We start from the raw sequence: 57,671 nt of genomic DNA, 5'->3' as shown, positions 1-57,671 counted from the left end.
ATAATAGATACCACACTAACTTTTGAAGATGGCGAGTCAGCAAGTAATTCCTTATTTGATATGCCAGTTCCCCCCGATGGTATTTTTGTTTCAAATGATACCGCAGCGGTCGGAGCCATTCAGGTCGCGAAAAAGCGAGGCTTAAAAATCCCGAAAGATATTGCTATTATTGGATTTAACGATGATCCCATTGCTTCCATTATTGATCCAGGTTTAAGTACTATTTCACATCCCGCTGTGAGAATGGGGCAGACATCGGCTAAGAAAATATTAAATCATTTAAAATCTTCTAAAAAGAGTTCTGAATCTAAAAAAGATAATATTACTGAAGTTACTTTTTTAAACACAGAAGTTGTTGTAAGAGCCTCTTCAAACCGAAATAAATAAACACGTTTTTTTTTATTATTATTTAAAGGCTGAATGAAAAAAATCACTTCAAAATTTTTTTCTTAAAACACAATGCTATATTTTTACGCAACCGATTGCAAGTTTGATAAAAACTAAAGGTGTAAATGGAAAAAATATAACATTTAATTTTAAGCTTAATGAACCATCAAAAGAAACATTTTGTATTGCTACATATTTTTTTGCTTTTGGCTTCATTATCCATTTATGCTCAAAAGGATTATAAGTTATGGCTTCAATATGATAAAATAACCAATTCAGCATTTGTTGCTGAATACAGCAACAGCATTAACGGAATTATTTCTCTAGAAAATACTGAAACTTCAAAAATTGCTTCAAGAGAATTGGAAACAGGCTTGACCGGCATGTTAGGGAATAAAATAAATGTTATTTCAAAAATAGAAGGAGACAATAAAATTATTATAGGTTCAAAATCTTCTTTAAATGCTGAAATTCAAAATACTTTAAATGCTGATTTTGAAAAAATAAACGAGGAAGGATTTATTATAAAATCGGTTTCTCTAAAAAATAAAAAATACATCATTATTACAGGCAAGAAAGATATTGGCGTTTTATATGGCGTCTATACTTTCTTGAGATTGATTCAAACCAATAAATCAATCCAAAATTTAAATATTGTAGATGCTCCCAAAACAAACATCAGAATCTTAAATCATTGGGATAATTTAGACAGAACTGTCGAGCGCGGTTATGCAGGATTCTCTTTATGGAATTGGCAAAAACTGCCCGATTTTATTGATCAGCGCTATATTGATTACGCCAGGGCCAATGCTTCAATCGGAATTAACGGAACGGTTTTGACTAACGTAAATGCAAACGCTCTCATTTTAACGCCGCAATATTTAGAAAAAGTAGAAGCTTTAGCAGCTGTTTTTAGACCTTATGGAATAAAAGTCTATTTAACTGCCCGATTTTCTGCACCTATAGAAATTGGAGGATTAAAAACTGCTGATCCGAAAGATATCGCCGTCGCCAATTGGTGGAAAGAAAAAGCTAAAGAAATTTATAAACGAATTCCAGATTTTGGAGGATTTTTAGTAAAAGCAAATTCTGAAGGCCAGCCAGGTCCGCAAAATTACGGAAGAGATCATGTTGAGGGCGCCAATATGCTCGCCGATGCAGTTGCGCCTTTTGGCGGCGTAATTATGTGGCGCGCTTTTGTTTATTCTGAGCATGATGCCAATGATCGAGCAAAACAGGCTTTCGCCGAATTTCAGCCGTATGATGGAAAATTTAAAGATAATGTTATTGTACAGGTCAAAAATGGCGCAATAGATTTTCAGCCGAGAGAACCTTTTCATCCTTTATTTGGAGCAATGCCAAAAACGCCTTTAATGATGGAGTTTCAAATCACGCAGGAGTATTTAGGCTTTAGCACGCATTTGGTTTTTCTGCCAAAATTATTTCAGGAAGTTTTAGAGTCAGATACCTATCAAAAAGGTAAAGGTTCAACGGTTGCTAAAGTAATTGACGGCTCATTAAATCCGCACAAACTTACGGGAATTGCTGGGGTTTCCAATATTGGAAATGATATAAACTGGACAGGACATCCTTTTGCACAGGCTAATTGGTACGGTTTCGGAAGATTGGCGTGGAATCCGTATTTAGATTCTGAAGTTATTGCAGATGAATGGCTGCGATGTACTTTTTCTAACGATGAAAATTTTCTCAAACCTGTAAAAAAAGTGATGATCGAATCTCGAGAAGTGGTTGTGAATTATATGACTCCGTTAGGTTTGCACCACATTATGGATACAGGCCATCATTACGGGCCGGGTCCGTGGGTTTCGAATTTATCAAGGCCAGAATGGAATCCGACCTATTATCATAAAGCCGATAAGAATGGAATTGGTTTCGACAGATCTAAAACAGGAACAAATGCCACAGCACAGTATGCGCCAGAAGCAGGAAATATTTTTGATAATGTAGAAACCTGTCCCGACGAAGATTTACTGTGGTTTCATCACGTTTCTTGGGATTATAAATTGAAAAACGGCCAAACACTTTGGAATGGTTTAGCTTTAAAATATCAAGAAGGTGTAAATCAGGTTAATGAAATGCAAAATACTTGGAACAAAACTGAAAAATATATTGACAGCGAACGCTTTAAAGAAGTTCAGATGTTATTAGAAATTCAATATAAAGAAGCAAAATGGTGGCGCGATGCCTGTTTGCTTTATTTTCAGCAATTTTCAGGCAAAGAATTGCCAAAAGGAGTTGAAAAACCAACACAATCTTTAGACTATTTTCAATCCTTAAAATTTCCATTTGCACCTGGAAATTAATTATACAAATAAAAATATGAGCATAAAAACAGCAATTGTTACCGGAGGGAATTCGGGTTTAGGTTTCGCAACAGCACAAAAACTATGTGATAATGGTATCAAAACATTTATAATTGGAAGATCAAAAGAAAAAACAGAGGAAGCCTGTGCAGCAATTGGCGCCAATGCAATTCCGGTTTTATATGATCTAAATGACATTGCAGGAATTCCGGCCATGATCGAGAACTTAACTAAGGATAATCCGATTGATGTTTTGGTAAACAATGCCGGAATCAACTTAAAAAAAGAATTTTTAGACGTAACAGATGAAGATTTTTTATCAATAATTCATACCAATCTTTTGAGCGTTTTCGCTGTAAGCAAAGCAGTTGTAAAAAATATGAAGGAGAATAATGGAGGAAATATCGTCAATATCAGTTCAATGGCGTCTCAATATGGTATTCCGAAAGTAATTGCATATTCAGCGAGCAAAGGCGCAATCGAATCGATGACCAGAGCAATGGCGGTAGAATTGGCGCCTTTTGGCATTCGCGTTAATTGCGTGGCACCGGGTTTCATTAAAACTAAAATGTCGGCGAAAGCCTTAGACAGTGATCCTGAAAGAAAAAATAAAGTATTAAATAGAACTCCAATGGGAATTTTAGGAGAACCGTCAGATATTGCAGATGCTGTTTTTTATTTTGCATCAAATGAATCTAAATTTACAACTGGAACTATTTTGCCAGTTGACGGTGGAAACAGTATTGGTTTTTAATGCTGAAAAATGATTAAACACATAGCAACATAGATTTATTTGTAAAAAAAGAAACACATTCTTCACATAGATACACTCTATTAATACAACAAGTGAAACGCCTATTTTAAGTTTACATTACCTATATGTGTTAGAATAATTTACTCAATGGTTATAAAGAACAATGTATGATAAAAATGCAGCAAACCATGCGCTGGTTTGGCCCTCAGGACAGTGTAAAATTAATTGACATAAAACAAGCCGGCGCGACTGGAATTGTAACGGCTTTGCATCAAATTCCGGTGGGAGAAGTCTGGACAATTGAAGACATTAAAGAAAGACAGCAAATCATTAGAAACGCAGGATTAGAATGGACAGTAGTGGAAAGTTTGCCCGTTCATGAAGAAATAAAAAGAGCAGCCGGAAACTATTTGCAGTACATTGAAAATTATAAAGTCAGCATTAAGAACCTGTCAGATTGTGGGATTAAAATTATCACGTATAATTTTATGCCAATTTTAGACTGGGTTCGAACCGATCATAATTTTAGTAATGAAGATGGGAGTAAAGCCCTGTTATATAATCAAGAAGCTTTTACTTATTTTGATGTTTATCTTTTGCAAAGACCCAATTCTGAAAACGATTATTCAGAAACAGAAAAAGAAAATGCTTTAAAATTTGGCAGTACACTTTCAGAAGACGAAAAGGCATTGCTTTTTAAAAATGTTCTTTTAGGATTACCGGGAAGCAAAATCAATTTTACGGCTGAACAAATTTTGTCTTTATTAGATAATTACGCCAATATTGACAATGCTAAATTGAGAGAAAACTTGATTTATTTTTTATCAGAAGTAGCTCCAATTGCTGAAGAAAATGATTCGAAATTAGCGATTCATCCTGATGATCCTCCGTTTTCAGTTTTAGGTTTGCCAAGAATTGTTTCTACAGAAAATGATATTAAAGCGATTTTTGACGCTGTGCCTTTGAACACGAATGGATTATGTTACTGCACGGGTTCATTAGGAGCAGATCCGAAAAATAATCTGGCGAAAATTATTGATGACTTTGGAGACCGAATTCACTTTTTGCATCTCCGAAATACTTTCCGCGAAAGCGAAACCATTTTTAGGGAATCAGAGCATTTAAATGGCGATACAAAAATGGAAGTTATTATTGAAAAAATACTTTTTTTGATGAATTCCAGAAAACTAAGTTTGCCTATGCGTCCCGATCACGGATTTTTGCACGCTGTTGATGAAGACAAAGAAACATATCCAGGATATTCTTTAGTTGGCAGACTAAAAGGTTTAGCCGAATTAAGAGGATTGGAAATGGGAATTGCATATAAATTGAATTTATAGAAATTAGTTTACGTATCCTAACAGGTTTCCAAAACCTGTTAGGTATAAATAAACGTTCTATTGTCATTTCGATCCCGACGCCTCGGGATCGAAATGACAAAACTGACGAGAACTATATTTGTTTAAAAAAGTGAAATGCCTTTTACAGACAAAGAAACCTATGACCCTATGTGTTTAAAAATGAAATTATCGCATCTGATTTTATGGCTTTTCCTAATCGGATTAAGCACAAAATCTTCTGCAATAAACCCTGAGAGATATGTAGTTAATTTGGCTTCCGCCGAAAATTTTCCTTTGGCTTCAAACGGAAAAATTGCTTCTGTTTTAGTGAGTAAAAATGATTTTTCGGGAGTTTTGCGTGTTGCGGGACATTTAGAAAATGATCTTTTTAAGGTAACCGATTTACATTCAAAAAGAATAAATTCAATTTCAGAAGCAACAGATTTTGTCATAATCATAGGAACACTCGGGAAAAGTGAAATTATTGATCAGCTGGCTAAAGAAGGAAAAATTGATGCAAATCAGCTAAAAGGAAAATGGGAAAAATTTACAACTCAAATTGTTGAGAATCCTTTTAACGGAATAAAAAAAGCGTTGGTTATTGCAGGTTCAGATAAAAGAGGAACAATTTACGGCATATATGATTTATCCAGTCAAATAGGAGTTTCTCCGTGGTATTTTTGGGCAGATGTTCCAGTTAAAAAACAATCAGATTTGCATGTCTTGCCTGGAGTTCATACACAAGAAGAACCAAAAGTAAAGTACCGCGGCATCTTTATAAATGACGAAGCTCCAGCCTTATCTGGTTGGGCATTTGAAAATTATGGTGGTTTTAATGCTAAATTTTACGATAAAGTTTTTGAGTTGATTTTGAGAATGAAAGGCAATTATTTGTGGCCATCGATGTGGGGCAGAATGTTTTATGTTGATGATCCTCAAAATGCAGTTTTGGCAGACGAATACGGAATTGTAATGGGAACTTCTCACCACGAACCTTTAACACGAGCGCATGCAGAATGGGCTAAATTAGGAAAAGGAAAATGGGATTTTAATACCAATTCTGAAAACCTGATTTCGTTTTGGAAAGACGGAATGAAAAGAATAGGTAATACTGAAACCATTGTAACGGTTGGAATGCGAGGCGACGGTGACGAACCTATGACACAGGGAACAGCAATTGGATTATTAGAAAATATCGTAAAAACACAGCGTGATATTATAAAAGAAGTTACCAAAAAACCAATCGAGGAAACCCCGCAAATGTGGGCACTTTATAAAGAGGTTCAAGAGTATTACGACAAAGGAATGCGTGTTCCGGATGATATTACGCTTTTGTTATGTGATGATAACTGGGGAAATATCAGGAAATTACCAGAATTGGATGCGAAACCAAGAAAAGGCGGTTACGGGATTTATTATCATTATGATTATGTGGGTGGACCGAGAAATTATAAATGGATCAATACCAACCAAATCGAGCGTACTTGGGAACAAATGGATTTGGCTTATCAATATGGAGTTGATAAAATTTGGATTGTTAATGTCGGCGATATTAAACCAATGGAGTTTCCGATTGAGTTTTTTCTTGATATGGCATGGAATCCAGAAAAATTTAATGCGGGAAATTTAGATCAATATTACGTGCAATGGGCTAAGGAAAATTTTGGTGGTCAAAATGCTGATGAAATTGCAGCAATTTTAAAATTGTACACTAAATATAATGCAAGAAGAAAACCTGAATTGCTGCAGGAGAAAACATACAGTATTACCAATTATAAGGAAGCAGAAAACATTGTAGCTGCTTATAAAAAGTTGGTTCAAGAAGCGGATCAAATTAATGATGAATTGCAGCCAGAATATAAAGATGCTTTTTATCAGCTGGTTTTGTTCCCGGTTTTAGCAAGTTCAAATTTAAATGAACTGTATGTGTCAACGGCAAAAAATCAGCTTTATGCGAGTCAAGGAAGAGCTTCTGCAAATTCATATGCAAAACAGGTAAAGGAGCTGTTTGAAAAAGACAGTTTGCTGACCAATTATTATCATACAAAACTCGCAAACGGCAAATGGAATCATATGATGTCGCAAACGCATATTGGTTACACATCTTGGCAGGAACCTAAAAACAATGTTATTCCGAAAACACAATTAATTGAATTGCCAAACAAATCAGAAGCTGGAATTGCGATTGAAGGCTCTGAAAGCTGGTGGCCAAATTCTAAAGAAGAAATTGTTTTGCCGACTTTTAATTCTTTAGAAAATAAAACCTTTTACGTTGATTTATTTAACCGGGGAACAAAGCCTTTTGACTTTAAAATTACAACTAAAAGTGACTGGGTTGTAGTTTCAAAATTAAAAGGAAAAATTGATGAAGAAGAGAGAATTTTAGTAGATATAGATTGGAAAAAAGTTCCAAAAGGCGATCTGAAATCTCAATTTACAATAACTGCATACAAACAAAAATTTGTGGTAAATGTTATTGCGAAAAATATTAAATTGACTGGAATAGAAGGTTTTGTTGAAAGTAACGGAATAATTGCAATTGACGCTCAAAATTATTCAAAAGCAATCGATGGAAATTTGATTAAATGGACCACGATTCTGAATATCGGCAAAACAGCATCAGGAGTAACTTTAAAACCTTCTAATTTTCAAAGTATAATTGTTTCAGAGCAATCACCAAGATTAGAATATGAAGTGCATTTTTTTAGCAAAGGAAACGTAAAAGTTCAGGCTTATTTTTCGCCGACAATTAATTTCAGCATTCGTGACGGTTTAAAATACGGAATCGGATTTGACTCAGAAGTTCCTCAAATTATGAATCTTAATCAGGATAATTCAGATAAAAACTGGAATGCTTCTGTCGCTGATAATATTAAAATAATAACCTCTTCGCATACAATTGAAAATTCTGGACATCATATTTTAAAAATGTATGGTGTAGATCCTGCTTTAGTGCTTCAAAAAATTGTAATTGAAACAGAATCAGGGCAATTGCTTAAATCTTATTTAGGTCCGCCAGAAAGTTTTAAAACCAAGTAACTATCAACCAAAAACCATAAAAATGAAATTAATCAAACCTTATTTGCTGGCAATTACTACAGTGTTTTTTGTGAATTGTGCTTCAAAAAAAGAAGCAGTTACACTAAAGGATTCGTATAAAAATGACTTTTATATCGGAACCGCTTTAAGCGCAGATCAAATCGAACAAAAAAATCCTAAAGTTGATTCTTTGATACGCAAAGAATTTAACGCCATTACAGCGGAAAATAGTATGAAATCGATGTTTGTTCATCCTGAAAAGAATAAATATGATTTTACTCTTGCAGATAAATTTGTAGCGTACGGTGAGAAAAATAAAATGTTTATTCACGGACATACTTTAATCTGGCACAGTCAATTAGCACCTTGGATGGAGAAAATAAAAGACAGCACACAAATGAAAGCTTTTATGAAAGATCATATCACCACAATTGTTTCTAAATACAAAGGAAGAATTGGTTCGTGGGATGTAGTAAATGAAGCTTTAAACGACGATGGAACATTGAGAAAATCAATTTTTTTGAATACGCTTGGCGAAAAATATCTTGTTGATGCTTTTAAATTAGCGGCAGCTGCTGATCCGAAAGCAGATTTGTATTACAACGATTATAATAATGAAGAGCCAGCGAAAAGGGAAGGCACAATTAATTTGATCAAAAAAATTAAAGCGGCCGGAGGAAAAATTGACGGTGTTGGTATTCAGGCACATTGGCGCTTGGAAAGTCCATCTTTAGAAGAAATCGAAAAAAGTATTTTGGCTTATTCTGCACTTGGCGTTAAAGTAGCTTTTACAGAATTAGATATCACAGTTTTGCCTAATCCGTGGGATTTAAAAGGTGCTGACGTCAATCAGAAATTTGAGGAAGATCCGAAAATGAATCCGTACGCAGAAAAACTTCCTGATTCTGTTCAAACTAAATTGGCAGCGCGTTATGCCTCAATTTTTAAATTATTCTTAAAACACAAAGACAAAATCAGCCGAGTGACTTTTTGGGGTGTTTATGATGGTCAGTCTTGGCTAAACGATTGGCCGATAAAAGGACGTACTAATTATCCTTTATTGTTTGATGCAGTGCTTAAACCTAAAAAAGCATATAATAGTGTTATTGAACTTAAAGAAATTAAAGAATAAAGTTTAAAAGACAAAGATAATTAATAATGCAATAGGTTGTTTTTTGAAAAATACTGCAATAAAGGAAAGTAAATTTGCATAGTATGTATTTTTTACTAATTTTACACAACCGATTGCTTAATTAAAACCCTTTTGAAACCAGTACGAGAACTAACTAAATAATTAAATTTTAAGAGAGTTTGATTATAGACTAACCCAAAATAACCACAGATCAATAATGAATTTCAACTCCCAAAAATTATCCATAAAAGAAAAAATTGGATACAGCTTAGGCGACCTTGCGGCTAATTTAGTCTTTCAGACCTTAATTACTTATCTGGCGTATTTTTACACTGATATTTATGGATTATCGCCTACACATTCTTCGATAATCATGTTGGCTGTAGGTTTAATTGCGGCCTTTATTTTTAATCCAATTATTGGAGTATTGGCGGACAGAACGAGTACAAAATGGGGAAAATTCAGACCTTGGATTTTATGGACGGCAGTACCGCTTGGCGTTATTGCTTTGCTTGCTTTTACAACACCTGATTTCTCCTATCACGGAAAAGTAATTTATGCAGTGGTAACCTATACATTGCTTTTGCTTTTTTATGCGAGCAACAATTTGCCATATTCTGCCTTGAGCGGTGTCATTACAGGCGATATGGGCGAACGAAACAGTTTGTCGTCATATCGATTTGTTGCGGTTATGTTTGCACAGTTTTTTGTTCAGGTTTTTATGCTTGGCATTATAAAAAGTGCGGGAAATGGCGATAAAGCTGTTGGGATCGAAAAAGTAATGACGGTTTTGGCAATTATCGGAACAATAATGCTTTTGATTACATTTTTTACAACAAAAGAGCGCATTGTTCCAAAACCAGAACAGAAATCTAGCATAAAAGAAGATTTAAGTGATTTAATGAAAAATAAACCTTGGCTCATAATGCTGACGCTGACTACTTTGGTTTTTATAACATTGGCAATGAAAGGAGGTGCATATGTGTATTATTTTGAAAATTATGTAGATAAAGAACAGCTGGCAATTTTTATTCAGCCTATTTTAGATGCTTTGGCCAATATTGGGTTAAACCAGTTTGGTAATGATCCTATTGCGGCCGGATTTGGTTTGTTTAATGCTGGCGGTATAATTTTCATGATTGTCGGAATTACGCTTTCTAAAAGATTAGCAGATAAATACGGGAAACGTAATGTTTTCGCTTCCTTCTTATTTGTCTCGACCTTATTTATATTGGCTTTTTATTTGTTTTCTTCAAAATCAATTCCCCTTATTTTTATCTCTCAAATTTTACACGGCTTTTTCTACGGCATAACAATCCCGATTCTTTGGGCTATGATTGCAGATGTTGCAGATTACTCAGAATGGCTGAATAATCGCCGTGCTACGGCTATTATATTTTCGGCTATGATGGTTGGACTAAAAGCAGGTTTGAGTATAGGAGGAGCTTTAACAACTTCATTATTAGGGCATTTTGATTACGTACCAAATGCAGCAGTTCAATCTAACATTGCCATAAACGGAATAAAATTGTTGGTAAGCGTTTTTCCATCTATTCCTTTTCTGGTTGGCGTTGGATTATTGTTCTTCTACAAAATAAATAAAAAAATGGAAGTTCAGATTGAAGCAGATTTAAAAGAAAGAAGAGCCTAGTTCATTTTAAAAATTAAAAAAAAAGAGTAGCATGCCTGAAGATAATATTGAAAATATTGACTTTTTAGCGTTAGATAAAAAAGCCATTTCAAATCCATTAGTACATCATATTTATACTGCTGATCCGTCGGCACATGTCTTCAATGGAAAAATTTATATTTATCCGTCTCATGATATTGATGCCGGAATTCCTTTTAATGACAATGGCGATCATTTTGGTATGGAGGATTATCATGTAATTTCTATGGATAATGTAAATGCCAATGCTGTAGATAATGGTGTTGCCCTGCATGTAAAGGATGTTGCTTGGGCAGAAAGGCAAATGTGGGCTCCAGACGCAGCGCACAAAAACGGAAAATATTATTTGTATTTTCCAGCAAAGAGAGCAAACGGAATTTTCCAGATTGGAGTTGCTGTTAGCGATTCTCCAGTTGGGCCTTTTATTCCTGAACCCGAAGCAATCAAAGGAAGTTATACTATTGATCCTGCAGTTTTTGAGGATAACGATGGCAAATATTATATGTATTTTGGAGGAATTTGGGGAGGCCAGCTTCAAAAATATCGAAATAATATATATGATAAAGAGAATGAAGAACCTTTAGCAAATGAACCTGCTTTAGGACCAATTGTTGCTTTGCTTTCTGAAGATATGAAAGAGTTTGCTGAAGAGCCTAAAGAAATAAAAATTCTGGATGAAAACGGAAATATTCTATTGGCTGGAGACAATGATCGCCGCTTTTTTGAGGCTTCGTGGATGCATAAATACAACAATAAATATTATTTCTCGTACTCAACAGGTGACACACATTTTATTTGTTACGGAATTGGAGATAATCCGTATGGTCCTTTTGTTTATCAAGGCAAGATTTTGAAACCGGTTATTGGCTGGACTTCACATCATTCTATTTGTGAGATCAATAATGAATGGTATTTGTTTTACCACGATTCAAGTTTGTCAAAAGGCATAACGCACTTAAGATCAATCAAAGTAACTAAAATTGAATACAATGCAGATGGGTCGATTGTAACTATAGATCCTTACGATAAAAGGGATTAATTTAATTTTTAAGAATAAATAAGTAGAATTTTAAAACTGTATATTAAAAATAACAATTTCATTTAAAAAATATTTTTTTTATAAAATGGGATTATTTACTTTAGCATACCAGAACAGAACGGAACGGTATGCTAAACGAAGAACAGGAAAAATTTGTATTTGTTATTAATCACGACAGTGATATTCCGAAATACCAGCAATTGGTAAACGGAATTAATAATGCCATTGCAGAGAATATTTTGCAGAAAGGAGATTTATTGCCGTCTGTAAATGCGATCTGCAAAAACAATCAGCTATCGAGAGATACTGTTTTTAAGGCATATTCGATTCTAAAAGATCAAAATATAATCGATTCTGTTCCGAATAAAGGGTATTATGTTTCGGGAGAAACTAGAAAAGTACTTTTGGTATTAGATACTTTTAAAGCGTATAAAGAGGTTTTGTATCATTCGTTTGTGAATAATTTGCCGGATAATGTAATTACAGATGTTCAGTTTCATCATTATAACATTGATGTTTTTAAGACGATAATCAATAACAGTGTCGGGAAATATTACAAATACGTGGTAATGAATTTTGATCACGATGAAATTGCACCAACGCTCGAAACTATTTCGAATGAAAAATTGCTCTTGATTGATTGGAATATTCACGCTGAAAATAATAATAATTATGTTTTTCAGGATTTCGGAAAAGCATTTTATAATGCATTGAAAGAGGCTGCAGATTTATTTAAGAAATACAAAAGCCTTCAGTTTGTGTATCCGGATTATACCAATCATCCAAAGGAAACCTTGGAGTTTTTTAAGAAATTTTGTGCTGATTTTAATTTTAAAAATGAAATTATAACAGATCCTAAAAAGTTTAATATCGAAAAAGGCATTGCTTACATCAGTATCAGCGACAGGATTTTAGGTCATTTTTTAGAGCAGTGCAAAGATAAAGATTTGGAGCCTGGAGAAGATGTTGGTTTTTTATCTTACAATGAAACGCCAATGAAAAAATTTATATACAAAGGAATTTCAGTTGTTTCGACTGATTTTAATCAATTAGGAACAAAAGCAGCTGCATTTATTACACATGATGAAGTTGTGCAGTGTTATGTACCCACAAATTTAATATTAAGAGAATCATTATAAGTTATGTATTATATAGGATATGATATCGGAAGTTCGTCTGTCAAGGTTGCCTTGGTAGAAGCCGAAACTGGCAAAAAGATAATTGTTTTGAATGAGCCTCAAAACGAAATGGAAATTGTGTCCTTGCACCCAGACTGGGCAGAACAAGATCCCGAAATTTGGTGGCAGCACATTTGTGTGGCGACCAAAAGAGCCATTCGTGAAGCAAATATTGATGCTTCTAAAATTCAAGGTGTTGGTATATCCTATCAAATGCACGGATTGGTTATTGTAGATAAAGAAGGCAATCCGCTTCGAAATTCTATTATTTGGTGCGACAGCCGTGCAGTTGAAATTGGAAATACCGCTTTCGCTGAAATTGGTCCAGAAAAATGTTCAGAGCATTTGCTGAATTCTCCAGGAAATTTTACGGCTTCGAAACTAAAATGGGTAAAAGAAAACGAACCAGCAATCTATAATAAAGTTTACAAATACATGTTGCCAGGCGATTATATTGCCTATAAACTTACCGGAAAATTTACAACAACTAAAAACGGTCTTTCTGAAGGAATGCTTTGGGATTATAAAGAAAACAAAGTAGCCAATTGGCTGTTGGATTATTACGGAATTGATCAATCTTTGACTCCAGAAATTGTAGAGAATTTTACTAATCAAGGAATTTTAAATGAAAAAGCTTCTAAAGAATCTGGACTTCCTGTCGGAATTCCGATTGTTTACCGCGCTGGCGACCAGCCAAATAATGCCTTGTCGTTAAATGTATTAAATCCGGGAGAAGTAGCAGCAACAGGCGGTACTTCTGGCGTTTTTTACGCTGTAAGCGAAATGGCGTCTGGAAATAAAACCAATAGAGTAAACAACTTTGTTCACGTTAACTATGAAGTTGAAACGCCAAGAATAGGAAAATTATTGAACATTAACGGAGCCGGAATACAATACAGATGGCTGCGTAATAATATGGGAAATGAGAGTTATGAAGCAATGAATGAAAAGGCTTCTAATATTGAAGTGGGATCAGAAGGCGTTGTGGTCATTCCGTTTGGAAATGGCGCCGAGCGTATGTTCAACAACAAAACCATCGGAACTCATTTTCTAAACCTCAACTTAAACATTCACAATAGTGCACATTTGTTTAGAGCTTCTTTAGAAGGAATTGCTTTTTCTTTTGTATACGGAATGGAATGTTTAAAAGAAGATAATGCGACAATTAATGTGATTCGAGCTGGAAATGATAATTTATTCCGCTCAGAAATTTTTTCGAATACTGTGGCAACATTAATTGGGCATGAAATCGAAATTTACAATACAACCGGAGCAGTAGGAGCGGCAAGAGCGGTGGGTTTAAAAGATGGTGATTACAGTAAATTTGGAGCTAATGTTAGTGACAACGATCATGTAATGACATTTTTACCACTTCACAACGCAGCCCCTTATGAAAAGGCTTATCAAAAATGGAAACAAGAATTAGAACTAATATTAACAAATAAATAAAAGAACAAATGATAGTTTTAGGAAATAAAGAATACTACAAAGGTATTGGTCAAATTAAATTTGAAGGCAAGGAGTCTGATAATCCTTTGGCATTCAAATATTACAATCCAGACCAAGTTGTAGCTGGAAAAACAATGCGTGAGCACTTTAGATTTGCTATCGCGTATTGGCATACTTTCTGCGGACAAGGAAGCGATCCGTTCGGGCCAGGAACTCAAAACTTTGCTTGGGACCAGTCTTCAGATCCGATTCAGGCTGCAAAAGATAAAGCAGATGCTGCATTTGAATTTATCAGTAAAATGGGATTTGATTATTTCTGTTTTCACGATTATGATTTAGTTGCTGAAGGCCCAACATTTGCTGAGTCTGAAAAACGTTTGGCTACAATCACAGAATATTTAAAACAGAAAAAAGCGGAGTCTGGAATTAAATTACTTTGGGGAACTTCAAACTGTTTTTCAAATCCAAGATTTATGAACGGAGCAGCGACAAATCCTGATTTTAATGTAGTGGCAAGAGCTGGAGGACAAGTAAAATTAGCTTTGGATGCGACGATTGCTTTAGATGGAGAAAACTACGTATTCTGGGGAGGTAGAGAAGGTTATATGTCTTTATTGAACACAGATATGGGAAGAGAATTAGACCATATGGCAAAATTCTTGACAATGTCTAGAGATTACGCAAGAGCTCAAGGTTTTAAAGGAACTTTCTTTATTGAGCCAAAACCAATGGAGCCATCTAAACATCAATACGATTTTGACTCGGCGACTGCTATCGGATTTTTACGTGAATATGGTTTAGATAAAGATTTCAAAATCAATATTGAGGTGAACCATGCTACTTTAGCACAGCACACTTTTCAACACGAATTAGAAGTGGCTGCAAAAGCTGGAATGTTAGGAAGTATTGATGCTAACAGAGGTGACTACCAAAACGGTTGGGATACAGACCAATTTCCAAACAATATTCAAGAAACGACAGAAGCAATGTTGGTATTCTTAAAAGCGGGCGGCTTGCAAGGCGGAGGAGTTAATTTTGATGCCAAAATCAGAAGAAACTCAACTGATTTGGAAGATGTTTTCTTAGCGCACATTGGCGGTGCTGATACTTTTGCAAGAGCATTGTTGACTGCAGATAAAATCATCACTTCTTCTCCTTATGAAAAATTGAGAACAGAAAGATACAGCTCGTTTGATTCTGGAAAAGGTAAAGATTTTGCTGATGGAAAATTAAACCTTAAAGATTTATACGATATCGCAAACCAAAATGGAGAATTATCATTGCAAAGCGGTAAGCAAGAATTATTTGAAAACATTATCAATCAATATATTTAATTGATAAAAACTTAATTATAAAGGCCTGGCAAGTTTAAATCTGTTAGGTCTTTTTTTATTTTTTTTGCACAATCTTGTCATTTCCGTGAACGAGAAATTACACTCGAAATCTGCAAAGATTGTAGATAAAACTTCGCATAATTTCTAGTCTGATTTTTCTCTTGAGCCGAAATGACAAACGATACTTAAAAACTATATTTCATAACTAACCTTAAACCAAAAAACAATGAAATTTTTTATTGACACAGCAAATTTAGAAGACATTAAAGAAGCACAAGCCTTAGGCGTTTTAGACGGAGTGACCACTAATCCGTCGCTAATGGCCAAAGAAGGAATTTCCGGCAAAGCCAATATTTTGAAGCATTACCTTGATATCTGTACTATTGTAGATGGAGATGTTTCTGCAGAAGTGATTTCTACAGATTTTGAAGGCATGGTCAGAGAAGGAGAAGAATTGGCTGCTTTACACAAACAAATTGTTGTAAAACTCCCAATGATTGCTGACGGAATTAAAGCCTGTAAATATTTTTCGGATAAAGGAATAAGAACCAATGTTACTTTGGTTTTTTCAGCAGGACAAGCATTGCTTGCAGCAAAAGCAGGCGCTACTTATGTGTCTCCTTTTTTAGGAAGACTAGATGATATTTCTACCGACGGAATGCATTTAATTGCTGAGATCAGAGAGATTTACGACAATTATGCATTCAATACTCAAATACTTTCCGCCTCGATCAGACATACTATGCATGTAGTAAATTGTGCTAAAGCAGGATCTGATGTTATGACGGGACCTTTGTCCTCAATAAAAGGATTATTAAAACATCCGTTAACGGATATTGGTTTGAAACAATTTGTTGAAGATGCTAAAAAAATGAATTTATAATTTCGATTTAATTCAACGAAATTTTGATTTTCAAAAAAAACTCCTTTTTAATTTAAAAGGAGTTTTTTTTGTATTATAAAGCAAACGATTGTGTTTTTAATCCGTGCCTAAAAAGAATGATTTATTAAAAAATTATGTGCTCTTTTTATCAGTTAAAAAATCTTTTTTTACGAGATTTTAAATTTTTATTTTCTACTGTATTTTCTGTATTTAACGATCTTAATTTTTTAAAGTTGTTGTTTTTACTGCCTTTTAAGGGTAATAGCTTATTATTTTTCTAAAATAATACTGTGAAATCTAAATAGTATTGATTTGCGTAATACCTAATCCTTTCTAGTTAAATTTATATATCTCATATTTAATTATGACTTTTTTTTCGATATAGATAAAAAAATATTACACAACCGATTGCGTGTTTTGTATTTTTGTCTATATTTGTTTTGAAAATAAGAGATAAGTGTGCTGTTTTTCACTTCGCTAAGTATATGAGTTTCTATTTCACTAAAAACTAACTAAACCAACTATTAATTATCTAAATCAATTTTTATGACTGAATTCTTTACAATTAAAAGCAAACCAAAGCTCTTTAAGTGCTTTGGGTTTTTATCCCTGATTTTTCTGTTTTCTTTGAGTGCCACGGCTCAAACTACAGTAACAGGAGTTGTTTCAGATGCGAATGGTCCGATTCCAGGAGCAAATGTGAGTATCAAGGGCACTAAAACGGGTGTCGCCACAGGTTTTGATGGGAATTATTCTATTTCGAATGTTCCTTCTAATGGAGTATTAGTATTTAGCTTTCTAGGTCTAAAAACAAAAGAGATATCCGTAGGAGGTAAGAATAAAATAAATGCAGTATTAGAAGAAAATTCTAACGCATTGCAGGAAGTTGTAGTGATTGGTTATGGTACACAGCGAAAAGAAGCAGTAACAGGTTCTGTATCTTCCATTAAAGGAGACGTAGTTCGTGAGGTGCCATCGGCTAATATAACACAGGCTTTGCAAGGGCGTTTAGCAGGAGTTCAAATGACTCAGACATCATCTAAGCCAGGTGCTGAAATGCAAATTCGTATTAGAGGTACGCGTTCGCTAACGGCAGACAACAATCCGCTGGTAGTGTTAGATGGAGTTCCATTTGCAGGATCAATTGGTGATATTAGTCCGGATAATATCAAAAGTATTGACATTTTAAAAGACGCATCAGCAACTGCCATTTATGGATCGCGTGGTGCTAATGGTGTTATTTTAGTATCAACTAATAAAGGTCAGAAAGGTCAAAAAGCAAAATTTACATACAATACTTACAGCGGTTTGAAAAATATTTTTGCAGAGTTCCCAATGATGAACGGACCAGAATTTGTTGCCTTGCGTAAAGCAGCCACTCTTCCAGGTACTACAGCACCACTTTACTCAAACGGTGCAGATGAATCTAATAATGTAAATACCAATTGGCAAGACTTGTTTTTTGGATCGGGTGTTGTAACAAATCACGATATAGGCGTTTCTAGCGGTACTGAAAATGGTAATTATAATTTTGGTGCGAGTTATTACAAAGAAGAAGCAGTTGTACCGGGACAAGACTACAGTCGTTTATCGCTGCGAGGTGCTGTCGATCAGGCAGTAGGGTCTTATTTTAAATTTGGTTTCACTACAAATAATAATTACTCTGTTACAAATGGAGGTAACTTAAGTTTGTATAATACGTTAAGTACAACTTCTATTTCTAATCCGTATAATGCAGACGGCTCTTTGAAAAGAACTGTGAAAATGCCATTAGATGAAAACTGGGTCTATACAAGAGAAACGATTAATAATTTAGGAGATAAGTGGATAGACCAGACAAGAGCATACAGTTCATATAACACTTTGTATGCGGAGGTAAAAATACCGGGTGTAGAAGGCTTGAAATACCATTTAGATCTGGGAGGTAATTTCCGTTCTACTAATGGAGGTCAATATACTGGAGAAGGTGTATTTAGTATCAATCCGACCACAGTTTCAACAGCATCTATTACCAACACGCTTAATACAAACTGGACAATTCAAAACTTGCTTACTTACGATCGCACTTTTGGAAAACATCAGGTAAATGCAGTTGCAATGTACTCTTCAGAACAAACTACATACAATAAGTCACAAGTTTCTGCGAAAGATATTCCTTCAGATTCTTTCCAATTTTACAATTTAGGAAGAGCAGCGGGAGAAATTTCGATTAATCCGGACAATCAGGATTATCAGCAAAGCGGCTTGATTTCGTACATGGCCCGCGCTATGTATTCTTATGACAATCGCTATATGCTTACAGCAACTGTTCGATCTGATGCCTCTTCAAGACTTGCCAAAGGACATCAATGGCATACTTATCCTGCAGTATCTGCCGGATGGAACATCAAAAATGAATCTTTTATGCAAAATGTAAATTGGCTGGAACAGTTAAAATTGCGCGTTGGTTACGGAGAAACATCCAACCAGGCAGTTGCGCCTTACTCTACACTGGGCAGTTTAAATTCAAGACCATACAATTTTGGCGAAGTAAATACAACTGGATATTATGTATCGACGTTGCCTAATCCTGATTTGGGTTGGGAATATTCTACAACAATGAACTACGGAATTGACTTTGGGTTTTTTAAAAATCGTTTAACCGGAACAGCGGAGTATTATGTTACCGATACAAAAGATATCCTTTTAAGTGTAGGTCTGCCTCCAACAGCAGGTGTGGGCAGTTATACAGCAAACATAGGACAAACTCAAAATAAAGGTTACGAATTTACACTTAACGGATCAATATTAGACAATCTAAATGGCTGGTCTTGGGATGTTGGGGTAAACTATTATTCGAACAAAAATAAGCTGGTAGCCCTTTCTTCTGGACAAGACAGAGACGAAAACAACTGGTGGTTCGTAGGACATCCAATTGATGTGATTTTCGATTATCAAAAAATAGGACTTTGGCAAGAAGGAGATGCAAATCTTACTAAATATGAGCCAGGAGGAAATGTTGGTATGATTAAAGTAAAATATACCGGAGATTTTAATGCAGACGGAACACCAACTAGACAAATAGGTCCCGCAGACAGACAAATCATAGATGTTAACCCTGATTTTCAAGGAGGTTTCAACACTCGTGTAGCCTATAAAAATTTAGATCTAAGTGTAGTAGGAGCCTTTCAGAGCGGAGGAGTTCTTATCAGCACGCTTTACTCTTCATCAGGTTATCTTAATATGTTGAGCGGAAGAAGAGGAAACGTAAAAGTAGATTACTGGACACCTGAAAATACGGATGCAAAATACCCGAGACCAGGCGGAATTACAAGTAATGATAATCCAAAATACGGATCTACTTTAGGATACTTTGATGCCTCTTATGTTAAAATCCGCACCATTACACTAGGTTATAACATTACTGAAAAATTTATTAAAGATGCCGGAATAGACAGATTTCGTCTTTACTGTACTGTGCAAAATCCATTCGTAATTTATTCTCCTTACCATAAAGAAACAGGTATGGACCCTGAAACCAATTCGTATGGGAACGAAAATGCAGCAACAACTGATTTCTATAAAAGACGTTTGCTGACCTTAGGAACAAATACTCCTTCAACACGTACCTTCTTGATTGGCCTTAACTTAACATTTTAAAAAAGATAATGATGAAACCTATAAAAATAAAAACTTTTATGGCAACAGCAATGATAACGCTGTTCCTGGGAGCATGTTCTAATATTTTAGATGAAGAGCCACGCAGTATTTACACTCCTGAATATTTTAAAACTGAAAAGGGAGTTATTGGAGGATTAACGTCAATGTATGCGCACTTGCGTTATATCTATGGACAGGGTTACTACTACAATACGACCGAAACAGGAACCGATGAAGTAACCTATGCACAAAGTGCGGATGCGAACTTTAAGGATATGGATCTTTCAGGAGTAGGATCAATTACGCCATCTTCGAGCCGTACTGATGCTTTGTGGCAGCCTGCATTTATAAATATAAACACGGCAAGCGGTATTATTGAAAATGCTGAAGCTATTGGAACGGTGTCTAATGCAATGATTGCTGAAGCGAGATTCTTTCGCGCATTTGATTATTTCTTGTTAGTTCAAACATTTGGCGGAGTTCCGTTAGATTTGGGCGCAGGAGAACTTAAATTCAACACAAGTCCATCAAGATTTTCTGTTAGAAATACTGTGCCACAAGTTTATACTAAAGCTATATTTCCTGATCTAGTAACAGCGGTAAATGATTTGCCAGACGTTGGGAGAGTAAAAGGCGGTGTAACTAAAACTGCAGCAAGGCTTTATTTGGCAAAAGCTTATTTGACTTATGCATGGTGGTTAAAAAACCCAAATAATATTCCAACTTATCCAGAAAGTACACGCGTTGACCCAGACGGGCATGATGCAGCTTGGTATTTTCAGAAAGCATATGATGTAGCCGCAACTGCAATTGATACTCATGGTTCATTTGCGCTACAGCCAACTTATTATGATGTGCATTTAGGAAGCAACGACCGCAACAGCGAAATTGTATTATACGCTGACCACACTGAAAAAAGTGAATTTTATAATGCCAGCAGCCTAACATTTTCGAATGGTGCAGCTCCTGAAAATTTTGCTGTATGGATGATGACTCCCAACTATACTGTAATAAGAAGTTCTGGTGTAAGTTCTGTACAGCGTGAAGCAGAACAGCATTTAGGAAGACCGTTTATTCGTATGTGCCCAACTATAGGCGCAATCGTAAATACATTTGCTGACAAAACGAATGATTCTCGATATGATGGCACATTTACAACTGTGTATCGCGGTAACTGGAACAAAGCAGGAATAACAACTCCAACTTTAAATAATGCAAATAGTCTGCCTGTTGCTCCGGGAGGTGCAATACTTTCATTCTTAAATAATGAAGATCCGTCTATTGTCTATAGTGCAACAAATGGAAATGTTGGAGCAGGAGTATTGCCTGGAAGATCTGATTTTGTTATTGCACCAAGTGGCATTAGCCGAATTTTATATCCTGGTTTGTGGAAACTTGGAACTTACCGCACAGATAATGGTACCGGATTAGGTTCTCCAAACGGAGCGAGTACAAGACCTTTTAATATTGCAAAATTATCAGAGCTGTATTTAATTGCGGCTGAGGCAGTAGTGATGGGAGCAGCGCCTCAAGGCGGAAAAAGTGCTAGAGAACTAGTAAACGTTTTGCGCGCTCGTGCTGGAAAATGGAGATTTGACAACAATGGAAATGTTTCAAAAGTGGTTGACAATAGTGCTGTTATGACTGCCGCAACACCTGCAGTTATTGATATTAATTATATTTTGGCAGAACGTTCTCGTGAATATTATGGAGAAGGATATCGTTGGTATGACTTAATTCGTACTCAAAAATGGACTGAACTTTCAAGCGCATACCAAATTTGTGGTCCGGCATACGGAAACCACACACCAATTAATGTAGCTAGAGATATCAAACCATATCATTATCTGCGTCCGATTCCGCAAGTACAATTTGATGCTATGATCATGACGGCTTCTGAAAAAGCAGCGTATCAGAATCCTGGATATTAATAAGAATTCAATAATTGAAACAAATTTTGCTGGACATTCAAGTTTGGTTAGTTAGCAGTTATAAGTGTTATTTTACAGGATTAGTTTATAACTTAGTATAAATTTGTTTCTATATAAAAGCCGAGAGTTTATTTCTTTCGGCTTTTTGTTGTAAAACTTAAGAATGCCTGATTGATATCGTTTAGATTAAAAGAAAAAAACAAATCCATTTTATAAATGAAAAAAATACTAATTTTTATCACTTTGATTATTTGCGCAAGCAGTTATTCTCAAATAAAACTTCCGAGATTAATTAGTGATGGAATGATTTTGCAGCGTGATATTCCAGTTAAAATTTGGGGTTGGTCTAGTCCAAACGAAAAAGTCGAAATTAGTTTCAACAAGAAAAAATTTCAAACTATGTCTTCTCAAGATGGAAACTGGACGATTGTATTGCCTGCTCAAAAAGCCGGCGGACCTTACGAAATGATTTTGTCTGCAAGCAATACGATTGCATTAAAAGATATTTTATTTGGAGATGTCTGGCTTTGCTCTGGACAGTCTAATATGGAACTTCCGATGGAACGCGTAAAAGACAAATACAAAGATAGTATTGCAAAAGCTGATAATCCTAACATCAGACAATTTTTGGTGCCTGACCAATATGATTTTGCGAAAGAAAATGTCGATTTATCTTCTGGAGAATGGCGTTCTGTAAATCCGCAGAATATTTTAAATTTTTCTGCCGTTGCTTATTTTTTTGCAAGTGAAATTTATGCGAAATATAAAATCCCAATTGGATTAATTAACAGCGCTTTGGGCGGTTCACCTGCTGAGTGCTGGATAAGTGCTGAAGCTGTTAAAAAATTTCCGGAATATGATGCTGAATATCAGAAATTCAAAGACGGAAAACTCGGAACTCAAATTGAAGAAAGGGACCGAAAGATTAATACAGATTGGTACAAATCAGTAAACCAGCAAGATGAAGGATTAAAAAATCATTGGTCTAAACCTGATTTAGAAGATTCAGATTGGGCAACAATGAATATCCCCGGTTATTGGGCAGATAATGCATTAGGAAATACTAATGGAGCAGTTTGGTTTAGAAAAGAAGTTGATTTGTCAAATCTAAAAGCCACTAATGCGAAACTTATTTTAGGCCGAATTGTAGACGCCGATTCAGTTTATGTAAACGGAAATTTTGTTGGAACAACATCTTACATGTATCCGCCACGAAAATATGCGTTCGATCCGAAGTTTTTAAAAGAAGGGAAAAACGAAATTGCAATAAGAGTCATTAATAATACAGGAAGAGGCGGTTTTGTTGCTGATAAACCGTATCAATTAATTATAGACAATGATTCAATTGATTTGAAAGGAAGTTGGAAGTATAAATTGGGTACAAAAATGCTGCCCTTGCCTCCGCAGACTTTCATTAGATGGAAACCAGTTGGATTATATAATTCGATGATTGCACCATTAAAAAATTATGGAATAAAAGGCGTGCTTTGGTATCAGGGCGAATCGAGTACTAAAAAACCAGCAGAATATGCAGCTTTGATGGAAACATTAATTAATAATTGGCGAACAGAATGGAAGCAAGGTTCTTTTCCGTTTTTATTTGTACAGCTTACAAATTTTATGGATCCTAAAACAGAACCAGGGGAAAGCAATTGGGCTGCGCTGAGACAACAGCAGAAAAACATTTTAGCAGTTCCAAATACCGGAATGGCAGTCACAATTGATATAGGAGAGTGGAATGACATTCATCCTTTAAACAAATACGATGTTGGGAAAAGATTGGCTTTGCAGGCTCGAAAAGTCGCTTATGGAGAAAAAAATATTGTTTCGTCTGGACCGCTTTTTAAAGAAATGGAACAAAAAGGGAATCAATTGATTTTATCTTTTACAGATGTTGGAGGCGGGTTAATTGCTAAAAACAATGCTGTTTTAAGAGGTTTTGAAATTGCAGAAAAAGACGGAAAATTTGTTTGGGCAAATGCTGTAATTGAAGGCAATAAAATTAAAGTGTGGAGTGATGCTGTTGCACAGCCTTTTAAAGTGAGATATGCTTGGGCAGATAACCCGATTGAGGCAAATTTATTTAATAAAGAAGATTTGCCAGCCTCTCCTTTTGAAGCAACTTTACACTAAATAGAATAAATATAGATTTAAAAAGCAGGATTTCAAATGTCGAAATCCTGCTTTTTTATTTTTATTTATATCATTAAACCGGCAAGTATATATCAAATGTAGCACCTTTATTGAGTTCTCCGCTTGCGGTAATAATGCCGTTATGATTGTCTACAATTTTCTTGACAATAGCAAGTCCAATTCCGGTTCCGGTGTATTCTAGTTTTCCGTGCAAACGCTGAAAAACTTCAAAGATTTTTGAACTGTATTGCTGCTCAAAACCAATTCCGTTGTCTGCAATTTGAATATGGCAATAGTTAGTTTCATCATCTAATTTTTTATTGCCAATGTCTTTTCCTTTTACAATTTTGCAATCAATTTTGATTACAATGGGGTTTTCTGGATTAGAGAATTTTAGAGAATTGCTCACTAAATTATATAAAAGCTGTCTAAATTGAAATGGAATAATAGTTGCTTCGCAGTTTTCTATACGTTCAATCTTAGCATTTTTTTGTTCTATTTCTTCTTTTAGATCATCTTCTACTTCAGCGACAATTTTAGCAAGATCTGTTTTTTCAAAAGTTCGTTCTTGAATATTAGTTCTGGAATAGGCTAATAAATCGTTGATCAAAGTCTGCATTCGCTGTGCGGCATTTTGCATTCTTTGAAACTTATCTTTTCCAACATCTGATAAATTATCAGATTCCCGCTCTATAATTTGTGTTGCAAAAGTTTGAATTTTTCGCAAAGGTTCCTGTAAATCATGACTTGAAATATAAGCAAAAGACTGCAGTTCCTGATTCATTTTTTCAAGCTCCGTATTTTTCTGTTCAAGTTCTAAAGCATTTAGTTTTAGTTTGTCATCAGCTCTCTTTTTTTCTGTCAGGTCATGTGTTACCTTAGAAAAACCTATAACTTGTTTCTTCTTATTATGAATGGCAGTAATCACGATGCTTGCCCACAATAAAGTTCCATCTTTGCGAACACGCCACCCTTCATGTTTTGCTTTTCCTTTTTCTATCGCCAGGTTCAATAGTTTTTGAGGAAGATTGTTTTTCTTATCTGCTTCTGTATAAAATATAGAGAAGTTTTTCCCAACAATTTCTTCTGCTTTATATCCTTTTATCTTTTCGGCACCTAAATTCCAGTTTTCTATAATTCCTTCATGGTTGAGATATAAAATCGCGTAATCCTGAACTTCTTCGACCATTAAATGATAGCGCTCTTCACTTTTTTGAAGCGATTCATTCATCAGGCTCAATTCTCGGGTTCTTGCTGTTACTTGCTGCTCAAGCTCATGTGTAAAAGCTTTTTCAGTATGTATATCAGTAAATGCTCCAACCCATTTAATAATTTTATTGTCTTTATTTAGAACAGGTTCTCCAATAACAGCATGCCATCTGTAGTTGCCATCTTTTCTTCGAACACGTACATCGCATCTGTATAAATCGCCGGTTTTTAAGCTATGAGTCCAAATTTTAACATTTTCCTCATAATCATCAGGATGAATCATGGCTCTCCACTCTGTTTCTCCGGAAGGATGAATTCCGGTATATTCAAACCATTTTCCAGAAGCAAATAAGGCGTTGCCTTTTTCATCAGTTTCCCAAATCAATTGCGGAATACTTTCCGTCAACGATCGAAAACGTTTTTCACTTTCTTCTATTTTTTTTCGGGCTTCAACTTTTTCAGTTACATCAATCAGAGTTGCTTTTATTCCTGAAATGGTATTATCTGCTTCCCGTAAAGGCGCATATTCAAAATCAATATAAATTTTATGCTGTTCGCCGTCTTTGCCAATATGTAAAAGAGATTCAGATTCAGAATGCACGTTTCCAGTGGCATAAACTTCCTCTAAAAGTTGGGCATATTTTTGTTTTTTGAGTTCTGGGAAAATATCAAATAATTTTTTTCCAGCAACATCACTTTGCTTTTTTTTCCAGATACTTTTTAAAAGTGCAGCGTTGGCAATTTCGATTACCATATCTTTTCCCTTCAAAATAGCTTTTGGTACAGGAGATTCCATTACCAGACTGCGGAATCTTTTTTCGCTGTCTTCAAGCTCCTGCTGATGATTTTTTTCATCGGTAATATCTCTAATAGTACCTAATAGTTTATCAGGATTGTTTTCTTCATCATAAAAAAGTTTTCCTTTTGCTTCTACCCAATGAATAGATTGATCATCCCATATTAATCGGGTTTCATATTGAAGATATCCTGAAGTCATTGCATCTTTAAACGCTTTTTCTCTAACAGGCATATCATCAGGATGAACATGACTTAAAAGCTGTTCATGTTTTAATTTTGGCTGGTCTTTAATGCCGGTGACAATCTCAAGATATCTTTCTGAATAGTCAAATAACATTGTTTTTACATGCAGTTCCCACGTACCCAATTCACTGGCTTCGACAATAATGTTAAGCCTTTCCTCATTTTGTTCTGTTTTCTTTCTAGCTTCAACTTTTTCGCTGACTTCTGTAACAATTACAATGATGCCAGAAATAGAGCCGTCTTCTTCTTTTAGAGGATGGTAAAGAAAGTCAAAATATGAATTGTCTAATTTTCCATAACGTTTTATAGGAATTGCTAATTCATTTCCATGAAAAGGAATTCCGGTTTTGAAAACGCCTTTTAATAAAGAATTTACAGATTCTTTAACCTCTGGCAAAGATTCAAATAAAGGTCTGCCAACAAAAGTTTTCTCTTCTCGATCTACCAGTCTTAAATAAGCTTCATTTGCCATTTCGACCATATAATTTGGGCCGCGTAATATGGTGATACCAACGGGAGCTTGCTTAACAGTATTTCTGAAGCGTTTATCCGCTTCTTCAATTTTACGTCTGGCACTTACTTGCGGGGTATTATCGAGAACCCAAATGGCAATTTTTTTAACTTCTCCTTCCATATTTTTTAGAGGAGCATAAACAAAAGTTACATATATAATTTCTTCTTTGCCATGTCTAATGAGTTTCATTTCAACCTCATTGGCATAGAAAGGATCACCGTCAGTAACGACTTTTTGAAGTACCTCTTCGTAATACGGTTTTACTTCTGCAAATGAATCCCAATAGTGTTTTCCTGCAATCTCTTCGTATTTTTTTCCTGCAACTTCAATAAAACTTTCATTTACAATTTCGCTAATTAATGTTTGGGCATCCAGAACGCATATTCCAATTGGAGACTCCAAAACCATACTGCGTAAGTTATTCTCGTTTTCCTCAATTTTTTTCTTTGCTAAATTAAGGTCAGTCAAGTCAACACCGGTATTCATTACGGCATATACATTTCCATGAATGTCAAAAAGAGGCGTTAAGCTATAATTAAAATAAAAAGTCTGGAGCTTTCCGTCAACAGTTAAATCTAGAGGAGTATTTTTGGTGTGAAAAGACTTTCCAGTTTCAAGAACGGTATTAATCTGTTCAAACACTAATTGATTGTCAAGTTCGGGAAGAAGTTCTTTAAAAGATTTTCCTATGACATTATTGCCTTTTCCCCATATTTTAATGATAGAATCATTAGCAAGCTCTATAGTCATCTCTTTTCCAACATATACTGCTATCGGAAAAGGAGCATTCTCTACTAATTGTCTAATTTTTTGCTCGCTTTCTTCTACTTTTGAGCGGGCTGTAACTTGTTGCGTTACCTCAATCGCAATTGCTACTACGCCAGAAATTTTTCCGTCAGCTTCTTTCAAAGCTTCATATACAAAATTTACATAAATAGTTTCTTTGTTTCCGTTTCGAGACAGCTGTACAGGTCTTTCATTGGCAACAAATCTTTCACCCGTATTATAAACTGTATTAATTAAATCTTCTAAGCCTTGATTTCTTGCTTCAGGCAAGCCTTCAAATATTGATTTATTAATTACATTTTCGATTTTAGTTCCCCATAACTGCAGCATTTCAGCATTAGCCATTTCTACAATATGATTTTTTCCTCTAAAAACACACATAGCAACAGGAGCCTGCATGATATTATTTAAAAATCGCGCATTGCTTTCTTTTAATGCTTCAGTTGCTTTTTTCTTTTCGGTAGTTTCTATTAAGGTGACTAAAACACCGCCAACTTCTCCATTTTCCTGTTTAATCGGACTGTAAGAGAAATCGAAATAAGTTTTTTCATCAAATCCGTTTCTGTTTAAGACTAGCATGAAATCTGGAAAACTAACTGCTTTTCCTTTTGCAACTTCATCTAACATGGGTGCCACTGTATCCCAAATTTCTGAAAATGTCTCTTTTGCGCTTCTTCCTAAAGCATCAGGATGTTTAGTCGAGCCCAAAATTGGTCTGTATGCATCATTGTAGAGTTGCGTGAAGTCTTTTCCCCAAGCAATATACATAGGAAAAGGATGGTTGAGCATAACAGAAACCATTGTACAAAGACTCTGTGGCCAAGTATCAGGATTGCCTAAAGATGTTTTGCTCCAATCTTTCGATCGTATTAATTCACCCATTTCTCCTCCATCGGCTAGAAAATAATGTTCCTTATTTATAGGGCTCATTCTAAAAACGCTTTAAGGTTGAAGAACAAAATGCTCTCTTACGGGTTGTTTCAAATGATCTTTGGTGATGGCCAGTGCATTTCCGATTACTTTTTTTAATTTAGAAAATTCACCAGGTTTGCGAATATAATATGTAGCTCCTTTAGAGTACATCAAATCAACAATTTCAGTATCTAGCGATGTCGAAAAAATAATTACTGCAAGATTTTGAAAATCATCAATTTCTTTGATTTCTTTTAAACATTCATGACCGTTTTTTCGTGGCATATTAAGATCAAGAAAAAGAATATCTGGTAAATTATTTGGAGCATTAGCTTTTAAATAATCCATCAGCTGTACGCCGTCATTAACTGTTACAAGACTTACAGGTAAAGATAATTCGTCAAGCGCTTCTCTAAAAAAAGAGCAGTCATCTTCATCATCGTCTGCCAGTAAAAGATTGTAATGTTGTTGATTCATTTGTTGTAGAATAATTTTATTTATATGATTTTTTACAATTCAATTATCTCATTTTGTTACTATTAAATGTAAAATTTTGAATCGAAAAGCGGTTTTTATTTCGGCTAAGATAATATTAATTTAACTATCCAGAATTAATAAAATTTCAATAAAATTAACGATTTAAAGTCAAATTTGATAATCATTTTTGTTTTGTTTAATTTTTTAATTCAAGAAAAAATGAGTTTGTCGGATTTTTCCTTTTTTATAAGGTGAATTTTTTCTAATAATTTTTATTTATTGAAAAAAGAGCTCCAAATTATATTTTGTAGTAGTGAAATTTCTGGGATATAAAAATTCATTTTTTGTCAATTAAGTGGTAAACAGGATACAGCATGACGGTAATTGTATTGTTATTAAATACTTTTATTACAGATTTATCTAATGTAATAATGAGAATTATGGAAATAAAAAAAAGTTATTCTTTGAGCTTTGCTGTTTTAGCATTGACTTTCCTGATCGGAATATCTAGTACATATGCACAGGAACTTTCTGTTCAAAACGACGTGTTTTGGAATACAAAAGACGGACTTCCGATTAACAGCCAAGGCGGTGGAATATTCAAATTTCCTGATCCAGTTACTGGCAAACAAAAATATTATTGGTACGGCGTGCATTATCTAGAAGCCGATCTTTATCGTGCAGATCCGTCTATAACACATGATAAAAATACATTCGAAGCAGTAACTTGTTACAGTTCTTCTGATTTAGAAAGCTGGAAATTTGAGGGAAATGTTTTAACTAAAGACAAAGTCAATCAATATGGAAAAACCTGGGTTGGGCGATTAGGCGTTTGTTACATTAAAGAGATGAATAAATATGCCATGTTTGTACAGCATGGAAGCGAAGTACTGATTACAGTTTCTGATTCGCCAACAGGCGATTTTGTTTGGCATCAGAAAATTAATATGGAGAAAATGATAGGAACCAGCAATACAGGAGATCAAACCGTTTTTACTGATGAAGATACCGGAAAATCCTATTTAATTTATTCCTACGGAAAAGGACGAAATAAAATCTACGTTTCTGAAATTGGCATGAAAGAAGGAAAAGTAAACTTGTTAGATTGTACAGAAGTTTTTAAAGGCGAAAGCAGAGAAGGAAACTGCATGTTTAAATACAATAATAAGTATTATATGTTTGCTTCAAACATATACGGCTGGGATGCTTCTTTTGCTTATTATCTTGTTGCTGATGACATTAGAGGCCCTTATCTCCCAACCAATAATATGCTGGTTATAGATGGCGCTTCTGAAGATTTTGCACATGTTTCGCAGACTGGTTTTTTCTTTTCTGTAAAAGGAAACAAACAGGAAACGATTGTTTATTGCGGCGACCGCTGGGCTGATTTTGCCGGAAACGGTTTAGGATACAACCAATGGTGCCCAATTTCTTTTGAAGAAAAAACACCTTATTTCAATTCATTAAGTGCATGGAATCTGAATTCTAAAACGGGAAATTGGAGAGCAGCCAAAGAAAATAATTTTGTAAAAAATGGCAGTTTTGAGGCAGACAGACGACATATTCCGAGTCCTGTTAAACCAGTTCAAATTCAGTTAACAGGATGGGCAACAGAAATTATCGAAGGAAATGCAATAAGTCAGGATACTGTAACTTCTCCAGTTTTAAATCATTTTAATACTCAAATAGAAAGGAAAACGGTTATTGGCGAAAAAAGTTTGAATATCAGTGATAAAATTAATTTTAAAAGAAAAGTTTTTCAAATTATAACTTCTTCTCCTTATGTAAAACTTGAAGATGGAACTTACACATTAACCGCCAAAATAAAAAACAGTAAAGGATTTACTAATTTAGAACTGTACGCAATAAGCAATGGGAAAAAATTTCTAATCACTGTTAAGGAGGAAAACTCCGAATGGAAAACAATCAGCATTAAAAATATTGCTGTAAAAGGAGGAAAGGTTGAGGTTGGTTTTCTGGCTGATGGTCAGGCAAAAGCTTATTCATTGTTTGATGATGTATCGCTGGTTAAAAATTAAAAAGACTCGTTATTTTGTAAAATATTCCGATTTTGCTGTAAGATCTCAAAAGTAAAATTGCTCTAATTTTAAGCTGATTTTAAATTAAGGAATTATGAGAGCAATATGGACAGGATCGATAAGTTTTGGGTTAATTAATATTCCAATTAAAATATTTTCTGCGGTCGAAGAGAGCAATCTCGATATGGATATGCTGGATGAAAAAGATCATGCACACATCAAATTCAAACGCGTGAACGAAAGTACAGGCAAAGAAGTTGCTTTTTCGAGTATCGTAAAAGGCTACAAAATTGATGATAAATATGTGATTTTAGAAGATTCTGATTTTGAAGCTGCAGACGCCATCAAAACCAAAACTATAGACATTGAGAGTTTTGCAGCAGAAAAAGAAATTGACAGTATTTATTATGAGCAGCCGTATTATCTTGAGCCTGACAAAGGAGCAATGAACGCTTATGCTTTGCTTCGAGATGCACTTCAGGCCTCTGGCAAAGTAGGAGTAACGCGTTTTGTTTTGCGCAATAAAGAAAGTCTTGCAATTTTAAAACCTTATAAAAATGTAATCGTTTTAAACCGAATTAGATTTGAACAGGAAATTCGAGATACAACAGAGTTAAAATTACCGCCTGTTTCTAAAACTTCAACAAAAGAAATGGATATGGCCGATAAACTAATAGAACAGCTGACAGAGAAATTCGATATCAGCAGTTTTAAAGATGAATATACTGCCAAACTTTTAGATATTATTAAAAAGAAAGCAAAAGGAAAAGTAGCTTCAAAACCAGCAAAACTAGAAGTTGTACACAAACAAAGTGATGACTTGATGAGTATGCTTAAGGCAAGTTTAGAAACCAAAAAGAAAAAATCTTCTTAATCTTTTTGGTCATTTTGCTTGTCTTCTAGTTTTTTTATAATCTTTTTAATATTGGCTCCTTTTGACAAAATTGGCGCCCATAAATCACCTTTTTTCTCAAATCGGTTCAGTACATTTTTTATGGTGAATTGAGAAGGATGCAATTTGTTGTTTACCTCACTCCATTCTAAAGGTGTTGAAACTGTTGCGCCAGGTCGTGGTCTCACAGAGTAAGGCGCAGCTAATGTTTGGCCTTTTCTGTTTTGCAGATAATCAATATAAATTTTGTGATTTCTTTTTTTAATACTTCGTTCTAATGAAGTGGTTTCAGGCAGACGGGACTGAATTTCTGTTGCCAATAATTCGCCTAGAATTTTTATAGAATCATAATCATATTGCGCACCAAGCGGAATATAAACATGAAGTCCAGAAGCGCCTGAGGTTTTGCACAAACATTCTGTTTCTAATTCATCTAAAACTTGTTTTACCGTTAAAGCAGTTTCGACAACAGCTTCAAAATCATCTTTTTCAGGATCTATATCGATTACAAGCCAGTCAGGATTATCAATGTGCTGAATGGTAGAATTCCACGGATTCATTTCGATACAGCCTAAATTTGCCATATAAAGCAATGTTTCTTTGTCGTTGCAAATAAGATAATTTACATCAGCATCATTAGACTCTGAGAATAATTTTTTGGTTTTTAGCCAAGACGGTGTTTTTTCAATATCAACATCTTTTTGATAAAAGCTTGGACCGTCAATTCCATTTGGAAAACGATTCATTGATTCCGGACGATTTTTAAGATACGGCAGGATAAGAGGCGCCACTTCATTATAATATTGTACAATATCTCCTTTAGTAATGCCGTCTTTTGGGTAATATATTTTGTTTTGATTGGTCAGATGAAGCACTCGTTTTCCAACATTCAAATCGTAATCATTCTCTGTTTTGTTTTTTTTTGAATCCTCCATTTTTTCATCTTTTAATTCAACTGGATTTTTAATGTTAGAGGGTAAAAAAACCTCTGCTGGTTTTTTGTCTACTCTTAAGCCAAGAAATACAGGATGTCTTAAGTTTTTATCTTGTGTCCATTCTGAAAATTTTACCTGGCAGACAAATTTTGGTTTTAACCATTGAATTTTATCTCGTAATGCAATTTTTTCGCTGAGCGGTGATTCGCTAACAAAGTAAGGCTCAAATTTAGAATAAAGTTCTTTTAAGGTTGATTCTGAAAATCCTGTACCGCATTTTCCAATAAATTGAAGCCTTTTTCCATAATATTGTCCGAGTAAAATAGCGCCAAAATAGTTGCGGGATTTTTTGGGTTCCGTTATTCCAATAATAATAGCTTCTTCCTGATTTGAAGTTTTTATTTTAAGCCAATCGTTGCTTCTTTTATTAGGCAAATAAGTACTGTTTGCTTTTTTTGCAATTATACCTTCATCTTTATTTTTTATTGAAAGAGCAAATTGGTTAATTCCTTTTTCTAGAATATGCTCAGAGAAGAAAATAGCATTAAAGTCATATTTATTAAATAAAATTTTTAACAATTCTTTTCGATCAAGCAAAGGCAAATCAGTAACTAGATTTCCATCTAAATTTAAAAGATCAAAAACGTAATATTTTAAATTGCCGATACCCGTTTTTAGATAATTTTGAAGGAGTTGAAAATTGGCTTTTCCATTTTCATCTTCAACCACAATTTCGCCATCTAAAACTGCAATATGATCCATTTTTTGTAGTTCTTCTGCGATAGGCTTAAAATTTTTGTTGAAGGAAATTTCATTTCGGCTGTATAATTCAATTTCAGGCGGATTTATAACGGCAATGGTTCTATAACCATCATATTTGTTTTCAAATACCCAATCTTCATCGTCAAAAGCTTCTTCTTTAATAGTAGCCAGCATTGGTTTTATAAATGACGCTTGCTGTATCGGTTCACTGTTTTTTTTTACAGTCTTTTTTTCTTTGGTTATAGCAGTTTTTTTCTTTTTTTCGCCTAATTCGTCTAAAGATCTTTTAGATAAAACCGATTTATCTTTCGCCAAAATATCAGTATCAGAAGCATGCTTATCATTTTTTTTAATTAAAAGCCAAGCATTTTCCTGTTTGCCTTTTAATTTAACCAATGAAAATTCTCCTTTCAGTTTTTCTCCTTTCAGAATAAAGCTCAAATGGCCTTTTTTAAGATCGGCAAGTAATTTTTTTTCAGGATGTTCTGTTGGTTCGTCTGGGAGATATGTTCCATTATCCCAAACAATAACATTTCCGGCACCATAATTTCCTTCAGGAATCGTGCCTTCAAAATCTTTATAACTGTAAGGATGATCTTCAACCATCATTGCCAAACGTTTCATGTCTGGATCTAGTGATGGACCCTTAGGTACGGCCCAGCTTTTCAGTACGCCATTCATCTCTAATCTAAAATCATAATGCAAATGTGAGGCAGCGTGTTTTTGCACCACAAAGATTAATTCATGAGCCGATTTTCCAATCTTGCCCTTCGGTTCGAGAGTTTGTTTAAAATCTCTTTTCTGATTGTATTTAGAAAGTGACATATGTTTTATGCTAATATTAAAGTGGTTAAAGAAAGGGCGTAAACGGCAGTAGCGGTTAGGCCAAAGATCACGTGAGCCAAAAATAATTGTATATAATATCCCTTAAAATCGATAGCAGGTTTATGATTGCTTAATTTAAAAATAAGCATCCAGCCTAAAATGCCAATTATACCGCTGATCGAACCAAGTAAAAGAGCACTCAAAATAGAAACTGGCAAAATATTGTGCGACCATAAAAAATGATATGCCAATACAAAAAGAAAACCTATAATATAATGCAGGATCCAGCCTAAGACATTTTCTGTTTTAGGTGCTGTTTCTAATTTTAATTTTGAAAGAACTAGTGATAGCAAAACAGGTTCTTTATACAATTCCCTAAAATTTTTCGATACGGCATAACTAAACAATGTCATCGTTGACGTTGCTGTTATTGAAACTATTAATAGCTGCAAGAAAGTGTAAAAGTCTATATGCATTTTTTGGTCATTTAGAAATGAAGGCTAATTGGAAAAATAATGTACTTCATATTCAAATGATATATGAAGTACATCAGTTACAATTCGTTGCTGTCATATTGGTTTATTTGCTGTTCTTTGTTTTCTTCTTCGTTCTGTTTCAGTTTTGATTCAGAAGTATCAGTTAATTTTCTGTAGAACCCTAGTGCCAGCAATGGCAATACCAATTTTCCTATAAAAGATCCAGCAGAACGTTTACCTGCTGCTTTTAGCGTTTTCCCCACCAAAAACGAACCGGCAGCATAACACAAAATTTTATTTGCCGATATTGGTGTAATTTCTTTCTCCGCATAGTATCCTAAATTTTCGCGGGTTTGTGGATTAAAAATATTTTCCATAATTTAAAATTTAGTTTATATCTCTTAAAATTCTCTAGGATGATTAACAGGATCTGTCTCTTCAAGATCCTGATCAATGTCATATTCCTGATCTAATTCATCTAATTTAAAATTATCAGGAGCATCATTTATATCGCGATCATTTTCATCATAATCTTCTTCCAGATCATCGTCGATATCATCTTCATCAAGATCATCATCTTCTTCGTCTAGATCTTCATCAAGATCATCCAGTAAGTCATTGTCTTCATCATCCTCGTCATCTCTATCTATGGCATCAGAAAATTCACGATCCAAATCATCGTCTTCATTGTTGATTATATCATCGTCCTGATTTACAATTTCTTCATCATCATAATCTGGTCCTCCATGTTCTTGCTGATAATGATCAACATAACTTTCTTTATCATTTGAAGGTTTATTGCGAATGTCATCTTCCGGATGATGAAAATTACGGTCATCCCGACCGTAATTTTGGTTGTTTCCTGTTATCATATGAAATGATTTAAAGATTCTTATTTTTTAGTTGTTGTCGACTTTTTGTCGGCAGTTTTTGAAGTGCTTTTTGAAGCAGTTTCCTTAGCATCAGATTTTTTAGATGCTGTTTTAGCACTAGTAGTGCCGCTGTTTTTTTGATTTGAAGTGTTCATAATACTTTTATTTAAATTAATATAATAATGAGGTTATCAGTGACTTTCAATTCATTTAAGCTCAACTGATTATGGTATATATCAAAATTAATTTGAAACATTAATATTTGTTTATAGAATTAAATTTAGTAGTTGCATAATTTTCAGTGGTTTAGGAGGATTTTTTGAAATATAAACGCAAATATTTACTCTAGAATGAAAATTATATAATCTGGAAGAATGATTTTGTAAGTTTTTTTAGAGCAATTTTTAAAATATTTGTAATGCCTTGTTATAGCATTTGAATAAAGAATTCTATAGAAAAGACACCACTTTGATTTTGTCAAAGCGTAATTTATAAATTTAATTTACCGATTATGAATAAAAAAGGACCCATTGTAGTAATAGAAAACAAGCAAGAAGATCGAAAATTATTTATAGAAGTTTTTTCTGAATTGAACTATCCGAATCAGACTATATATTTTAATAATGTTGATACTGCTTGTACTTATTTACTTCGACATAAAATTAAACCGTTTCTTGTATTTGCAGATATCGTTTTATTGAATGTTATGAATAATAAAATTATAGAGACAACACTTGATAATGTAGGTACAATATTTAATTGCCCGTATCTGTTTTTTACAACATTTTTTGAGCAAAGTTTTGTAATAGATCCGTATTCGATTCCTACTCAAAGCTATTTTATTAAACCGTATGATTATACTAAATTTAAGCAGATCATAAAAACAATTATAGAATATTGGTTAGAGTCGAAAACAATTACACAGCTTAATAAAAAACAGATAAAAGCTTCTCTAGATAATTAATAAAAAAAGAGGTACCCGTTTTTAAGTATCTCTTTTTTTAATTATTATCTTATAGTGGCAAGTAGATATTGAATACTGTTCCTTGATTTATTTTACTTCTTACTGCAATGAATCCGTGATGGTTGGATACAATTTTTTTGACCAATGTCAGACCCAGTCCACTGCCATGATATTGGGCACTGTGTAATCTGTAAAAAGGCTCAAAAATCTTAGATTCAAATTCTTGCTCAAAACCAATACCATTATCAGTTATAGAAATTTTAATATAACTAATGTCTTTATTGCCGCCAATCTCAAGTATTTCTTCTGTTGAAGGATTCTCGTTTTCGATTTTGATTTCTGGTATTACGCCTTCTTTTGTATATTTAATAGCATTCAGAATCAAATTAGAAAAAAGCTGTTGAATTTGATATGATATAACATTTAGCTGCGGAAGAGGTGAAATCGTAATTGAGGCATTTTTTTCTAAAATATTATCTTTAAGATCTGCAATTATTTTCTTTAAAAGAACATTTAAATCTGTTTTTTTAAATTCTTTTTCTACAAAATTTATTCGGGAATAATCAATAAGATCTGCAATTAACTGACTCATATTACTGGCAGCAAATAACATTCGTTCAAGATTGTGTTTGCTTGTTTCTGACAAGTTTTGCTCATTGTCTATAATTCGCTGGCAAAACATATGAATTTTGCGAAGCGGTTCCTGCAAATCATAACTTGCAGCAGAAGTGAATCTTTCGAGCTGCTCATTATAACTTTGCAATTGCAAATTTTTGATGTTGAGCTGTTCATTAGCTGCAACAACTTCAGTAATATCTTCTAAGGCAACAAGAATCATCCCCGCTGGTTTAGCATTTAAAATTCGCCTTGCATTTACCATCATGATCTTTTTTCCAATGCCTTTGCATATTGTATGAACCTGAAAATCTTCAATAGACGTTTCATCTCCTAACATTTTAAAGATAAGATCTTTGAAGTCCGGAATATTCCATTGGCAATCACCAATTTCAAAGAATGAATATCCTTCAGTTTCTTTTTCTGTGGTTTGAAAATATTTATAAAAAGAAGGATTAGCACTTTTAACGAAAAAGTCTCTATCGATGATCAATAAAGGTTCACGAATCGTTTTAAAAATAGATTCAGAATAATTTCGCATCGAAATCAATTGCTCCTGACGATCCATTAATTCGTCATTAACACACATTAATTCCTCATTGTTAGACTGAAGTTCTTCGGTCGAAGTTTCTAATTCTTCGTTCATTGCCTGCATTTCTTCACTGCTGCTCAATAATTCCTCATTTGTAGTCTGCAATTCTTCAAATGCAGTCTGCTGCTCTTCTGTTACGCGTTTAATATCTTCGCGAAGCTGCAATAATTCATTTTCCAGTTCAAGTATTCGCTGCTGATCTGAAGTTTTTCTTTTTATTTTGCTGTCATCAAATTCAGGAAGCGGTTTTTTATAAAAAAGAATCATAAAATGTTCATCATCATTTGGAATAGAAACTACTTCAAATGAGGCCATATAAGGCTGATCTTTAACTACTACATTCTCCTTTTTTACGTTTTTTTTATCCTTTTTTATTTTCAAAATGGCATTTCGAAGTTCAAAGCTGATACCTTCGCGCGCCATTTTTAGCACATTAAAATTTGGTTTTCCTGGAGAAGGGAGTAAAAAGTAACTTGTATCTCCATGAAAATGAACTATTTCAAGATGTTCATTTATAATAACACTTGCGGGCGTATATTTTAAAAATAAGATATCAGAAGCAATTTTTCTAAAATCTGCTTCAGGCAGACTTCTTTTTTCAGTTGATTCTGGTTTATCACGCGTACTCATATTTGCAGGCTTAAATGCCTCAGGTACATAGCGGACAGGAGCAAATTTCCGGATATATATTTTTTCGTTTCTGCCAGTTGGCTCAAATAAATTTTGCGCATTGGTTGTGGTTTCAGATTTTCCTAGAAATAAAATTCCTTTTTCTTTCAGAGAATAATGAAAAGAACTCAATACTTTTTTTTGCAAAAAAGGATCAAAATAAATCAGTACATTTCTACAAGAAACCAAATCAATTCGGGCAAAAGGCGGGTCCTTAATAAAGTTATGAACGGCAAAAATGCACATATCACGTATTACTTTATTGATGTGATAATTTCCATCACGTTTTGTAAAATAATTTTGAAGCCTGGCCTGCGAAACGTGCTGTACGTCCTGTGCTGAATAAATGGCAGTTCGCGCCTTGGTAATACATTTTTCGGAAATATCAGATGCAAAAATCTGAACTTTTATATCCTTGTTGTTTTTTTCAACAAGAAATTCATGAATGCTTATGGCAAGAGAATAAGCTTCTTCACCAGTCGCACATCCGGCAATCCAAATACGTAAATTGTTGTTTGTAGTATTTTGAATCAATTGCGGAAAAATAGTACTTGGCAGCGTTTCAAAAAATTTACTGTCTCTAAAGAAATAGGTAACCGGAATAAGGAAATCATTAAAAAGAATATCCTGTTCTGTTTTGTCATTTCTAAGTAAATAAAAATATTCCTGTAAACTTTCTTTGCGCGTGATTACCATTCTTCTGGCAATACGTCTTCTTATTGTAGGCTGTTTATAATGGCTAAAATCATTTCCCGTTCTTAAGAAAATAAGATTGATAATTTGATGTAGTGTTTCTTCTTCATTTTTCGGAATTGTATCTATTTCATTATAAGCATGATTAGCCGTATAACTTTTTTGAATCTGGATTAATCGTTCTGGAATCAGTTCAGGCGCAAGTACATAATCGACCACGTCAGCATCGATCGCGCTTTGTGGCATTCCTTTAAATGCAGCTGTTTCTGGATCCTGGGCAATAGTTACTCCTCCAAATTCTTTAATTTTCTTTAATCCAAAAGTTCCGTCAAAAGCGGTTCCTGATAAAATGACCCCAATAGCAAAACTTTCGTGAACTTTTGCTAAAGACTCAAAGAAGATATCAATGCAAGCATTTTTTTTCTCATTTCGAGTTCTTACATGCAGTTTTAATACGCCATCCTCAGCAATTAAGTTATTGTTCTCTGGTATAATGTAGATATGATTTGGCGCAAGATTAATATCATTTATGATTTCATGAACAGGAATCTCAGTGCTCTGTGCCAAAATTTCTGCTAAATTACTTGGATGATCAGGCGATAAATGCTGTACCAGTACATAAGCCATTCCTGAATCAACAGGTATCGCTTTAAGTATTTTTTTGAATGCATCTAGTCCTCCTGCAGAGGCACCAATACCCACAACGGGAAAATCCTGTTTTGTTTTATTAGGATCTTTATTTTCAGGAAGTTTCATGGAGAGATAATATTTAAATCAAAGATAAGAAGTCTTTTAGTATTAAAAAAAGGTTTTTTGTAATGGAAAATATATAAAAAATGATAGTAAATATTATAAAATTTTGATGGTTGTGTTTTTAATATTTACTCTATAAAATTATCGTTAACTATCTAATTATCAATATTATGAAAAATTTACTTGTAACAATCGCAATGGTGGGATTTATGGGGTTTGCCGTTGCACAGGAAACTCCGACTAAAAAACCAAAATCTAAACAAGATACGATTATTAATCGTACTACTAAATCTAAATTTGAAAAGAAATCAACTTATAAAACAGATTCTACAAAAACAAATCCGGCGAAAAAAAATACTACGGCTGGTAAAACCAAAAAAATGCGTAAAGACTCTATTCCGCCACTTTAAATCTGTATCCATACAAATTTCATTCTAAAACCTGTTTTACAGGTTTTTTTTATATCCTATTTTAAAATAAATTTTTTAGAAGTGGTGACTATTTTAGTTTGATATTAGTTCAGAAAAAAAATAATAATAAAAGAACGTTCATTCATTTATTATTTTATCTTTGCTTAAAAATAGCTCAAATGAGAATAAGAGATGTAGATAAAGAAAAATTGGTAATCGAAATGGCGATCGATCAAATCGTGCAGGAAGGCTTTCAGGGTTTCAGCATGAATAAGCTCGCAAAAGCCTGTTCGATTTCGGTGGCTACACTTTATATTTATTACAAAGACAAAGATGATTTAATACAAAAAATAGGTGCCACTATGGCTTTAAAGTTTTTTACTAATACGATTAAAAACTTTTCGCCAGAAATGTCATTTGAGGAAGGATTATGGAAACAGTGGGAAAACCGCGCCGACTTTGCCATGAAATATCCTAAAGAAGTTGCATTTTTTGAAATCATCAAACATTCTCCTCACGGCGAAGCTATATTAGATTCTATTAAAGAATTCTCAGATTTCAGAGCTATTATGACGCAATTTGTTGAAAATGCACAGCGTACTAAACAGCTAATTCCGATGACATTTGAGGCTTTTTGGTGTGTTGCCTACGGACCTTTATACACACTATTAAATTTACATAGAGAAGGAAAAAGCATGGGAGGAAGACCTTTCAAGCTTACTAAAGAAATTATGAAAGAGGCTTTTCAAGCTACCGTAAAAGGGTTAAAACCATGAAAAATTATGGAAACAAATTTAAATACAATACACATTTTTAAAACCGATATTGGAGAAATAACTCCAAATTGTGCTATACGCCAAATATTAGATAATCATTCAGAAATACAAGAATGGAGTATTGACTGTGAAGATATTGACTGCGTACTTCGCGTTGTTTCTGAAACGCTTACACCAGAAGAGATTATCACTTTAATTAATAAAATAGGCCATGAGTGCCAAGAATTATCCTAAGCAAAATTCACATTAAAAAATGGAAAAAACTACAATAGAAAGTCCTGCTTTCACTTCACATCAAAAAATAATTATTGCCATACTGGCACTTTTGCAATTTACTGTTATACTTGACTTTATGGTTATTTCTCCACTTGGAGATATTTTGATGAAAACATTAGATATGACCACTTCAAACTTTGGTTTTGCAGTTTCTGCCTACGCATTTAGTGCAGGAATTTCGGGATTATTAGCTGCAGGTTTTGCCGATAAATTTGACAGAAAAAAACTTTTGATATTCTTTTATACAGGATTTATTATCGGAACTGTTTTTTGCGCACTTTCAACAAGTTATATCATGTTGCTTTTGGCACGAATCGTTACAGGTCTTTTTGGCGGTGTAATTGGCTCAGTTTCCCTAGCAATTGTAACCGATTTATTTGTAATTCATCAAAGAGGACGCGTAATGGGTTTTATACAAATGGCATTTGCAACAAGCCAGATTCTAGGAATTCCTGTTGGATTATATTTTGCAAATAATTGGGGATGGCATTCTGCTTTTATCATGATTGCCGTTTTAGGATTGTTAATTCTTGTTGCGATTATTACACAATTACAGCCTATTACAAAACACTTAGAATTACAGTCAGATAAAAGTCCGTTTTTACATCTTTGGCATACTTTGAGCAATAAACATTATCAAGTTGGTTTTACAGCAATTGCTTTTCTTTCAGTTGGAGGCTTTATGCTGCAGCCTTTCGGAAGTGCGTTTTTGGTAAATAATATTCATATTAGTCATTTACAATTACCAATGGTATTTTTCTTTACTGGACTTTCAGTACTTTTTATCATGCCTTTGGTCGGGAAATTGAGTGATAAAATCAGCAAGTTTAAGCTGTTTGCTGCTGGGTCTGTAATCTCGATTGTCATGATTTTAATTTATACCAATCTTGACCCAATCCCATTATGGGAAATCGTAGTGATCAACATGATTTTATTTATGGGAATCATGAGCCGAATGATTCCAGCAACAACATTAAATACAGCAATTCCAGAAATGAAAGACCGTGGTGCGTATATGTCTATAACATCCTCACTACAACAAATTGCAGGCGGAATTGCAGCAGTTTGTGCAGGTTTTATTGTGCATCAGGAAACCAAAACTTCACCATTAGAAAATTATGATATTTTGGGCTATGTAATTGCAGTTGTTACGTTTTCAACAGTATTGCTAATGTGGAGAGTTAATCAATTAGCAAAGTCGAGAGAGAAAGCATTAAAGGTTTAATATAAATAGCTGACTTTTTAAAAAAGAGCTTGTTCTTTCGGACAAGCTCTTTTTTTTTTTTTTCGTAAGTTTCCTTTTTAAGTTTTTGATTTTAATCGGCTTAAAGTTTCTTGAGAAACATTAATATAAGAAGCAACTATTTTATTTGGAAGTCTTTTTACAATAGCAGGATTTATTTTAAGCAATTGCTGGTAGCGTTCTAAAGCGTCCATTGTAGTAAATGACATTAAACGATTAGCATTGTTTACATATGCTTTTTCTAAATAATTACTGTAAAACTCTCTCCATTGGGGCACAATTTGCATCAAATGAATAAAGTCTTCATGAGAAATGGTCAATAATTCTGATTTCTCGATTACTTGAATGTTTTCTAATGCAGGCAATTTGGTTATAAAACTTACTAAAGCTGTGGCAAACTGATTTTCGAAAGCAATATAACGGGTGGCATCTTTCCCTTCTTCATTAATAAAAAATATGCGCAAACAGCCTTTACCAACAAAAAAAGTCTGCTGGCTGATTTCTCCCTGCGAAAGCAAAATGTCGTTTTTGTCTTTTTTTAATGGCTTAAAATAAGAAAGAATTATTTCTAAATCATCATCAGAAACTGCAATGCTTTTTTTAATGTAATGACCAAGCTGTTCGTATATCATATTTTAATTATAATCTCTCACGAATTTACGGTAATAGACAATATCTTCGATCGACAAAACTATTAAATCGTGCTTATTAGCAAAACTTATAATTTGATTTAGTTTTGCCATGCTGCCGTCTTCATTCATTAATTCGCAAAGAACTGCTGCTGGTTTTAAATTGGCCAGTTTCATTAAGTCGACACTTCCTTCTGTATGGCCGTTTCTTTCTAAAACTCCATTATTTTTTGCACGAAGCGGAAAAATATGTCCAGGTCTTGCTAAATCTTCGGGTTGGGCATTGGTTGCAATTGCGGTTTTAATTGTAGTTATTCGGTCTAAGGCAGAAACGCCTGTTGTTACGCCATTTTTTGCTTCAATTGTTATTGTAAATGGAGTTTGAAAACTGCTCGTATTTTCTTTTACCATATAAGGAAGCTGCAATTCATCTGCTTTTTCATTGGTTAAGCAAAGGCACACAATGCCACTGCATTCACGAATCATTAAAGCCATATCTTTTACGTTAATATGTTCTGCAGAAAAAATTAAATCGCCTTCGTTTTCACGGTCTTCATCATCGGTAACAATAATTCCTTTTCCTTTTTTGAGTTGTTCTAAAGCTCTTTCTACACGTTCTTCACTAGTGGCGCCAAATTGTATAAGCGGACTTAATTCTGTACTTATCATTTTTATTTGTTTTGATACTTTTTAAAAGTAATAAACAGCAAAGCTAAAGTTGTTTCTCAAGCAAAAGTTTGATGTAAGTCAATAAATTATTCCTTTTTATTTTACAAAATTTTTGATTTAAAGAAATTCTTAAAATGCTTTCAGACTAACCTCAAACAAAAGATTGAAATAGTCCAAATTCTAATGTTATTCTAATGTATGAGATAAAATTTAGTTTTAAATTGCGGACTTAATTTTTTTACAAGATGCTCAGCAAAATTAAAAATAGTCTTTTATGTAAATGCCTGCAGGTGTTGCTTATCGGCTATTTTTTAATGAGCAGTATTAATATCTCAAGTACGTTTAGCAGACTCGTACAACAAAATTCTGAAACGCATTCGGTTAAAGGAATGACCTGCAATTTTCTTAAAAAGATGTTCAAATGCGACGGCATTCCAGAAGAGCTTGATGAAACAAAAGACAGCAAAACGGCTAAACTTGCAAAAGGAATTCTTTTATTAGAATATTTGGTTCCTTTAAATGCTTCAATACCCAGCTTGTATGTTCAAATTAAATCTAAAGGAGAAAACTACATAAATAATCCTATATTCTCGTTTGGTTTTCATGGTAAAATTCACTTACCGCCTCCTCGAATTACTGCATAAATAATTATAGCTGATGGGATTAGAATGAATTCTAAATCCTTAATACGGTCTTGCCGTATATTAATATCAATCTATTAATCTTGTATTTATCATAATTCATGACACCATTAAAAAGATTTTACAATTTACTCAAACTGGATAAGCGCGACGTATATCAAATTATATTTTATGCTGCTTTTGCTGGTTTGGTCAACCTTTCTCTGCCTTTAGGAATTCAGGCGATTATTAATTTTATTCAAAGCGGACAGCTTAGCGTTTCTTGGATTGTGCTTGTATTTTTGGTTACAATCGGAGTTGGGTTTGGCGGTGTTTTGATTATTTTGCAATTGCGAATTGTAGAAAATCTGCAACAGCGAATTTTTGTGCGTTCTTCATTTGAATTTGCTTACAGAATGCCTTTAATTAAATTTAAAGAAATGTATTCTGAATATGCTCCTGAAAAAGCAAACCGTTTTTTTGATACGCTGATGGTTCAAAAAGGAACTGCAAAACTTCTTTTAGACTTTTGTACTGCTTTTCTTCAGGTTGGTTTGGGTATTATTTTATTGGTTTTATACCATTCCTTTTTTACCGTAATCGGTCTTTTGTTTATCGTTATTCTGTATGTCATTTTTAAATTTTCATACAAAGATGGATTAGAAACGAGTCTTAACGAATCTAAATTTAAGTATAAAGTAGCGGCTTGGCTTCAGGAAATAGCGCGCAATCGCGAAAGTTTTCGCAGAAAAGGCGGTTTCGAATATGCATTGAACAGAAATGATGGCTACGTAAGCCAATATATAAACTACCGTGAGAAGCATTTTCAGGTAATGAAAAAACAATACATTCAGCTTACAGTTTTTAAAGTTATTGTTACGGCTGCCCTGTTGTCGATTGGTGGTTTTCTGGTAATTCACCATCAAATGAACATTGGGCAGTTTGTAGCTGCTGAAATTGTAATTGTATTGCTGATCAATTCGGTAGAAAAAATCATCTTCGGATTAGAATCTTTTTATGATGTATTGACATCAGTAGAAAAAATTGGTCAGGTTACTGATATGGAAATTTCAAGTATTCCTCATACATCCGCGGTAAGCGAAACGGGCATTACAATCGAAACCGATAGCATAAATTACAACTATCCGGAGCATAATAAAAAATCGCTAAAAAACATTAACCTGAAAATATCTCAAGGCGAAAAAATAATATTGAGAGGAACAAATGGCGCGGGAAAAAGTACTTTATTACGACTGCTTTCCGGATTGCTTGAACCAGAAAGCGGTGCAATGTATGTAACCGATAATTTCATGAATCGTCTTGATGAAGATGGCTATAGAGCTCAAGCGGGCACTTTTTTACAGGGCGATACACTTTTTGCAGGAACCATTAAGGAGAATATTCTTTTTGGTAATGAAGCGATCACAAATGATGATTTAAAATGGGCTTTAGATAATGTAGCACTTACGGCAGATATTAAAACATTCCCAAATGGACTGGAACATCAGATTCATCCCGGCGGACGCGAACTTTCAGCTTCAGATGTTCAGAAGATTCTTTTAGCGCGAAGCATTGTTCACAAACCTAATATATTATTCCTTGAAGATCCAGTTGATAAAATGGACGAATTGACTTCGGGTAAAATTGTCGATTTTTTACTTTCTGAAGAAAATGACTGGACGGTAATTGTAACTTCTAAAAATGATATTTGGAAGAACAAATGCGACCGTATGATAACGATTGATGATGGAAAAATTATTAACGACATAAAGCTTTAATCATGCTCAATATATCTAAAGATAATAACATACTTATTACGCCGGGGAAATACGCCTCTATCACCAGCGTGGCCCGCAGACCGCATTATAAAATTTTAAACAGAGTCATAGTTGGATTTTTGATTTTTTTAATTGCGTGTCTTTTTCTTCCGTGGACACAAAATATTTCTGGAAGCGGTTCAGTTACGACTTTAAAACCAGATCAAAGACCACAGACTGTGCATAATGCTATTGCAGGAAGAATTGAAAAATGGTTTGTAAAAGAAGGTGATTACGTAAAAAAAGGCGATACGATCTTATTTATTTCTGAAACTAAAGAAGATTATTTAGACCCTAATTTGGTTGGAAACACTAAAGATCAGGTTGATGCAAAAAAAATGGCCGTAGAATCGTATGGAGATAAAGTAAATTCTCTCGATGTTCAAGCGCAGTCGCTTAACACAGAAAGAGAATTAAAATTACAGCAGGCTCAGAATAAAATAAAACAAGCTCACTTGAAAATTAAAAGTGACAGCATGGATCTTGAAGCGGTAAAAACGCAGTTAAGAATTGCCAATACACAATTTGATCGTTCGGCAGCTTTAAATAAAGAAGGCTTAAAACCGCTTTCAGATGTAGAACAAAAAAGATTAAAACTTCAGGAATCTCAAGCTTATATCATTACACAGCAAAACAAATTGTTGAGCAGTAAAAATGAATTGATCAATGCTAAAGTCGAAATAAACCGAATTACAGCTGAATATGCTGAAAAAATTTCGAAATCGAGAAGCGACAAATTCACAGCCTTAAGCACACAGTACGATACAAAAGCGCAGGTAAATAAATTGCAGAATCAATATGTAAATTATAGTTTAAGAAATGGGTTGTATTATATCACGGCGCCTCAAAGCGGTTATGTAAACCGTGCTTTACTGGCGGGTCTCGGTGAAACGATCAAAGAAGGAACTCCTATTGTAAGCATCATGCCGTCTCGTTATGATATTGCCGTTGAAACATATGTTGATCCTATCGATCTTCCGCTGGTGCATCGCGGTGCAAAAGTGCGTGTTTGGTTTGACGGATGGCCTAGAATTGTATTTTCTGGATGGCCGGGATTATCGTACGGAACTTTTGGCGGTCGAGTAGTGGCAATCGAAAACTTTATTAGTGCCAACGGAAAATACCGAATTCTAGTTTCGCCTGATGGTCCGGATCATAAATGGCCAAAAGAACTAAGTATTGGAGCAGGAGCACAGAGTATTGCTTTGTTAGATACCGTTTCGGTATGGTATGAAATATGGCGAAATTTAAATGGTTTTCCACCAAATTATTATAAGTCAGATGAAAAAGATGTTAAAAATGGAAAAGAGAAAAAATAATTTGAAAGATGCGGTGAGATTGTTTTCTTTTTTGTTTTTATTCGGCTTTTCGACCATTTACAGTCAGGATTTTAATAAGGAAGAACTCAGTTACAGCGAGTATTTAGGATATGTAAAAAAATACCATCCGTTGGTAAAACAGGCCAATTTAGAATTAAGTAATGCTCAGGCAGCGCTTATGGTTGCGCGTGGCGGATTTGATCCAAAAATTGAAGTGGACTACAGTAAAAAAGAATTTAAGGGAACAGAATATTATTCGCTTTTAAACAGCAGTTTTAAAATTCCGACTTGGTATGGAATCGAGATCAAAGCCGGTTTTGATGATACCGATGGGCAATATTACAATCCGCAGAATCGTACGCCAGAAGCTGGATTAACTTCATTAGGAATTAGCGTTGCTTTAGGTCAGGGAATGTTTATAAACCAGCGTATGGCCGATGTAAGAGAAGGAAAATTGCAGTTAAAATTAAGCGACGCACAGCGAAAACTAAGAGCAATCGAAGTTTTGTACAAAGCCAGTGAAGCTTATTTTGAATGGCGCAAAAGTTATAATGAAGCCGAGCTTTACAAAAGATATTTAGGTTTTGCAAGCACGCGTTTTCAAGGTGTAAAAAAATTAATAGAACTTGGAGACTCTCCATCAATTGACAGCGTTGAGGCCGGAATTACGGTTCGAAACAGAGAATTGAATGTAGAAAATGGAAATTTAAAATTGGCTAAAGCTAAATTGAATCTCTCCAATTATTTATGGATTGAAAATGTTCCGGTCGAATTGGATGAAATGGTTAAGCCAGAAGAAAATCTAATTTTGACTTTAGAAGAAACACTAAGAACTGATGCGATGATGGTCAATGTAGAAACATTAGATTCACATCCTAAAATTCAGGCTTTAGAAACCAAAATGTCGATGCTGGAAGTCAACAGGCAGCTTAAAGCAAATTCGCTTCTTCCAAAATTAAATGTGGGTTACAATTATATTTCTGAACCTTCTTATTTTGATTCTTTTAACGCCGATGATTATAAGTTTAATGTCGATTTCAGCATTCCGATTTTCTTACGAAAGGAGAGAGGAAGCTTAAAAATGGCGAAACTTAAAATTCAGGATTTAAAGTTTGATATTGATCAGCAAAGATTAGAACTTAAAAATAAAATAAAAGCACAGCAGACTGAAATTGCCTCTTTAAAAAGACAAAAAAATGTGATTGATAATTTGGTAAAGGATTATTTGACGATGCTGAACTCAGAGGAGAAATTGTTTTCTTTTGGCGAAAGCTCAATCTTCCTAATTAATTCTAGAGAGAATAATCTGGTAAGTGCAAAGCTGTCTCAAATCGGAATCGAAAATCAGTTTTACATTTCGAATGCGGAGTTGTTTAAGATTTTAGCGAATCCGGATTGATTTTTTTTAGAGGTTCAAAGGCTCAAAGTGGCAAAGGAACAAAGGTTTTGTTTTTTTAAATCCTTGTCAAAGTTTTAAAACTTTGACAAGGATAACTTTTTTATTTATGTTTTCTAAAGTAATCTAATGAAACCCAAAAATATTCTCAGATTGACTTTTCTGGAGATTATCAATAGCGCTTTTTAATCCAGCTCCGAGATTTGCAGTAATTGATTGCAAGATTTGCTTCAAGTTATTGTAGCTGTTGGGTTTGACAAAATAGCAAATGGCACCTAGGCTTGCAGCCGTTTCGATATCGTTTTTGTGGGAAGAAGTTGAGATCATAATCACAGGAATATCCTGATAAATTTTATCTTTTTTTAGTAGTTTAAGACAATCCCAGCCATTCATAATAGGCATGTTGAGGTCTAGAAAAATAAGATTAGGTTTTTCATCCAGCTCATTGAGTATTTTCAATGCTTCACTGCCATTATCAGCAATGTGGCAAATAATATTTTCATCAATATCTACTAATGCTTCACGAAACATATCAGTGTCGTCCATGTCATCATCAGCTAATAAAATTATTTTTTTATCCATATCTAAATATCTTTTTCTTTTTGTTGTATCGGGAGTGTTATAATAAATGTAGCTCCCTTATCTAGATTGCCAACTGCACTGATTGTTCCTCCATGTCGTTCCACTATTTTTTTACAAAGTGATAGTCCCAATCCTGTACCTTCGTAACTGTCTTTAGAATTGAGTCGGGTAAAGGTTTCAAAGATGCGTTCTGCTTGATCGGGCTGAAAACCAATTCCATTATCTTCTAAGGTAATTACTGCAAATTCTATCTCTTTTTCAACTATTGTTTTTGAGGATATATTTATTTGTGATGGTGTACCATATTTTGCAAATTTAATAGAATTATTGATCAGATTATAAAAAAGCTGATACAGTAATACTGATGCTCCTTCAATCGTTGGGAGATTATCATGATAAATTCTTCCGCCTGTTTTTTGCAAAGCTACTTCCAAGTCGGTTTCAATGTTTTTTATAACATCATTCAGATCAACCAACGTTGGACTTTGCAAATCTGCGTTGATTTTAGAATATGCCAAAACACCATCGATCATGTTGAACATACGATCTGTAGCAACATGAATCCTATCAATAAATTTCGTTGCAGATTCGTCTAATTTGTCTTTAAGATGATCTTCCAGACGACTGGTAAACGTTTTTATTTTTCGAACAGGTTCTTTTAAATCGTGAGATGCAACGTGAGCGAACTGCTGTAAATCTTCATTTGATCGTTGTAATTCTTTAGTACGATCATTCACAAGAATTTCTAATTTTTCAGTAATGGTCTTTTGTTCATGTATGTCTGTGCACGTACCAAACCACTTCGTTATCACTCCGGATTTATCTCTAATTGGTAATGCTTTGCTTAAAAACCAGCGGTATTCACCAGTATTTCCATTTTTTAATCGTAATTCAATTTGATATGAAGTGCCTTTTTGAACACTATTGTACCAAAATTCAGTTACAATTGCAGCATCATCAGGATGGAGTAGCGGAATCCAGCTAGGATCTCCAAATTGATTTTCATTTAATGCGGTATACTCATACCAACGTTTATTATAATAATCAATAAATCCATCGGGATTGCCTGTCCAGATAATTTGTGGTACAAGATCAGCAAGCTGTCTGAATTTTTCTTCACTTTCCTTAATAATCTCATGTACCTCTTTTTGAGCACTAATATCGGTTGCAGATCCAAACCATTCAATAATATTCCCATGATCATCAAATACAGGTATGGCTCTTGAAAAAGTCCAGCTCAAAGTACCGTCTGAATTTAAAACCCTATGTTCCAGTTCAAAAATACTTTTATTTGCTATGGCTTCAATAGTAGCTTTTATAACCTTTTCCTGATCTTTGGGATGAATATATTTATCCATCCAGTTGAATATTGGGTCTCCAGTATCAGAAAGAATGCCTCGCCCTTCTAAATTGCGCATAACAGTCCAATCGGCATTCATACGATAGACCACATCTGATGAGGCATTTACCAAAGCTCGGAAACGATTTTCGCTCTCTTCTAATTTTTTTCTTGAGATTACTTGCTCTGTAACATCAACAGCTGTCTGAATCATGCCGGTTATTTTGCCGTCTTCAATTAACGGACGATAGGCAAGATTATAATAATAATCTTTTATTTCACCAGTACGATTGTGTGTTACCAATACTTCGGCTTGATCAAAAGGAATCCCTTTGTTGTAAACGTTCTGAACTTGACTCCAAACGTATTGTCCATCAAGTTCTGGCAAAACAGCAATCAACGGCATTCCGATGATTTCTTCTCCACGGCCAATCATTCCAAGCATGTGTTTATTTATCTGCTCTATGACCAAGTCATCGCCTTTTAACACCAATGTAGGACACGGGGTTTGGTCGATCATTGATCTCAGTCTGCTCTCGCTGTCTTCTAACTTTCTTCTCGCCAGCACTTGCTCGGTTACGTCTAAAGCCATGTGCAACACTGCAGAAGTTTCTCCTGATTCTTTAATTAAGTCGTATGAGAAATTAAAATAACGGCGCTCCATCTTACTTTCAACCAATAAATCAACAGGTTGTTCATCTCCCCTAAAAGCAATACCCGTTTTTTGTACATTTATAACATTTTCGAGTGCTGGCTGACCTTTAAGTTCGGGCAATGTTTCAAGCATTTTTTTTCCAAGAACTTCCTCCGCTGTATTTTTGTTCATAAACTTCAGCATAGGCTTGTTTATACTCTCAATAACAACATCTGCTCCTTTAGAGAGTAACATTGCTACGGGCGCCTGCTCAATCATATTACGAAAGCGGGTTTCACTTTGCTGTAATTTTTCTTCAGCCTGTTTTATTTCGGTAATATCTCGTGTTGTTCCCGCGACAGCCTCAACAATTCCTTGTTCATTAACAACCGGAGTAAGAATATAGTCGTAAACACGGTTGCCTAACTCTGCGTGAGGAAAAGATACAGTTCCTCTGATTGTTTTTTTATTTGCGACAATTTCATCTATTTCTCGTTCATGCATTTGCGCGTGCCATTCTTCGTAACCATTTTCACGCAGACCAAGGCCAATAGCATCTTCTGCTGATTTACCCCACATGGTGAGTAAAGCTTTATTTGCGTAAGTAAAATTGTAGTCCAGATCAAAAACATAAACCAAGTCAGGCGTGTTATTGGTAATTGAGTCGTAGAGCCGTTTTTGTTTTTCTGCAGTGTCTAATGCTTTATTAAGCGCAATTTCGGTCTGTTTGCTTTCAGTAATATCATATGTAGTAACAACCAATAAATCATCTTGTTTTACTGCACTAAAACGAAACCAGTTTTTCATGCCTTCGCCTTCATACCATTTTTCGAAATTGGCAGTAATTCCAGTTTCTGCTGTCTCAATAAATTTTTCTAAGACGCCATTTTCTTTTGCTGTAGGGAAAATATCACTGTATAGCTTTTTTTTATAATCTATATCGCCAGTCCAGTTGAGCGTATAGGTATTAAAGAATAGAATTGAAAAATCTTCAATTTTTCCTTCATTATTATAAAGAGATTGCATCACAGCAATACCGTTTGACACAGCGTTAAAAACGGTTTGAAAAAAGTCTTTGTTTTCTGTTAATTTCATTGATGCATTTTATGTCTGAGAAGCTATCATTGGTGGCTTTGTTGCTTTTTACCGCTATAATTCTTCATGATATATTATGAAAGATCAAGTGCCCAAGCATTAGCTAAAATAAAAAAATTAACCCGAATACGCAATGCCATCAAAAAAGCAGAAATGAAAACTATTTTAAGTTATGAAATGTGCCTGGAAATTTAAAATTTCACTTTGCACCTCAATTATACCAATCGATCCTTAATTAGTTTTAAATAAGAAAGGGAATACATTTTTTAAAAAAAAATAGGAAAAATTAGTACTGATTTATTAATATTTATTTTTTTTTAGAATTGATTAATAGTGGTTTAAAAAAAATAATATCTTGTAGTTATGCTTGCATTAGTTGAAGGAATGAGGCTACTTTTTTTAAAAAATTAAAACCAAATCTGCTTTTAATTCGTACGTATGAAAAAAGAAAATATTGTAAGTTTTTTATATAGAATAGAAACTTTTATTTCTTGATTATAAGTTTTACACATTGTCCCAATGCAAATTTTTATTTTTACTTTATGACCTTAGATAATTGGCCAAATTATATTAAAAAACATCTTTTTTTCTTGAAGGATGATTTTTTTGAATTACCATTTTTATTTAATTCTCCTTCTGTAATGTTGAGTAGTTTGCTAAAACTGCCCATAACAAAACATAATTCTTCAAAGCAATCGATGCTTTTAGATTCGCCTTTTTGTAAAACAGATTTTTATTATAGAAAAATTGATGAAGGATTTTGGATTTTAGTGAGTAAGGTAGATGTAACGAAAAATATAGTAACTAAACTCGGATTTGATAAAAATAAATTAAGCGAATATTATTTACTTACATATTCATTATTTGAAAATAATTTTTCTTTTAAGGGATCTGAAGAGGTTACGCTTTTAAGTCCATATTGGACATTCAGCAAGCCAGATACGGAAATTTCTACCTATTTTTTTGAAGGTACTGCATGTAAGGTTTTTAGTTTTGTTATCAAAAAAGATTGGGCTAATAAGAATTTTTCTTCCAAAAAATTTAAGGAAAGAAAAGCTATTATGAGATTTTTAAATGGACAAAGAGGATCGTATACTTGGTTAGACATTGCTCCAAAAGCTCATGATTTGTCTAATAAAATTTTAGAAATATTAGAAAATAGTGCTGATATAGAAGCGGAACGAGCTGGTCTGAAGAAAAAGAGTATTAAACTAATGGTTGATTTTTTTGAGAATTCGTTTGATGATAACCGAATTTTAGATAATAATTCTTTAACCAATTTGGAGTACCAAAATGTAGCTAAAGCGGAGAAAATCATTTTACATAATTTACATCTTCCTTTTGTAGGGATAGAATTTATTGCCAAAGAAGTAAATACATCGCCAACAAAATTAAAATCGAATTTCAAAACTGTTTTTGGTTTTTCAATGTTGCAGTATCATAAAGAGCGAAATATGCTGCTTGCTATGCAGCTAATTCAAAAATCAGATATCAACATTCAAAATATTGCGATTATAACCGGTTATGATTCCCCAAGCCGATTTGCATCTGGCTTTAAAAAGCGTTTTGGCAAATTGCCTTCGGAAGCGCGTTTTTAGCTGGATAAAAAATATTTTTGCAGTTTTTTTTAATTTTTTTTCTAATTTTTTATTCCTTGTTTTTTTATGGCATATTTTATAACTGATTTATTTTTAACTATTTACAAAAACACAAAATGAGTTAAAAATAATTTTTTTCTTTCAAAAGAACAATACTGATTACAAGCTTTAAATATGTCCGAATTGACTATTCATACTTTTTTTTTTCATCTATTTTTGGCGGTAAAACAAATGAATTAATGGTGTTGATGAAGTTGTAAATCCTTAGTAATCATTGTTCTATTCAGTTTTCTTTTATCCGTTTTATACCAAGTTATAAACACATTTTTAATTAACAAGAAATGCTTGATTTTTCAATTTTTGAAATTTCAAGCACAGGCTATTTATTGCTTTTTTTTAAAAGAATTTTAATTATTTATTATATGGTGAACTTTACTTATTTGAAAATTTTATCGGAAATCAAAAAAAGGACTTTGAATATATTTCTGGTCATTTTTTTATTGCTGTTATCTCTTAATAACGTTTTTGCGCAAACAAAAGATGGCTCATTAACAGTCACTGTTGCCAATACAGTATTGAATAGATACACAAGAGTTACCGCTGATGTATTAGCAGGTACAAATACAGTTACTGTAACCAATATAAATGAATTAAATCGTGATGGTATTACGTATACAGGACTTGCTACTAATGCCGCTGGATTCGTATCTAATGCTTTAGCTGCGGGAGATTTAATCATGCTTTATCAGGCACAGGGAGCAATTATAGATGCTACAAATACAATAAATTACGGAGCTGTAACTAATTATAATGGTGCCGGATCTTATGAATTGGCTACTGTAAGCAGTGTTTCAGGTAATGTTATTACCTTAACTTGTAATACGCGATTATCTTACTATGCAGCTCGATATGTTCAAGTTATAAGAATTCCACAATATGCTAATTTAACAATTACCAGTCCAGGAACTATTGTTGCTGTTCCTTGGGGTGCACCTACTTTTGGAGGAGCAGACCCATCAGCTCCAGAAAGAAGAAGAGGAGGTGTTGTTGGAATTCTTGCTACTAACATTATTAATAACAGTTCGATAAATGCCAATCAAGCTGGTTTTAGGGGTGGTACAATTGAAAATACAACTTCTACAGCAGGAGCTACTTTTTATACAGATTTTAGAACCACAGATCCGGCATTATCTGCGGAAAAAGGAGAAGGAATTGCAGGATATAGAACAGATTATGATGCTGCAGCCTTAGGAGGAAGATACGGAAGAGGTGCACCTGCAAATGGTGGTGGTGGAGGTAATGCTCATAACTCTGGAGGTGGAGGTGGTGCCAATGGAGGTAATCCCGCAAATTGGTTTAGAGGAGCCGGTGTAATGAATGATTTTACAGGTGGATGTGGAAATCCTGGAGCTTGGGTATTAGATCCAAATTATATAGCAAACGGAAATGCATTAACAAACTCTGCCGGAGGTGGTAGTGGAGGATATACTTATTCATCAGCAAACTTAAATGCGTGTACTGTAGGACCATCATATCCTGCAGGTTTTATAGCTACAGGAGTTCCTGCAGCAGCGGTTTCAAATTCTACTTGGGGAGGAGATTATAGAGATGCAACAGGAGGATTAGGTGGAAGACCTTTAGCTTCAACAAGTATGCAAAGCCAAATTTTCTTTGGTGGAGGTGGTGGAGCCGGTGATGGTAATAATACTTCCAATGCAGATGGTGGAGATGGTGGAGGAATCGTTTTCTTAGTAGTTACAAATAGTATAACAGGTACAGGTACTATACAAGCCAATGGCGAAAATGGAGCTAATACTAATAATACCCATAATGATGCTCCTGGAGGTGGAGGTGGTGGAGGAACAGTTTTAATTCAAGCTGGGACTATTGCGAATACAACTACTTTAAATGCAAATGGAGGAAGCGGTGGCAGACAGTTAATTACTGGAGCTGAAGCAGAGGGACCAGGCGGAGGCGGAGGCGGAGGTGTAATTTCTGTTAATGCAACAACTGATTCTTCAACTAAAACAATTTTGGGAGGTGCAAATGGGCAAACAGATTCTTCATCTCTAACGGAATTTAAAGCAAATGGTGCTACTAGTGGTAATACTGGTTCTATATTGGCAATCTCTGTTAATTTGAATTCATCTGTTTGTCAGGCTGATTTACAAGTTAATATGAGTATAAATAACACTACTCCTACCGTTGGAGATAATGTTACTTTTACGATAACTGCACAAAATAATGGATATAATAATGCTACTGGAGTAAAAGTTCAAGATGTTCTTCCGGCAGGATATACTTTTGTAAGTGCTTCAACTGTTACAGGATCATGGACAACTCCAGATTGGACTATCGGTAATTTAGCGAATGGTGCAACAGTAACATTAACTATTGTTGCTAAAGTAAATGCTACAGGCTCTTATTTGAACACAGCTACAATTAGTACTAGTTCATATGATCCGATTTCGACAAATAATTCGTCATCTGTTACTCCTACAGTAAATCATTTACCTGTTGCAATCAATGATGCTTATACAGCTGCAGAAGACAATACAGTAACGCTGAATCCACTTGCTCTGGATACAGATGCTGACGGAGATGCTTTGACAATCACTTCAATCAACGGAACAGCTCTAACGGGCGGAGTTCAGACCATCGCTGTGCCGAACGGAACAGTAAGCATCTCGGCTTCGGGCATAATTACTTTTACTCCGGTTTTGAACTTCAACTCCGCCACTGCTGTAAGTTTTCCTTATGTGATCAGCGACGGACACGGCGGAACTGCCACGGCAAATCAGCTTATCACAGTTACTTCAGTAAATGATGCTCCGGTTGCCAATAACGATACAAAAACGACAAACGAGGACACGGCGGTTACAATCGACGTAACGGCAAACGACACTGATGCTGACGGAACAATCAACAAGGCAACAGTAGACCTGGATCCTGCGACACCAGGCATCCAGACTACTTTTTCAGTGACAGGACAGGGAACTTATACTGTTAAC

40 protein-coding genes (1 of these 40 running past the window's edge) are annotated in these 57,671 nt (G+C 34.3%); 28 read left to right on the top strand and 12 right to left on the bottom strand.

Annotated features, from left to right (window positions below):
- The 15 genes from IRZ83_RS14560 to IRZ83_RS14490 all read left to right on the top strand — a co-directional run.
- Nucleotides 1-387, top strand: the 3' portion of a protein-coding gene (locus IRZ83_RS14560) for a LacI family DNA-binding transcriptional regulator (RefSeq protein ID WP_194569861.1). It extends 660 nt beyond the left edge of the window; the window shows 387 of its 1,047 coding nt (coding positions 661-1,047); its start codon lies off the left edge, out of view; the stop codon is at nucleotides 385-387.
- A gap of 158 nt (nucleotides 388-545) precedes the next feature.
- Complete coding sequence (locus tag IRZ83_RS14555) at nucleotides 546-2,711, top strand: alpha-glucuronidase family glycosyl hydrolase (RefSeq protein ID WP_194569859.1); 2,166 nt, start codon at nucleotides 546-548, stop codon at nucleotides 2,709-2,711.
- A gap of 16 nt (nucleotides 2,712-2,727) precedes the next feature.
- Nucleotides 2,728-3,465, top strand: coding sequence for an SDR family NAD(P)-dependent oxidoreductase (locus IRZ83_RS14550; protein WP_194569857.1), 738 nt, complete (start codon nucleotides 2,728-2,730; stop codon nucleotides 3,463-3,465).
- A 176-nt stretch (nucleotides 3,466-3,641) separates the two neighbouring features.
- Complete coding sequence (uxuA, locus tag IRZ83_RS14545) at nucleotides 3,642-4,805, top strand: mannonate dehydratase (protein ID WP_228520709.1); 1,164 nt, start codon at nucleotides 3,642-3,644, stop codon at nucleotides 4,803-4,805.
- 180 nt (nucleotides 4,806-4,985) lie between these two features.
- Complete coding sequence (locus tag IRZ83_RS14540) at nucleotides 4,986-7,844, top strand: glycosyl hydrolase 115 family protein (RefSeq protein WP_194569853.1); 2,859 nt, start codon at nucleotides 4,986-4,988, stop codon at nucleotides 7,842-7,844.
- Nucleotides 7,845-7,866: 22 nt separating this feature from the next.
- Nucleotides 7,867-8,976 carry an endo-1,4-beta-xylanase gene (locus IRZ83_RS14535; protein WP_194569851.1) on the top strand — a complete coding sequence of 370 codons (1,110 nt, stop codon included), beginning with the start codon at nucleotides 7,867-7,869 and terminating at the stop codon, nucleotides 8,974-8,976.
- 217 nt (nucleotides 8,977-9,193) lie between these two features.
- On the top strand, nucleotides 9,194-10,627 hold the full coding sequence (locus IRZ83_RS14530; RefSeq protein ID WP_194569849.1) for an MFS transporter: 1,434 nt from the start codon (nucleotides 9,194-9,196) through the stop codon (nucleotides 10,625-10,627).
- 31 nt (nucleotides 10,628-10,658) lie between these two features.
- On the top strand, nucleotides 10,659-11,684 hold the full coding sequence (locus tag IRZ83_RS14525; protein WP_194569847.1) for a glycoside hydrolase family 43 protein: 1,026 nt from the start codon (nucleotides 10,659-10,661) through the stop codon (nucleotides 11,682-11,684).
- A 128-nt stretch (nucleotides 11,685-11,812) separates the two neighbouring features.
- The gene (locus tag IRZ83_RS14520) at nucleotides 11,813-12,823 is read left to right on the top strand and encodes a GntR family transcriptional regulator (RefSeq protein ID WP_029272870.1); all 1,011 of its coding nucleotides are present in this window, start codon (nucleotides 11,813-11,815) and stop codon (nucleotides 12,821-12,823) included.
- Between the two features lie 3 nt (nucleotides 12,824-12,826).
- Nucleotides 12,827-14,311, top strand: coding sequence for a xylulokinase (locus IRZ83_RS14515; protein ID WP_194569845.1), 1,485 nt, complete (start codon nucleotides 12,827-12,829; stop codon nucleotides 14,309-14,311).
- A gap of 8 nt (nucleotides 14,312-14,319) precedes the next feature.
- Complete coding sequence (xylA, locus tag IRZ83_RS14510; protein ID WP_194569843.1) at nucleotides 14,320-15,645, top strand: xylose isomerase; 1,326 nt, start codon at nucleotides 14,320-14,322, stop codon at nucleotides 15,643-15,645.
- Between the two features lie 226 nt (nucleotides 15,646-15,871).
- The gene (fsa, locus tag IRZ83_RS14505; protein WP_029272873.1) at nucleotides 15,872-16,528 is read left to right on the top strand and encodes a fructose-6-phosphate aldolase; all 657 of its coding nucleotides are present in this window, start codon (nucleotides 15,872-15,874) and stop codon (nucleotides 16,526-16,528) included.
- 546 nt (nucleotides 16,529-17,074) lie between these two features.
- Nucleotides 17,075-20,167 carry a SusC/RagA family TonB-linked outer membrane protein gene (locus IRZ83_RS14500; protein WP_029272874.1) on the top strand — a complete coding sequence of 1,031 codons (3,093 nt, stop codon included), beginning with the start codon at nucleotides 17,075-17,077 and terminating at the stop codon, nucleotides 20,165-20,167.
- An 11-nt stretch (nucleotides 20,168-20,178) separates the two neighbouring features.
- On the top strand, nucleotides 20,179-22,098 hold the full coding sequence (locus tag IRZ83_RS14495) for a RagB/SusD family nutrient uptake outer membrane protein (protein WP_228520704.1): 1,920 nt from the start codon (nucleotides 20,179-20,181) through the stop codon (nucleotides 22,096-22,098).
- Nucleotides 22,099-22,314: 216 nt separating this feature from the next.
- The gene (locus IRZ83_RS14490) at nucleotides 22,315-24,231 is read left to right on the top strand and encodes a sialate O-acetylesterase (RefSeq protein ID WP_194569839.1); all 1,917 of its coding nucleotides are present in this window, start codon (nucleotides 22,315-22,317) and stop codon (nucleotides 24,229-24,231) included.
- A gap of 73 nt (nucleotides 24,232-24,304) precedes the next feature.
- On the opposite strand, the gene IRZ83_RS14485 is transcribed toward IRZ83_RS14490, so the two are convergent.
- Entirely contained in the window at nucleotides 24,305-28,711 is a 4,407-nt protein-coding gene (locus IRZ83_RS14485; RefSeq protein WP_194569836.1) for a PAS domain S-box protein, read from the bottom strand.
- A 12-nt stretch (nucleotides 28,712-28,723) separates the two neighbouring features.
- Nucleotides 28,724-29,170 (bottom strand): response regulator, encoded by a 447-nt coding sequence (locus IRZ83_RS14480; protein WP_194569834.1) that lies wholly within the window; start codon nucleotides 29,168-29,170, stop codon nucleotides 28,724-28,726.
- A gap of 440 nt (nucleotides 29,171-29,610) precedes the next feature.
- On the opposite strand from IRZ83_RS14480, the gene IRZ83_RS14475 reads away from it, so the two are divergent.
- Nucleotides 29,611-31,209, top strand: a complete 1,599-nt coding sequence (locus IRZ83_RS14475; protein WP_194569832.1) for a family 43 glycosylhydrolase — start codon at nucleotides 29,611-29,613, stop codon at nucleotides 31,207-31,209.
- A gap of 94 nt (nucleotides 31,210-31,303) precedes the next feature.
- On the top strand, nucleotides 31,304-32,083 hold the full coding sequence (locus IRZ83_RS14470; RefSeq protein WP_029272880.1) for a Ku protein: 780 nt from the start codon (nucleotides 31,304-31,306) through the stop codon (nucleotides 32,081-32,083).
- On the opposite strand, the gene ligD is transcribed toward IRZ83_RS14470, so the two are convergent.
- The 5 genes from ligD to IRZ83_RS19615 form a co-directional block, all read right to left on the bottom strand.
- Nucleotides 32,080-34,623, bottom strand: a complete 2,544-nt coding sequence (gene ligD / locus IRZ83_RS14465) for a DNA ligase D (RefSeq protein WP_194569830.1) — start codon at nucleotides 34,621-34,623, stop codon at nucleotides 32,080-32,082. The two genes, IRZ83_RS14470 and ligD, sit on opposite strands and share 4 nt — an antisense overlap.
- Before the next feature lie 5 nt (nucleotides 34,624-34,628).
- Nucleotides 34,629-35,099, bottom strand: a complete 471-nt coding sequence (locus IRZ83_RS14460) for a hypothetical protein (RefSeq protein WP_228515158.1) — start codon at nucleotides 35,097-35,099, stop codon at nucleotides 34,629-34,631.
- Between the two features lie 77 nt (nucleotides 35,100-35,176).
- Entirely contained in the window at nucleotides 35,177-35,476 is a 300-nt protein-coding gene (locus IRZ83_RS14455) for a hypothetical protein (RefSeq protein WP_194569829.1), read from the bottom strand.
- Between the two features lie 24 nt (nucleotides 35,477-35,500).
- Nucleotides 35,501-35,971: a hypothetical protein gene (locus IRZ83_RS14450; protein ID WP_194569826.1), complete on the bottom strand. Its 471-nt coding sequence runs from the start codon at nucleotides 35,969-35,971 to the stop codon at nucleotides 35,501-35,503.
- Between the two features lie 20 nt (nucleotides 35,972-35,991).
- Entirely contained in the window at nucleotides 35,992-36,126 is a 135-nt protein-coding gene (locus tag IRZ83_RS19615; RefSeq protein ID WP_255526415.1) for a hypothetical protein, read from the bottom strand.
- Nucleotides 36,127-36,482: 356 nt separating this feature from the next.
- On the opposite strand from IRZ83_RS19615, the gene IRZ83_RS14445 reads away from it, so the two are divergent.
- Nucleotides 36,483-36,935: a response regulator gene (locus IRZ83_RS14445; protein WP_194569824.1), complete on the top strand. Its 453-nt coding sequence runs from the start codon at nucleotides 36,483-36,485 to the stop codon at nucleotides 36,933-36,935.
- A 49-nt stretch (nucleotides 36,936-36,984) separates the two neighbouring features.
- Here IRZ83_RS14445 and IRZ83_RS14440 read toward each other — a convergent pair whose 3' ends face one another.
- Entirely contained in the window at nucleotides 36,985-40,260 is a 3,276-nt protein-coding gene (locus IRZ83_RS14440) for a CheR family methyltransferase (protein WP_194569822.1), read from the bottom strand.
- A 167-nt stretch (nucleotides 40,261-40,427) separates the two neighbouring features.
- On the opposite strand from IRZ83_RS14440, the gene IRZ83_RS14435 reads away from it, so the two are divergent.
- The 4 genes from IRZ83_RS14435 (at nucleotide 40,428) to IRZ83_RS14420 (ending at nucleotide 42,944) form a co-directional block, all read left to right on the top strand.
- Nucleotides 40,428-40,667: a hypothetical protein gene (locus IRZ83_RS14435; RefSeq protein WP_194569820.1), complete on the top strand. Its 240-nt coding sequence runs from the start codon at nucleotides 40,428-40,430 to the stop codon at nucleotides 40,665-40,667.
- Nucleotides 40,668-40,846: 179 nt separating this feature from the next.
- Nucleotides 40,847-41,443: a TetR/AcrR family transcriptional regulator gene (locus IRZ83_RS14430; RefSeq protein WP_194569818.1), complete on the top strand. Its 597-nt coding sequence runs from the start codon at nucleotides 40,847-40,849 to the stop codon at nucleotides 41,441-41,443.
- Between the two features lie 6 nt (nucleotides 41,444-41,449).
- A complete protein-coding gene (locus IRZ83_RS14425) occupies nucleotides 41,450-41,677 on the top strand; it encodes a hypothetical protein (RefSeq protein WP_029272889.1) in 228 nt (75 codons plus the stop codon).
- 19 nt (nucleotides 41,678-41,696) lie between these two features.
- Nucleotides 41,697-42,944: an MFS transporter gene (locus IRZ83_RS14420; RefSeq protein ID WP_194569816.1), complete on the top strand. Its 1,248-nt coding sequence runs from the start codon at nucleotides 41,697-41,699 to the stop codon at nucleotides 42,942-42,944.
- 77 nt (nucleotides 42,945-43,021) lie between these two features.
- On the opposite strand, the gene IRZ83_RS14415 is transcribed toward IRZ83_RS14420, so the two are convergent.
- Nucleotides 43,022-43,594, bottom strand: coding sequence for a Crp/Fnr family transcriptional regulator (locus IRZ83_RS14415; RefSeq protein WP_194569814.1), 573 nt, complete (start codon nucleotides 43,592-43,594; stop codon nucleotides 43,022-43,024).
- 3 nt (nucleotides 43,595-43,597) lie between these two features.
- Nucleotides 43,598-44,260: a 3,4-dihydroxy-2-butanone-4-phosphate synthase gene (gene ribB, locus IRZ83_RS14410; RefSeq protein ID WP_194569812.1), complete on the bottom strand. Its 663-nt coding sequence runs from the start codon at nucleotides 44,258-44,260 to the stop codon at nucleotides 43,598-43,600.
- 314 nt (nucleotides 44,261-44,574) lie between these two features.
- Here ribB and IRZ83_RS14405 point away from each other — a divergent pair, with 314 nt between their 5' ends.
- The 4 genes from IRZ83_RS14405 (at nucleotide 44,575) to IRZ83_RS14390 (ending at nucleotide 49,415) form a co-directional block, all read left to right on the top strand.
- Entirely contained in the window at nucleotides 44,575-44,904 is a 330-nt protein-coding gene (locus IRZ83_RS14405) for a hypothetical protein (RefSeq protein ID WP_228520703.1), read from the top strand.
- A gap of 98 nt (nucleotides 44,905-45,002) precedes the next feature.
- Entirely contained in the window at nucleotides 45,003-46,658 is a 1,656-nt protein-coding gene (locus IRZ83_RS14400) for a peptidase domain-containing ABC transporter (RefSeq protein ID WP_029272892.1), read from the top strand.
- A gap of 2 nt (nucleotides 46,659-46,660) precedes the next feature.
- Complete coding sequence (locus IRZ83_RS14395) at nucleotides 46,661-48,016, top strand: HlyD family secretion protein (RefSeq protein ID WP_194569810.1); 1,356 nt, start codon at nucleotides 46,661-46,663, stop codon at nucleotides 48,014-48,016.
- Nucleotides 47,997-49,415: a TolC family protein gene (locus tag IRZ83_RS14390; protein ID WP_194569808.1), complete on the top strand. Its 1,419-nt coding sequence runs from the start codon at nucleotides 47,997-47,999 to the stop codon at nucleotides 49,413-49,415. The genes IRZ83_RS14395 and IRZ83_RS14390 overlap by 20 nt, the downstream gene beginning before the upstream one ends.
- Before the next feature lie 123 nt (nucleotides 49,416-49,538).
- Here IRZ83_RS14390 and IRZ83_RS14385 read toward each other — a convergent pair whose 3' ends face one another.
- Together IRZ83_RS14385 and IRZ83_RS14380 are read right to left on the bottom strand one after the other, a co-directional pair.
- Nucleotides 49,539-49,994: a response regulator gene (locus IRZ83_RS14385; protein WP_029272895.1), complete on the bottom strand. Its 456-nt coding sequence runs from the start codon at nucleotides 49,992-49,994 to the stop codon at nucleotides 49,539-49,541.
- Between the two features lie 2 nt (nucleotides 49,995-49,996).
- Nucleotides 49,997-53,062 (bottom strand): PAS domain-containing protein, encoded by a 3,066-nt coding sequence (locus IRZ83_RS14380; RefSeq protein ID WP_228520702.1) that lies wholly within the window; start codon nucleotides 53,060-53,062, stop codon nucleotides 49,997-49,999.
- A gap of 542 nt (nucleotides 53,063-53,604) precedes the next feature.
- On the opposite strand from IRZ83_RS14380, the gene IRZ83_RS14375 reads away from it, so the two are divergent.
- A complete protein-coding gene (locus tag IRZ83_RS14375; protein ID WP_194569806.1) occupies nucleotides 53,605-54,660 on the top strand; it encodes a helix-turn-helix transcriptional regulator in 1,056 nt (351 codons plus the stop codon).
- Between the two features lie 473 nt (nucleotides 54,661-55,133).
- Nucleotides 55,134-57,671: Ig-like domain-containing protein (locus IRZ83_RS14370; RefSeq protein WP_194569804.1), on the top strand; the 2,538-nt coding region annotated here is incomplete at its 3' end.

Origin of the sequence: Flavobacterium sp. JLP (assembly GCF_015350755.1) — a bacterium.
GTDB lineage: Bacteria > Bacteroidota > Bacteroidia > Flavobacteriales > Flavobacteriaceae > Flavobacterium.
Note: the sequence above shows the minus strand (reverse complement) of the source record. Positions and strands in the feature narration are given on the sequence as shown.

What these genes read in the sequence shown, in the direction of transcription:
- IRZ83_RS14435 (WP_194569820.1), top strand. Translation starts at nt 40,428, where the DNA reads ATGAAAAATTTACTTGTAACAATCGCAATGGTGGGATTTATGGGGTTT.
- IRZ83_RS14400 (WP_029272892.1), top strand. Translation starts at nt 45,003, where the DNA reads ATGACACCATTAAAAAGATTTTACAATTTACTCAAACTGGATAAGCGC.
- IRZ83_RS14495 (WP_228520704.1), top strand. Translation starts at nt 20,179, where the DNA reads ATGAAACCTATAAAAATAAAAACTTTTATGGCAACAGCAATGATAACG.
- IRZ83_RS14425 (WP_029272889.1), top strand. Translation starts at nt 41,450, where the DNA reads ATGGAAACAAATTTAAATACAATACACATTTTTAAAACCGATATTGGA.
- IRZ83_RS14395 (WP_194569810.1), top strand. Translation starts at nt 46,661, where the DNA reads ATGCTCAATATATCTAAAGATAATAACATACTTATTACGCCGGGGAAA.
- IRZ83_RS14515 (WP_194569845.1), top strand. Translation starts at nt 12,827, where the DNA reads ATGTATTATATAGGATATGATATCGGAAGTTCGTCTGTCAAGGTTGCC.
- IRZ83_RS14520 (WP_029272870.1), top strand. Translation starts at nt 11,813, where the DNA reads ATGCTAAACGAAGAACAGGAAAAATTTGTATTTGTTATTAATCACGAC.
- IRZ83_RS14485 (WP_194569836.1), bottom strand. Translation starts at nt 28,711, where the DNA reads ATGAGCCCTATAAATAAGGAACATTATTTTCTAGCCGATGGAGGAGAA.
- IRZ83_RS14380 (WP_228520702.1), bottom strand. Translation starts at nt 53,062, where the DNA reads ATGAAATTAACAGAAAACAAAGACTTTTTTCAAACCGTTTTTAACGCT.
- IRZ83_RS14550 (WP_194569857.1), top strand. Translation starts at nt 2,728, where the DNA reads ATGAGCATAAAAACAGCAATTGTTACCGGAGGGAATTCGGGTTTAGGT.
- IRZ83_RS14470 (WP_029272880.1), top strand. Translation starts at nt 31,304, where the DNA reads ATGAGAGCAATATGGACAGGATCGATAAGTTTTGGGTTAATTAATATT.
- IRZ83_RS14475 (WP_194569832.1), top strand. Translation starts at nt 29,611, where the DNA reads ATGGAAATAAAAAAAAGTTATTCTTTGAGCTTTGCTGTTTTAGCATTG.
- IRZ83_RS19615 (WP_255526415.1), bottom strand. Translation starts at nt 36,126, where the DNA reads ATGAACACTTCAAATCAAAAAAACAGCGGCACTACTAGTGCTAAAACA.
- IRZ83_RS14375 (WP_194569806.1), top strand. Translation starts at nt 53,605, where the DNA reads ATGACCTTAGATAATTGGCCAAATTATATTAAAAAACATCTTTTTTTC.
- IRZ83_RS14420 (WP_194569816.1), top strand. Translation starts at nt 41,697, where the DNA reads ATGGAAAAAACTACAATAGAAAGTCCTGCTTTCACTTCACATCAAAAA.
- IRZ83_RS14455 (WP_194569829.1), bottom strand. Translation starts at nt 35,476, where the DNA reads ATGGAAAATATTTTTAATCCACAAACCCGCGAAAATTTAGGATACTAT.
- xylA (WP_194569843.1), top strand. Translation starts at nt 14,320, where the DNA reads ATGATAGTTTTAGGAAATAAAGAATACTACAAAGGTATTGGTCAAATT.
- IRZ83_RS14555 (WP_194569859.1), top strand. Translation starts at nt 546, where the DNA reads ATGAACCATCAAAAGAAACATTTTGTATTGCTACATATTTTTTTGCTT.
- IRZ83_RS14445 (WP_194569824.1), top strand. Translation starts at nt 36,483, where the DNA reads ATGAATAAAAAAGGACCCATTGTAGTAATAGAAAACAAGCAAGAAGAT.
- IRZ83_RS14390 (WP_194569808.1), top strand. Translation starts at nt 47,997, where the DNA reads ATGGAAAAGAGAAAAAATAATTTGAAAGATGCGGTGAGATTGTTTTCT.
- IRZ83_RS14540 (WP_194569853.1), top strand. Translation starts at nt 4,986, where the DNA reads ATGAAATTATCGCATCTGATTTTATGGCTTTTCCTAATCGGATTAAGC.
- IRZ83_RS14430 (WP_194569818.1), top strand. Translation starts at nt 40,847, where the DNA reads ATGAGAATAAGAGATGTAGATAAAGAAAAATTGGTAATCGAAATGGCG.
- ligD (WP_194569830.1), bottom strand. Translation starts at nt 34,623, where the DNA reads ATGTCACTTTCTAAATACAATCAGAAAAGAGATTTTAAACAAACTCTC.
- IRZ83_RS14415 (WP_194569814.1), bottom strand. Translation starts at nt 43,594, where the DNA reads ATGATATACGAACAGCTTGGTCATTACATTAAAAAAAGCATTGCAGTT.
- ribB (WP_194569812.1), bottom strand. Translation starts at nt 44,260, where the DNA reads ATGATAAGTACAGAATTAAGTCCGCTTATACAATTTGGCGCCACTAGT.
- IRZ83_RS14450 (WP_194569826.1), bottom strand. Translation starts at nt 35,971, where the DNA reads ATGATAACAGGAAACAACCAAAATTACGGTCGGGATGACCGTAATTTT.
- IRZ83_RS14480 (WP_194569834.1), bottom strand. Translation starts at nt 29,170, where the DNA reads ATGAATCAACAACATTACAATCTTTTACTGGCAGACGATGATGAAGAT.
- IRZ83_RS14525 (WP_194569847.1), top strand. Translation starts at nt 10,659, where the DNA reads ATGCCTGAAGATAATATTGAAAATATTGACTTTTTAGCGTTAGATAAA.
- IRZ83_RS14460 (WP_228515158.1), bottom strand. Translation starts at nt 35,099, where the DNA reads ATGCATATAGACTTTTACACTTTCTTGCAGCTATTAATAGTTTCAATA.
- IRZ83_RS14440 (WP_194569822.1), bottom strand. Translation starts at nt 40,260, where the DNA reads ATGAAACTTCCTGAAAATAAAGATCCTAATAAAACAAAACAGGATTTT.
- IRZ83_RS14405 (WP_228520703.1), top strand. Translation starts at nt 44,575, where the DNA reads ATGAGCAGTATTAATATCTCAAGTACGTTTAGCAGACTCGTACAACAA.
- uxuA (WP_228520709.1), top strand. Translation starts at nt 3,642, where the DNA reads ATGCAGCAAACCATGCGCTGGTTTGGCCCTCAGGACAGTGTAAAATTA.
- fsa (WP_029272873.1), top strand. Translation starts at nt 15,872, where the DNA reads ATGAAATTTTTTATTGACACAGCAAATTTAGAAGACATTAAAGAAGCA.
- IRZ83_RS14535 (WP_194569851.1), top strand. Translation starts at nt 7,867, where the DNA reads ATGAAATTAATCAAACCTTATTTGCTGGCAATTACTACAGTGTTTTTT.
- IRZ83_RS14530 (WP_194569849.1), top strand. Translation starts at nt 9,194, where the DNA reads ATGAATTTCAACTCCCAAAAATTATCCATAAAAGAAAAAATTGGATAC.
- IRZ83_RS14385 (WP_029272895.1), bottom strand. Translation starts at nt 49,994, where the DNA reads ATGGATAAAAAAATAATTTTATTAGCTGATGATGACATGGACGACACT.
- IRZ83_RS14490 (WP_194569839.1), top strand. Translation starts at nt 22,315, where the DNA reads ATGAAAAAAATACTAATTTTTATCACTTTGATTATTTGCGCAAGCAGT.
- IRZ83_RS14500 (WP_029272874.1), top strand. Translation starts at nt 17,075, where the DNA reads ATGACTGAATTCTTTACAATTAAAAGCAAACCAAAGCTCTTTAAGTGC.